Here is a 57,671-nt window from a genome sequence, read left to right on the forward strand (position 1 = left end):
TCACGCAGGTCCGTAAGCTGAATAATCAGTCATGGCAGGTGACTACGCCAGTGCAAACACTACAGGCAAAGCAGGTTGTGGTTGCCACTGGCGGCAGTGGTCCCGGTCCGTTTAGCTGGTTTCGCCGCCGCATTGTGCCGGTGGGCAGCTTTGCTGTTACCACTGCACCGTTGTCAGACGAACTGGTGGCTGAATTGTTCCCCGGCAACCGCTCCTACGTGACCAGCAAAAATATCGGCAATTATTTCCGTTTAACGCCGGATCAGCGCTTGCTGTTCGGTGGCCGCGCCAGATTTGCCGTATCTAACCCTAAATCAGATGCCAAAAGCGGCGTGATATTGCGCCAGTCTCTGGATGACATGTTCCCGCAGCTTGTCAGCACAAAAATTGATTATTGCTGGGGCGGAACGGTGGACATGAGCGCAGACCGCTTACCGAAAGTCGGACAGCACGATGGCCTTTTTTATGCCATGGGTTACAGCGGTCATGGCGTTCAGATGGCTGTGCACATGGGTGAAACCATGGCGGATTTAGTGGAAGGCAAACCCTCGCACTGTCCCTGGATTTCCAATGACTGGCCAGCGGTGCCACTGCATTTTGGAAAGCCCTGGTTTTTGCCTTTTGTCGGCTTGTATTACCAGCTTCAGGATAAACTTCATTAAGCGTAGAACGTTACGTGTCATGACGGAAGGTGTTACAACATGAAAGAACGACGTTCTCTGCATTCTGTGTCGCAACACGACAGAAGAAAATTATTAAAAGGGCTGGGCGCTGCGGGTGTAGCTGCGGCCAGCGGGCTGATTTTACCTCAGCATGTTCTGGCTGCGATGGCCGGAACCCCGGCAACGGACAAGCCTGTTTATGGCGGCCGGATCCGTGTGGCCGGTATGTCTATTTCCACAAAAGATACCTTAGATCCTGCAAAAGCCTCGTTGGGGACCGACTACGCCAGAATTTATATGCTTTACAGCGGATTGACCCAGTTTAACCGCGACCTGGGAACGGATCTCGCGCTGGCTGAAAAGATGGAGAGTGAGGACCAGCAGCACTGGTTTATCACCTTGCGTGATGGTGTTACTTTCCACAACGGTAAGTCACTGACATCAGACGATGTAGTGTATTCATTACTGCGTCATAAAGACCCGGCAGTGACGTCCAGAGCAGCGGCAATTGCTCAGCAATTTGATTCTGTAAAAGCGACAGGCAGGCTCACACTGTCACTGACTCTTAAGTCGTCTAATGCCGATTTACCGGTCATTCTGGCATCATCAAATTTCTGTATTGTTGCTAATGGCACCACAGATTTCAGCCGGGAAGCAAATGGCACAGGTCCCTACAAGCTTAAAGAGTTCTCCCCGGGCACACGTACTGTGGGAGAAAAGAACCGCAATTTCTGGAAACCCGGCAAGCCTTATCTGGATGAAATTGAACTGGTAGGAATTGCAGACGAATCGTCCCGTGTGAATGCGCTGCTATCAGGTGATGTACAAATGAGCATTGCCCTTAATCCCCGTTCAACCAAACGGGTCAAAGCATCCGGCACCTGCGACATTATGCAGACTGAATCTGGCCTGTACACAAATCTTATTATGCGCCAGGACGCTTATCCTACAAATAATCCGGACTTTGTTCTGGCAGTGAAGTACATGATGAACCGGCCTCTGGTGCAACGGGCATTGTTCCGGGGATATGCCACAATTGCAAACGATCATCCTGTTCCGCCTTCGCACAAATATTACAACGCAGATTTGCCTCAACGGCCATACGATATTGATCGTGCAAAGTATCATCTGAAAAAAGCCGGTATGAGCGGAGCGCGTTTTCCTGTCTTTGCCAGTCCTGCTGCAGAAGGCTCTGTAGATATGGCCGCACTTCTGCAATTGTCCGGTATTGAATGCGATTACCATTTTGGTATTAACCGTGTGCCGGCAGATGGCTACTGGTCAAATCACTGGATGAAACACCCTATGGGCTTCGGCAATATCAATCCGAGGCCGTCGCTGGATGAACTGTTCACATTGTTTTATAAGTCTGATGCTCCGTGGAATGAATCAGGATGGAAGAACGCGCAATTTGACCAGCTTTTACTGGCTGCAAGAGGTGAGGGGGACGAAGTTAAGCGCAAACAAATGTATGGCGATATGCAGGCGCTTATCAGTGAGCATTGTGGCGTGAGTATTCCGGTCTTCATTAACATTATTGACGGATACGACAAGCGGATCAAAGGCTTTTATCCCATTCCTACCGGCGGGTTTATGGGGTACACCTTTGCCGAGCATATCTGGCTGGACGCCTGACGGGAGTATCACGGTGAATATTTTAGTACCGATAATTATAAAACGATTAGGCACAGCGGTAATAACACTGCTACTGGTATCTGCTGTGGTCTTCAGTATTTCAAATCTGCTTCCCGGTGACGCTGCACAGGAAATGCTGGGGCAGAGTGCCACGCCTGAGGCTGTCGCTGAACTCCGGGAGGCTTACGGGTTGAACGATCCGCCTTTAACCCGCTATGGCAAGTGGTTATGGGGGCTTGTTAAGGGTGATGCCGGTGTCTCTCTGGCGAATGCACAGCCTGTTTCTTCTTTGATTAATGAGCGGCTATCCAAGTCTCTGTTGCTTGCGGCGTTTACCACAGTTGTCGCCGTCCCTTTTGCCATGGTCCTTGGTATATCTGCGGCGATGTACAGCGGCTCCCGGATTGACCGCGCTATAAATCTTTTCACGTTGTCTATGGTCGCGGTACCTGAATTTCTGCTCGCAACGATATTCGTGCTGATTTTTGCAGTCGAGCTTAACTGGTTACCGTCACTGTCTTACATAGCCGGTGATGCAGGTTTATACGATTATTTCCGTGCCTTTGCGATGCCGGTATTAACCTTGTGTATCGTACTGTCTGCGCAAATGGCCCGTTTAACCCGTGCGGCAGTCGTTGAACAATTATCTCAGCCCTACGTTGAGATGGCCCTGCTAAAAGGGTCCACACTTTCCCGGGCTGTGCTGCGTCATGCACTTCCTAACGCTATAGGCCCCATTGTTAATGCGGTCGCCCTCAGTTTGTCCTATTTGCTGGGCGGCGTGGTGATTGTTGAAGTGATCTTTAACTATCCGGGGCTGGCCAGTTTGATGGTCGATGCGGTTACAAACCGGGATATGCCATTGCTTCAGGCTTGTGCCATGTTGTTCTGTCTCGGGTATCTGTTGCTGGTGTTGATTGCTGATCTGGCCGCCATTGTGGCAAACCCCAAACTGCGTAAAGGAGGCTGAGCCATGCTCTCAACGATAAAGAATCTGCCGTTATCGGGTAAAATTGGCGCAGCCATTGTGAGTTTCTGGATATTTATTGCCGTATTTGGTCCTTTACTCTCGCCACACAGTGCAAAAGAAATTGTAGCCTGGGATGTATTTGAGCCCATTGGCGGTGAATACCTGTTAGGCACTGATTACATCGGACGTGATGTGCTCAGCCGTTTGATGGACGGTGCACGTTTTACCGTTTTTATTCCGCTACTCGCTGCTGCACTGGCATGTTCTGCAGGCACGCTCATTGCGCTGTACGCATCTGTCAGTCATCAACGTGTTGATGAGCTGATAAGCCGTTTTATGGATGCACTTATTTCCATTCCCAGTAAGATTTTTGCTTTAGTGATGATTGCTGCGTTCGGCTCATCAATCCCTATTTTATTAGCCATCACTGCAGTGAGTTATATGCCGGGCGCGTATCGTATTGCCAGAGCGTTAGCAGTTAATGTTGCCAATATGGATTTTGTTACTGTTGCCAGAACGCGGGGTGAGGGTAAGCTTTACCTCGCGGTAAAGGAAATTTTGCCTAATATTCTGCATCCCATGCTGGCTGATTTTGGTTTACGTTTTGTGTTTGTCGTGTTGTTGCTGAGTAGCCTGAGTTTTCTGGGGCTGGGTGTACAACCGCCTCAGGCAGATTTAGGTTCGCTGGTCAGAGAAAACATTTCTGGTCTGGCCGAATGGGCGCCGGCGGTAATTATACCGGCGCTGGCGATTGCCACTATCACGATTGCGGTGAACCTGCTTATCGACAGTTTCCGTGGCAGTGCCACCTATTCCGCAGGAGATAAATAATATGTCATCTCATGTTTCGGTTAATAAACTCGAAGTCTCCGCGGGGAAGGGCGACAGCAAAAAAGTTATCGTAAAAGACGTCAGCTTTACCTTAAAGCGCGGAGAAGTGCTGGCCCTTATCGGTGAATCCGGCTCGGGCAAAACAACCATCGCCATGTCGTTACTGGGCTATGCCCGGCCGGGCTGTCATATCACCGGTGGTGAAGTCGCGGTGGGCGGGCAGAGTATGCTCGGTTTAAGCGATACTATGCTGGCGTCATTGCGGGGCCGGAAAGTGGCATATGTTGCACAAAGTGCCGCTGCAGCGTTTAACCCCTCCCGGAAAATCATGGAGCAGGTGATAGAAGGGGCGTTAATTCACGGCGTAATGAGCCGGGCTGAGGCACAGAAAAAAGCCACAGAGCTGTTCAGACAGTTGTCGTTGCCTCATTACGATACCATCGGGAACCGTTATCCCCACGAGGTATCCGGCGGTCAGTTGCAACGGTTGATGGCCGCGATGGCCCTTATCTGCGGTCCTGAACTGGTTATCTTTGACGAGCCGACTACTGCACTGGATGTCACCACTCAGGTAGATGTGCTCAAAGCGTTTAAAGCGGCGGTGAAAGCCAGGAATACCACGGCTGTGTATGTATCCCATGATTTGGCTGTGGTCGCCCAGATGGCCGATCAGATCCTTGTTCTGCAACATGGCAAAATGGTCGAGCACAACACCACCACTGAAATCTTAAATAACGCAGCAGAGCCCTATACCCGTCAGTTGCTGGCAGCGGTGTCTCACGGTGCGTCCGGATTAAACCGGCCAACGGCAAAAACAGTTCTTGAGGTAAGTAAAATTGTCGCAGGCTACGGTAAAATTACCGCAGAAGGCTTACCGCAAATTCCTGTGTTGCATGACGTGTCTATTAAAGTAGAAAAGGGCAAAACCGTCGGCATTATCGGTGAATCCGGTTCCGGAAAATCAACGTTCGCGCGTGTTATCGCAGGCTTAATTCCCGCAGCGAAAGGTTATATGTTGCTGGATGGAAAAGAGCTGCCAGCGTCTATTTCGTCCCGCAGCAAAAGTGAATGTCAGCGCGTGCAGATGGTGTTCCAGAATGCGGATACGGCGCTGAATCCGGCGCAGAAAGTCGGGGATATTATTGGCAGGCCATTAGCTTTCTTCCATGGCATGAAAGGGGAGCAGAAGCGTGCCCGTGTGGCAGAGCTGTTAGCGCTGGTGCAATTACCCGCTGAACTGGCTGAGCGTAAATGCGGCGCGCTGTCCGGCGGGCAAAAACAACGTATCAACCTGGCCCGTGCACTGGCTGCGGAACCGTCGGTAATTTTATGTGACGAGGTGACATCAGCGCTGGATACTGTTGTTGCCGCAGCCATTTTAGAACTGCTGAAAGATCTGCAGACGAAGTTGAATATAGCCATAGTGTTTATCAGTCACGATATACCTACTGTACGCACTTTGTGTGACGATGTGCTGGTTCTCTATAAAGGCAATGCGGTGGAATACGCGAGCGGTGAAGCGGTAAGTACTGCGCCTTCCCACGATTACACGAAGAAACTGGTGGCCAGTGTTCCCACGTTAGATCCGGGCTGGCTGGACTCAAGACCGCCTGCTGCGTAAGGCGCTGGAAAAGGCCAGCTGTGCCCACAGAGCGGCATCGTCGGGATCATCATAAATACAATCAGGTGCACTGTAGTATTGCAGTGCAACCTGTTTGCCTTGCCTGCTGTAAGTAAACGGCTCACACCCTTCATGAATAAATTGCTGGCTGGTCTCCTTGTCCGCTTTCAGGTAGAGCAAATCATCAATGGCGATGGCAAACATGAGGCCATTGTGAAACAGGCCGGTGCCGCCAAACATCCGCCGTGTTGTTACCGGTTGCAGCGTTGAAAATACATCATGCAGGCTATCAATAAATTCTGAGGTCATAACGTTCTGTTTCTATTTTCCAGTCTGTGGCTCAGCTTGACGCTCAGCATACAGCAAACCAAAGCGGTGATTGCCCTTAGCTGCACGGTGATACAAAATACCTGCGGTAAGCATCAGCCCGAGAAATTCAGCTGCCGGGCCGGCATACCAGATTCCCCATTCTCCCCACATAAGCGGCAACACAAAAATTAACGGCAGGGCAAACAGGTACGTTTTGGCAATCGTTAATATTCCTGCCCGTCTGGCATCACCAATACTCTGAAAGTAGAAGCTTATCAGCATTAAGGGGCCTGTCAGGAATAAGGCGAGACTGACGACAGGCAGTAATCTGGCTATCTCATTTGTGACGGCGGGATCGTCCACAAACAAGTGACCAACGTCAGCCCGCAGCCACCATAATAACCCTTCGGTGACCACGCCATAAAACAGCGCAACGCCGACAGCGATGCACAAGCTGCGATTAGATCGCTGATATTGCTGCGCGCCCACGTTATTGCCCACAATACTCTGCATTGCGAGGCCAAGCCCCAGCAGTGGTAAGTACACGAAGGTCAGAACCCGTGTGATCACACCATAAGCACTTACGGTTACTTCATAGTTGTTCGGCAGCCATTGTTGCAGGCTAAACAAAATAGCCCCGGAAGTCAGTGCTACACCCACGTAGGTGAGGCTGGATGGTGCGCCCAGAGACAAAAACTCACGCCATCTGTTCCGCACCGCTGTGATGGCGAACAGCGGCAGACCGGTGCGATTTTTATGGCTGCGGCGAAACGCCCAGACAGCACATAACGCAATAATTTGTGAGGCTACCGTGCCGTATGAAGACCCGGCCACGCCCATTTCCAACAGTACAATAAAGACGTAATTCATCACGCCGTTACCCACCGTTGTTATCAGCGAGACCAGTGCAATAAAGCCGATGTGACCTTCACTGCGCAAGCTGTCTGAAGCGATGGCCAGCCAGAAAAATAACGGAGCACCATACATAATGATGCTCATATAGGTAAAGCTGGTAGCTGCCTGCGCAGGATTATCGTTGTTACTGGCCAGTGCCAGTGACTGACCTGACAGGGTGAATACGAGCATCAGAAGAACGCTTATCACCAGTGCAAGTGTAAGTGCCTGTGCATAGGCATTACGGGCTTCATCATACCGGTTTGCTCCCAGCAGGCGGGCCATTACACTGGCGAACCCGCTGGCAATCCAGGTGGACAGGGCAATCAGAACCATAAATAACGGAAACATCGCCGTGACCGCTGCCAGCGCATCTGACCCCAAGAATACACCAATAAAGTAAGCGTCTACCAGGTTCAGCGAGCCGCTTACTACCATCATCAGAATGATGGGCAGTGCAGTTTTTAAAAATACCCGTGTAAGGGGCGGGGTGACATACGGGTTGTGACTAGTTTGTTCCGTCATTTGTATCTTTACCTGTAGCGTGCAAGCCTGTGAACTTGTCTTTGTATATAGCCTGCAGCGCCTGAGGCCAGTTTGCTATTGCCTGCGTGAAAGCTGTTTCATCCAGCCGGTACAGTGCTCTTGAAGCCGCTTCAAAACCGGCTTCATCTTCAAATACCCGCATCATATTGTAGAGCTGATCCTGCTTAATGCGACGTGCCTGCTCAGGTGTCATCTGAGCCATGGCTGCGTCGATAAGCTTGCGTAACGTCGTCGATGCGCCGCCACGCTGTAACGACAGCCACTCCCAGTGTTCAGGTAACAGCGTCACTTCTTTTGATTTCACGCCAAGCTTAGGGCGGCCCCGCTTTTTAACCTGCGGCATCAGTGAAGCAGGCAAACGGCTGATAACCTCTTCAGCATCGCCCCGCCATTCGATGTCTGTGCGCTTGCCATCATCTAACTTAAATAAATAAGGCTCAGCGTCTGGAAACTGCTTCACTGCTTCACGAATCACCGCCGGCAATTCACCCTGCGCAATGAGAGTTTTGTTATGGATTGCGATGTAGATGTCACCCACAGATTTGTACCTGTTATTTTTATCAGGGTAAAAATAACAGGTGTTTGGAATTTGATCAATATTGTCGGGGTAAAAATGGGTTAGGGGTGTTTTAAATTATTTTTGCTCATGAAGTGGACTGGCTAGTTAAAGCTGGGAGTCCGGAATGAGCGAAAAGCGGATATCAGATGGTCACTTCCTTTTTGTCCGCTGAAGACAAGGAGCTGACATTCAATTAAATGATTCAAAATACAATTTCACTTTGTCACTAGCCGGGCATTGTCATGATATTTCAGGCAAACCGACCAATTCTAAAAGTTCATTTCTATCTTGCCTTGAAAGCCAAATTTGAAAGCTCTTATCTACAATATTAAGACGTAAATTGGTTTGATCATAATCTAGAACTATTGGCTTGACGTCTTTCTTGATTTGTAAAGAGGCCAATGACTGCAATGACTGAGTGACATTACCTGAGTTTAATTCAGCCCCTCTTGGATGAATTTGTTGCAAAAGATTCCTTATCTCAGCTTGCCTAAAACCTGCATCAAGTTTTTCAATATCGGAAATTAATACTGGGTAGAGTAACCATTTATGCATTTCCAAGACTGTATCTTGAAATCCTTCAGCAAACTGAGTGAGAAATGAATTGAACCTGCCACCCTGCTGACTTACAACTTGACTGACAAGTTCTTCACATTCTTTTTTGGTGCCTATGCTTCTTGGTTCTGGCTGTGTTTTAAACACTTCATTAGTAATACAGCATTGGTGGCATGTCTCTTGGACGATATATACACTTTCATAACATGAATCTAGCAACTCATTTTTAAATTCATTGTTAAATGAAACATTAAGCATAGCCTCGCCAGCAGCAATCACTTCTTCGAGCTCTTGTCGACTCCATTTGTCTGCATTTATGGGCAATAGTCGACCAGTTAAATCACCGTTGTACACACTTAGTCGATTTTCTTCTAACCATACGCCAATAATTATGAAGCTAAAATCTGAGTTTTCATGAAAGGCTTTCAGAGCAACTGAGAAATCCTTTTGGGTTTCTATTGGTAAGTAGTGAAAATCCTCTAGAACAATAAACTTTATAAATTTAATTTTTTCTAAAGCAGAGATAATATCATTTACGTCAACAGGGTCTAATTCAAGTGGAGTGGTGGTTACTCCTTCCTCTTGAGTATTTTCTGCTTCAGCACCACCTTCAACTTCAGAGCCAAAAATGCCAGCCTTAATTTTTGCAAATATCTTCTGCTTTCCAGAAGTCGCTAACGTTTTAGAAACTGTTAGCTCATACCCAGCCTGCTTCAATATTGCTTCATGTACATTATCCAAGCCCCATTTATTGGAGCAGTGCACAACGACGTAGTCATCTTCTTTCAAACAGTGTTTTCTTAAGGAGGTCTTTCCTTGCTTAGAACTCCCATAAATAACTAAGTGTTGACGCCTTGCCAAATTGTTTATCAATCGGTTATCAGCACTATCCCTTTCTACGTAATTCAGGGGGAGATCTCGATTTATCCCAAAGACATCATCAACCAAATATTCTTTTTCTACCAAAACTTTTCTCCTTTATGATGCGCTGGGTGAGCCATGTCAGTGTGCTATACCGACTATTTAATTTCGCCTTCCTTGCAAGCTAGATTACCTCGTATGATCAGAAAATCCAATGTCTGCTTTACGTACAAAGCAGCCATTAAGACATAAAGTACCAGATGACCGGTCCTGACCAATAGCACGACTTATGACAATCTGATATTCATGTCTTTTTCATTAAACAGCCTGGTCAACCCAAATGCGATTCCCATCTAAATCTTCCATGCGAAATTCAGTCATGTTGTAAAATGTTTCATCTAAATCAGGAACGTCCAGGCCGTTTGCTTTTGCGTGGCAGTGAGGGGCAGGGGTTACCTTTGTACCGGACGCTAAGCACCAATGGGATGGGAACTCTGTTTGATATTGGTGCCGGGAATATCCGGTGCCTGAACACAACCCTTCGTATTAAAAAACATACCTTGTCATACAATCTGATACCCGGTTTAATGTTCATACACTTCAATTCTTCAGTGCTGCGCATAAAATAGACGCTTATCTTCAAAAGGTGTTCTAATGCAAATCAATACCAATCTTTCTGTACAGGACTATCTTCGGGGCTACAAGGAAATGTGCCGTTTCATTGCCCGGTCACCTGTGATCTGTGGTGTGATGTTGCTGTTGGCTCTGCTTGTTACTGTGGTGCCGTTTTCTTTCTTTCCGATACGCATGGGCGCGTGTGCGTTGCTGGTGTCACTTGTGGTATGTGTGGTCAGTATTCAGTACCGGTATGGTTCGCTCAGACGATTAGCCGCCGAACTGAACTTTCATCAGCGGCTGATATTGCCGGCTATTCTGGGGATCACTGCTTTAAGCTGGCTGGCATTTTTTGCCGCTGATTTACTGTCAGGATTAATGCCGGCAGCCTCCGGAAATGCAGTGGTGGCCTATGACGGGATGACGTTGACGGGGATTGTCATTGGCGGTGCGCTGGTGTGTGTGGCCCAATTGATGCCCTACATTCTGGCTCATTTTTGTCACAGTTTCTCACTGTCCCGCAAACAGGGAGAGCATATCTGGTTGTCGCTGATGTTACGCTGGAAAACGCTGGCTGCCTTTCTGCCTGTGGCATTGTTTGTGCCGCTGGCGATTGTGCTGAAGCAGGACTGGAGCGCATTTTTGCTGCTTGCAGCAACCATGTACTGCACATTTTTAATGTTTATTGTGTTTAATATTACGCCGGAGCCGCAAGCACAGAAGGTGAGTTCACCGGCATTTATGCCACAGGGCGCCTGAATATTGCCAGCAGAAGTTAACTGATTAAGCAGCCCCGTTAACGGGGCTGTCTTTTTTTTTGCTAAGTATAGCGGGGTTATTCGCCTTTTACTTCCGGCAGGGTGGTGAACGGTGTAATGCCAAACTCAGGATACACTTCATCAGGAAACAGAATACGCCCGTCAGCAACGACCATGGCGATAGTTTTAATGGCTTTTAAATCTTCCACCGGGTTGCCGGGAATGAGGAAGAAGTCAGCCAGCTTACCTGTTTCAATGCTGCCCAGTGTGTCATCATGACCCATGTATACGGCCATGTCCCAGGAGCCCCGTTTCAAAGCTTCTGCCGGGGTCATACCAAATTGTTGAAACAACTCCAGCTCACGGTGCAGACGAAATGCGCCGCCCATATCCGTGCCGGGCACCAGAAGAATGCCGTTTTCGTGCATTTTCTTCAGTGTGGATACAATTTTCGCGTAGGCGTCTTTGTAAGCTTTATCTTCAGCTTCATCCGCCACATTCAGCATAGCGACCTTTGCGGCACGCTGACTGCTGAGAGGCATGTGGTCGATGTAGTCCACCACACCGGGGCTCACCGAACCGTTGCGGGAGGTCATGGCATGTTCGTGGATCACCGTTGTGGGATCCAGCGCGATGTTATTTTCCTTCATCAGCGCAAGCGTGTGATTAACCTGCTCGCTGTCCAGGTCCAAATCTGTAAAGCGTTTCATGCCGGTAATGCGGAATAACGTACGGGTATCTTCTTTTCTGTCGAGCACCCAGCCCAGCATTAACTGGTTAATATGGGTGATCTCGTTATAACCGGCAGCAATCATTTCATCTGCTTTGGCGAAAGCCGGAATGTGTCCGGCAACCCGAAGGCCGTTTTCATGTGCTTCTTTTGCCATGGCCGGCACCCATTCCGGGTTCACTGAACTGTAGATCTTTATCTGAATATAATCATCCATACCGGCATATTTGCGGATCAGTGCAACGGCTTCGTCTTCGCTGGCGGCCAGTTCACCGGTGGAGTTACTGAAGGGACTTTTACCTTCAATAAAGCCGCTTTTAGCAATGCGCGGGCCTACCAGTATGCCATTGGCGATATTGTCTGTAATACCTTGCAGAATATCGACTTCGTTGCCCATGTCTCTGACGGAAGTAACACCGGCAAGCACGTTTAACAGCGCATCGTTATCACTCATATGACCGTGCATTTCGTAGAGTCCGGCTACCAGTGTTCCGCCGTTGCCTTCAATGGTCACTTCGTCGTCTGACGGTGCGGCGCTGACTGCTTCGATTGCCGTGATTGTGTTACCGGTGAGCACTACAGACTTTGGTTCGCTGAGAGAAAGACTTTGTGGCTCAAAAATACGGACATTATTGATGCGTACCGGCTTTTCGTAGTCGTGCAGATAACGGCTGGCGATATCTTTATAGCGCTGTGCATTAAGCTGGGCGGTTAATTCCCTCAGGCGAGCTTCTTCCCCGGCAATCTCCGGTTTAACTATCGCTGTGCGCGGGCTGACCAGCCCCACTAACGCTTTGTTTTCATCAATAATGAAATAAGACGGGTTCATGGAAATCCCGCCAATGGCATAAAGTGTGGCTTTCATTTCACCGCCGGTGGCGGAGAGCGTGAGATCCTGCTTTTTGCTGAGCGTAATATTTCCGGAGGGAAGGGCGGGATACTGTGTCAGATTGTTATTCAGCAACGGCAGGGCATAAAGATACTCACTGAACGGGCTGCCGTTCTGTGCAATGTACACAGGCGCACCGTCAAATCCGGCTTCACCGGATTCGGCTTTAGATTGCCACGTGGCGGTGTTACCTGAGACTGAGAAATTCTCCTGCGTAGCATTCCCGAACACAGTTTTACCTTCAACAGACCAGGAAAGAGGAATGTCGTTGTCTGATAAAATTATGGTTTCAGTGCTGCTGGCCCCGCGGCCGTTGTTTGAGAAACCGTAATCAATGTCTATTTTATTGCCGGTACGGGTGATATCCATATCACCCACGTCTGTACCGCCAAGGTACATATCAAAATGAGTGGTTGTTGATTTCTGAGGTTGAGTCTGACTGTCTGACCAGGTTTGTTCAGCCGGACCCGAGCAGGCAGTCAGTGCTGCCGTGAAGGTGAGTACTGCCAGTTTTTTCATGTTATGTTCCCTTTATTATTTTAACCAGTATGTCACGGTTAACAGGGAAAACGCTGCAAACTAACCTTATTTCACTGCTGTACCCCGCAAACTTCAGACTACAGGCGGGGAAGGTTATCGGTTCTCCATATCAATAGACATGACCATTTCATCCAGAATATCACTTAAATCGGTAATCTTTTCGTGCGAGACAAACACACTCATACTTGACTCAACGGCAACGTTGCCGGTCTTTGTGCCACTGTCCAGCGTATTGTCCAGCGCGGTCTGTACCCGCTCAAAATAAGAACGGGCGCTGCGTTCTTCAATATTGTGAAGGCACATGATGAATTGCTCGGTACCGAAGCGACCAAGAATGTCATTCCCCCGGGTGGTGAGCTGTAATGTTTGTGCCAGTTTTCTCAGCACACTGTCCGCTTTAGTGGAGCCCAGTAGCCGGATAATTTCCCGGAGGTTGCTGATATCAAAAATAGCGATGGCAATGGCGCGGTTTTTACCGGGGGCATTCAGTCTGTTTATTCGGCTGATGGCGGTATCAGCATTTAACAACTGGGTGACCGGGTCGATGGCTTTAGAAGCAAGGAACTTCTTACGCAGCACATAGGCTGCCAGCGCAGCAGTGATAAGGAAAATCCCGGTCACTATGGCGAGAATTTGTTTGCGCTCCTTTTTCGCTTCAACAACTTCGCCCTCCAGGTCGTAAATCCGGTTGTACAGATTCGCTGCGCTCAGAATATTTGCGGAGTTTTGTTGTTGAATGCGTTTATTTTCAGCTTCAGCGGCAAACACTTCATTGGCGATTCGGGCTTTTTCTATGTCGCCCAGTGCCAGATACATGGCAAGATTGAAGCTCAGGTAATCCAGATTGGTTCTGAATCTGGGCGGGATGTAGTTATCACCTTTATTAAAGCTGTCTATGTAATTCTGCACACAGGTTAAATCATGATGGTACAGACAGACTTCCGTTTCGTGCCAGTTGTACATCAGCAGGCCGAATGAACTGGAAACGGCAGAAATTGCCGTTTTGAAATCCGGCAACGTGGCTGCAAGCTGGTCAAAATCCCGGGTTTTACGATAGTAATATGACAGAGCGTAATGATAGTGGTAGTTAGTCAACGGAGTATTAATTTCACGGTTCAGTGCGCCGTATTCCATGATCCGCCGGTACGCTTCTTCGGTTTGCCCGCTGCTTATCAGCGATACAATGGCACTGATGAGAATACTGAGTTTATTGCTGCCTTCATAAACCTTCAGGCCCATTTCATGAGCTTTGATGTATTGCTCTGCTGCCAGAGCATGTTGCCCCAGGCTGCCGTAGAGCAGGCCTATGGCGTTGTGAATATGGGCCAGTACGCCGGGGTTTCCTGATGCGGCATTCTGCTCCAGTACCGTAAACATCCTGCCAAGACGCTCTCCGGTTGTAGACGATTCTGAGCAATAGGTAATGAGTGATAATGAAGCGAAGGTGAAAATATCGCTGTGTCGTTCCGGTGAAGACAGTGATCTGGCCTGACGGTAATACTGACAACGTTCAGGACTTTCCTGCGCATCGTAGATAAAGCCAATTTGGTTGATGGCTGAAACGTAAGCGTATGAGGTGTCATCCACATCTTCCTGCGCGATGAGGGATTTGAGCATAGTCAGTGCACTTTCGTAATCGCCTCTGCAGATCAGAAACTGGCCCTTCGCGCTGAGCAGGGAAAAACGTTGGTCAGCCGTAACAGACTTATCACTCAGCGTGGCTTCCAGTTCATCAAACAGGGCAGAGTCCGGGCAATCATAAGCCGGCGCCCGAACTTTATTGATGACATCATCGACTGTGGTTGCCGCAGAGGCCGGCATTGCGGACAGCACGAATAACGTGAGCGCTGTCATCAGAGCGCGTAATTTACTGTACATGGTAATTATTTTTTCTTTTTTTAATCAAACCGGCTTTGTAAAGAAGCGATGCCGGCAAGCAGTTCCGTCCGGGCTGCTCATCCTGAGCGAGCCTGATACGGAAAAATATCATTTTTTTATCCGCTATGTGTAGATAATGATAACCATTATGAACAATGCCGCACAGAGGAAAATCAATTATTCGTAAAAGTTTTTAAGTTGCTGTTAGTAATCTATATTTATATTGAAAAAAGCGCATATTGCAGTGATGAATCAACAAAATAGTATGACAAACAACGTTGTTCAACAGCCATCACAATGCGGTATAATAATGTCGTTCCGATGGATCGGCCCGAACACTAAACAATATCAACATTAAAACATCATACTGCGAAGTCCGGCTACATTCTGTTTTATCCGAATTATCGCAGATACACCTTACACCTGTATTTCACATTCTATATCCGGTAGGAAGACTTGCTAAATCATCAGCGATGTAAAGCGATGACAGGCAGTGGCTTTGCCGGCTTTATTTACACACTATCCTGATAGAAGGTATCTATGTCATTTAATAACGGGACATCGCAGACGTCTCATTTCTGGCCAATTCTCATTATGGCACTGGGAACGTTTACCCTCGGCCTGACTGAATTTGCGTCTATGTCAATGTTGCCGCTGATTGCAGCTTCATTTGACGTAACGCCGTCGCTGGCCGGTAATGTGATTAGTGGTTACGCCATCGGCGTGGTGATCGGTGCACCGCTTTTCATGTTGCTGACAAACAAAACTAACCGGCGTACATCGCTGATTTTATTCGTGATGATGATGTTTGTGGCAAACGGCCTCAGTGCTATCGCAACGTCCTTACCGGAAATGGTTTTCTACCGCGTACTCAGCGGTTTACCTCATGGCGCATATTTTGGTACAGCATTACTGGTAGCCTCAGACATGGCACCAAAAGGTAAGCGTGCCAGCTTTATGTCCAAAGTGTTTATGGGCCTTACCATTGCAACGATTGTGGGTGTACCCATGGCTACTTTGGTGGGGCAGGCTATGAGCTGGCGGGTTTGTATGGGCATTGTTGCCGTACTGGCCCTTATTACTGCAGTACTGATTTATTTTGTTGTGCCAAGCAGTCCGGTGAAAACGCCTACCCGGTTACGCGAAGAATTCGGTGTGCTGAAAAACAAGTTAGTATGGTCAATTTCCGGCATCATATTCGTGGGTTTCGGTGGCGTGTTTTGTATTTACACGTATCTGGCAGACACGATTATTAATGTAACTGAAGCCCCTGAAGTGACCATTTCTATTGCCATGATGATGTTCGGTATCGGTACGACTATCGGTAACTGGGTGTGCGGACGATTAGCAGACAAATCGCCCATCGCTACCACCGGCATCGCATTGCTTTGCAGTGTGGGTATTGCGGTGATGTATGTTTTCGCGGCGTCAAACATTTACTGGTTATATGTGACTGTATTTTGCCTCGGTGCCAGTGTGGGCCTGGCGGCGGTTATTCAGTCCATGTTGCTGGATGTATCGCCTACCGGTCATGCCATGATTGGTGCACTGGTACAGTGCGCGTTTAACACGGCTAACGCCATCGGCCCTATGATTGGCGGTACTCTGTTGGCTACAGGCGCTACCTTCAATGAAACTGGCTATGCCTCTGCCTTATTGTTCCTGGGTGGCCTGGTAATGTGGGCACTGAGCTATATACAAATGCGTCAGAAACAGCAGCCCCGGCCTGTTTGTACCAACCCCAATCCAAGCTGCGGTTGATTTATGAAGATTTCTCCGGCGGCATTGTTGCCTCCGGAGATTTCGCTGCAGCCAGTATTGCTGCAGCATTCTCCTGATCCACATTAAGCGCTGTAATAGGAAAGGGGATTACAATGCCTTCTTCATCAAAGCGCTTTTTCAGCATCTTGATGAATGCACTTTTGATAAAGAAGCGGTTAAAGTATTCCTTTGTTCTGAGCATCACGGTCAGGTTAATACTGGAATTATCAAAGGTGTGAAACAGCACAAACGGCTCGTAGGTTTCTACGCCGTATTCGTGGTGTTTTAACGTGTAATTCGCTACCTCCAGACAAATATCTTCCACCTTGTCCAGGTCAGAATTATAGTGCACGCCTACTTCCACGGGCACAGACAATTCCCGCTCGGGATAGTAATAGTTGATCAGTTTTGAATTCGACAGTTTACTGTTTGGCATGATCACAATGTTATTTGGCAGCATGCGCACCCAGGTGGAACGCCAGCCAATTTTTTCCACAAAGCCCTGTTCACCTGAATCCAGCTCAATAAAGTCACCGATGCGGATAGGTTTATCCACGACCAGTTGCAAGCCGGAGAAGAAGTTTTCCAGAGTAGGCTGAAGGGCCAGAGCCACTGCCAGAGAAGTGATTCCCAGTGACGCAATGACCGGCGTAATAGACACGCCCATAGTGCTCAAAATTATCAGCAGAGCCAGTGACGCCAGTATGGCGCGGATTGCGCCGCCGGCAATGCCGCTGCTATTTTTAACCAGCGTGGACTGATTCTGATACCGCCGTAACGAATAACTGAAAAAGCGCTCAAAAAACAAAAATAACGTGAGGATCAGACCGGCCTTCACCACGTGATCCACAATGGCTGCAATGTCTTTGTCTATGATACCGGGCCATATGAGCAGAAACCGGCCGAGTACAATAATAACAAGGAAGATAAACAGGGTAAGAGGCGCATCCAGAGACAGCACAAGTATGCGGTAAATGCCTGCCATGGAGCTGTCCTGAGAGCGGGCTTTTCGGGTTAGCCGCACCAGGATAATGCGTTTGGCGATGAAGAGTAGTGCAATGACACACAACAGTACGCCCAGGGTCATTGCTTCCTGGGTCTTAAGAAATGCAGGTATCGTCATATTGGAGGATTTCCGGCAATAGCAGAACATTATTGTTTACTGCTTTTGCCGGTAAACGGTGCAAAAGCTGCACCATTCTCTTATAAGTCCGGTAAGTCACGCCCGTTAACGGATGGTTAAATTGCACCTACTTCAATTTTGGAGCCGTCAGTTAACCGTGATAAACGATATGCGGTAGCATCTACCTCAGGGGTATTGTTTACTACCAAATCGGCGGCAACTTTTGCCAGTCCGGGCCCGAGGCCGAACCCATGCCCTGAACAGCCTGCTGCAAGATAAAAACCTTCCAGGCCATCGACTTCGGACATTACCGGAATGGCATCCGGTGTACAGTCTACATAACCACCCCAGCTTTCGCCGATTTCCATGTCTGCCAGTTCAGGAAAAATGGTTCTGACCGCATGTAAAGTCTTTTCCAGATTACTTTTCACTGGCGCCGGATCCAGAATCCGGTGTTTTTCCATGGGAGACATCTGTGAATTTTTCCAACGGTTGATTGCTTCAGGGCCGGAGAAAAATGAGCTGCCGATCCCGGCCTGAACCGCTTTTAACCGCTTGATAAACATAGGCATAAAGGGTTTGGCAAAACGTATGCCCTGTGGGGTAAATTCAAGCAGTGCCGTGCCGCTGAGGGCGACGGTGTACGTGCCGTCCAGGCGACGGGTTAATGCCACGCCGGACGTGTAAATGGCTTCACCGATGTTCTTAATGGGTTTGGAGCGGAATGCGGTTTGTCTCACACTGGCCTGTGGAAAGATAATGCCGTGATGACGACAGAACATGGAAGCCCATGCACCGGCAGCGCACAGCACCCGCTGAGTTTGAATGGTACCTTTTTCGGTGATGACACCGCTCACTTTGCCACTGGTAATATCTAAACCACGTGCTGCACAGTGCTGATGTATGGTGGCACCGAGTGCCCGTGCGCCTTCCGCTATCATGGGGGCAGCAAGGGCAGGCTCACCTTTGCCGTCGTCAACAGAATGCACACCGCCCAGCCAGGTTCTGCCATTGGCCGGTATTTTTTCATTGGCTTCTGCTGCACTCAGCATTCGGGTGTTCACATCGAACTGTTTTGCCGTTTCACGCCAGGCATCCCATTCAGCCAGCTGCTGAGGATCGTCGGTGGCATACATTAAACCGCAGCGTCTGAAACCGAGATCTTCTCCAATATCACGGGACAATTCGTCCCACAGGCGCATGGAGAGGCCTGATGTGGGCAACTCCCGGGCATCACGGTTTTGCTGGCGGCACCAGCCCCAGTTACGGCTGGATTGTTCTGCGCCAACCCGTCCTTTTTCTACCAGCACAACGCGGTAGCCTTGTTTAGCCAGAAAATAGGCGGCTGACGAACCAATAATACCGCCACCGATGATCACCACATCGGCGTGTGAAGGTAAGGTGTCATCGCTGGCAATGTGCTTTAACTGTGGAGACATGCTTCTTCCAATTTTATCAGGTTAACGTGATAATGTTATTCGGGTTGTGCGTAGCCGACGATGGCTTTGGTTTCCAGATATTCTTCTAACCCTTCCACGCCGTATTCACGGCCTGTACCGGATTGTTTGTACCCACCAAAAGGCGCTTGCGGGTCCCAGGCCGGATAGTTGAGGTGCACCTGACCGCTGCGGATTTTTTTTGCGACCTTACGGGCCATCGTCAGATCCTGAGACTGTACATGTGCGCCCAGCCCGTAAACGGTGTCGTTTGCGATTAAAACGGCTTCTTCCAGTGAATCGTAGGGGATTAAGCAAATCACCGGACCGAAAATTTCTTCCTGTGCAATGGCCATGTTGGTGGTGACATCACTGAATACTGTCGGTCTGGCGAAATAGCCTGTTGGAAGATGGTCAGGTGTTCCGGTGCCGCCAACAATGCAACGTGCTCCTTCGTCTAACCCTTTTTGAATCATTGTCTGCACCCGGTCGAACTGCGCTTTATTGGCAAGGGGGCCGTGGGTCGCATCCTCATTGTCTGCCACATCCAGAATAAACCCGTTCACCGCAGTAACCGCTAACGCTTCCACTTCCTCAAGGCGTTCACGGGGAACCAGCATACGGGTAGGTGCGCTGCAGGACTGTCCGCAGTTTCGCATGCCTGCAGCAATACCAGCCGGTACAGCGGTATTAAAATCCGCATCGGGTAACAGCAGGTTCGGTGATTTACCGCCCAGTTCCTGTGCGACACGTTTCACTGTTTTCGCCGCAGCCTGTGCCACCAGAATGCCGGCCCGGGTTGAGCCGGTGATAGAAATCATGTCCACATCGTTATGTTCAGACAGGGCTGTACCTACCACAGCACCATCACCATTCACTAAATTAAATACGCCGGCCGGAAACCCTGCTTCATGAACCGCCTGTGCAAAGGCAAGGGCACTTAACGGAGACAGTTCACTGGGCTTTAACACCACGGTACAACCGGCAGCCAGCGCCGGGGCGACTTTGGCAGTGATTTGATACAACGGCCAGTTCCAGGGCGTGATAAGTGCAGCCACACCAATGGGCTCTTTGACGATGGCTGTGGTGCCGCGTAACTGTGTGAACGGGTAGCGCTGTAGATTATCCCTCGCTGTCTGGATATGAGCTTTGGCCAGAGGCACCTGAGCATTCCGTGCATAGGTGAGCGGTGCACCCATTTCCGCAGAAATCAATCGGGCAAAAGATTCTGCCATCTTATCAAATTGTGCCAGCAGCCCGTCCAGCAGCGCAAGGCGCTGTTCTGTTGTGGTTTCAGACCAGCTCCCAAAAGCGGTCCGGGCAGCGGCGACGGCGCTGTCGACATCCTGCTGACTACCCATCCGGACAGACGTTAACACTGATTCATCAGAGGGGTTAACAACATCAACACAGGCTGTGCCTTGTGTGTCGACCCAGGCGCCATTGATGTAGCTTTGTGAAACAGGTAAATCCTGAATAAGAGATGAGGTTGCCACTTGCATAAGAAATCCGGCTGAATACTGATGGTGAAAAGTCTACCTGTTTTACAAGAGCATAGGTTGCCGCAGATAACTATGTCACAGCAAAAAATGTTGCTGCAGACTCATTAAACACGTCGAATGCGCTGTAAGAGATACGGTAAACTGTGTGAAACAGCAAAGTATACCGCAGCGGAGTAACCCATGGGCACCAGCAATTCCATCGATGATTTGATACCGTCGTTAGTCACTTTCAGACGGGATATTCATCAGCATCCTGAACTGGCTTATAAGGAGTACCGCACCGCTGAAAAAGTTGCTGAGGCTTTACACGCGCTTGGTTTAGACGTCACGACAGATATCGGCGGAACAGGTGTTGTGGCGACTCTGACAAAAGGCGACGGAAAGAAAACGTTGGGTTTGCGCGCCGATATGGATGCACTGCCAATTCAGGAAAATACCGGTTTACCTTATGCCAGTTGCCACGATGGTGTATTCCACGGTTGCGGCCATGACGGACACACCGCCATGTTGCTCGGGGCGGCACAGCAACTCACCCGCGCCGGTAATTTTAACGGCACAGTCCGGTTCATTTTTCAGCCTGCGGAAGAAGGCAAGGCCGGTGCCAGAGCCATGATTGAAGACGGGTTGTTCGAGCGTTTCCCATGCGACAGGGTGTATGCTTTGCATAACTGGCCGGATTTACCCGCCGGCACCATTGCTACCCGTCCCGGCCCGATTATGGCGGCGGCAGACAAATTTGAGATCACAATCTCGGGCAAAGGCGGCCACGCAGCATTACCTCATCAGACACCTGATGCCATTCTTACTGCCAGCGAATTAGTCAGTCAGCTCAATACTATCGTTGCCAGGCGCATTCCCGCCACGGCGACGGCTGTGGTGTCTGTAACCCGCATAGAGGGCGGCCATTCTCATAATGTGTTACCGGCCAAAGTCTCTGTTACCGGTACCGTACGCACGTTTGATCCAGAGGTACAAAACGCCATTGAACAGGCGATGCTGCAAATCATAGAAGGTACAGCGAAGGCCAGCGGTACTGACATTAAACTTGAGTATGACCGCTACTACCCGGCAACCATTAATCATCAGCAGGCAGCAGAAGATGCGCTGGTGGCGGCCAGTGCAACAGGTAAGGCCCTTGAAGCGCCAGAAGCTGCATTTACTTCTGAAGACTTTTCTTTCATGCTGCAAGCCTGTGAAGGCGCGTATATCTGGTTAGGGCAAGGTAAAGCTGACAAGCATGTTCCGTTGCATCATCCTGAGTTCGACTTCAATGATGATGTGCTGGCAACCGGCGTTTCTCTGCATTGCGCGCTGGCGGAGCAATATCTGCGGTGACAGGCAGTGTTTTCAACATAACATGCTTGTTGAGAGGTATTATCATTTACGAAAGTTGATTGAAAAACGCAGGTACTTAGTTTTTGCGTTTGTCCCCATCAGGCAGAGGATGTAACTATGACGGGAACCCCATTCACAGTCAGACCCATGCAGGCAACGGATTTACCGGTTTGCTTATCATTTACGCAGGCCGTTAAGTGGCCGCACCGCGATATCGACTGGCAACTGCATTATGAAACCGGTAACGGCAGCGTAATAACCGGTGAGAATGATGACATCGTTGGTTGTATTCTGTGGTGGGATTACGACAACTGTGCCACCGTGGGTCTTGTTGTTGTACCGGACCATATGCAGGGACAAGGCCTCGGCCGCCGGCTAATGAACACAGTAATGTCTCAGGCCGGCGACAGAACGTTAATGCTGGTGGCAACAGAAGCGGGTAAGCGCCTTTACGAACAATGTGGCTTTTCAGTTACAGATAACGTCACTCAGGTGCAGGGGACATTAACGGGGATTCCGCTGAAACCTGATGTGCCGGATGTTATATCATCCATGCAACAGGATGATATTCAAGACGTTTTTTCTTTCGATGCCCTTGCTTATCAGTGTGATCGCAGTAAACTGCTCGGAAGTTTCTTCTCGCTGGCACAGGGTGTGGTAGCGAGAGACGGTGACGCTTTGACAGGCTTTGCTTTTTTACGTACCAGTGGCCGTGGCCAGACAATCGGACCCGTGGTAGCGGCATCTGAAGACGTGGCAAAAGCCCTTATTCTCACTTTAATTGAGAACGTAGAAGGCTTTGTACGTTTCGACTTAACCGGCTGTGCAGAAGCAGTGAAAACCTGGCTCATTGATGCAGGACTTCAGCAAGTCGATTATGTATGCGTAATGCAAAAAGGTGAAAAGCCACAGGGTGACGGCTCCCGTAAAGTGTTTGCTTTAGCCTCACAGGCGTTTGGCTAAGAATTTGATGAGAAGGCTCAGTGTGGTTTCAACCCGGTTAAGATCGTTGATAGTCGTTCTGCTTATGGCGTTTTGTTGTCAGAGCATGGCGTCGGCGTTTGATAATCACGAAGCCCATCAGTCCGGAACTGAACATCTGACTTTCGAACATGGTCACGACGACGATGCCGGCAGCGATGTGAGTTTTTCTCAATCCTTTGATATCAGTGAAGATGGCGGTGCGTATGACTGCCACCATTGTTGCCACTGTCATGGTGGTCATCATGTTTTCCTGCCCGTGGTGTTATCATCATTGCATGTAGATGCCATGAAACACCGGGCCGGTGCCAACCGTTCTTCAGCCGGTGACGGCTACCTATCCAATCTGTTAAGGCCTCCTATTTCTGCTTAATTCCGGCGCGGTCACAGCGCCTGTTTACAGCTCTGTTGATGTCAACAGACAACGTTAATCACAGAATTAAGAGAAAGACTATGCAAAAACGTGTCACTACGGCTGCGCGTGTTGTCGCAGCCTGTGCATTCATGATTGTTTATCCGTCTGCGTCTGCCACTGGATCTGCAGACTGGGCCAGTATGACCCTGGGCACCCTAAACGAAAACCCGCAGTTGCAGGCTCAGCAGCGTGCGGTATCAGCGAACCGGTATGGGCGTAAAGCCGCATCCCGGCCTCTTTTTAACCCTGAACTGCAAACCAGTGTGGAGCGGGAAGGGGAAGAAACCAATTATCAAATCGGACTGTCCTCGCAGATAGACTGGTGGGATGTAAAACAAACCCGTACTGATGTAGCAGAGGCGCAGTTTTTACTCGCAGAGGCTGAGCTTTCCGCTGTGACAAATCAGTTGCTTGCCCGGCTGGTTGATGCGCAGCTTAACGGCTATCTGGCGCGCAAAGCACTGGTGCTGGCATCGGAGCAGGTGAGCCGTGATTACGCCATGTTGTCTTTGTCTGAGCGGCAACTGGCAGCGGGTGAGATTGCACAAACCGATGTTGCCATTGCGAAGGCTATTCTGGCTGACAGTCTGGTGTGGGAAGGTGAAGCCAGCTTTGCGGTGTTGCAGGCAGAGCAAACACTGGAACAACTAGGTGTGAGGGACATGGGTTTTCCCGCTATTCCTGATGCTGTCTGGCAAAATGAGCCGGCGTTGCTGCCGGGAAGTGACATTATGGCTCTGCCGCAATCACAGGTGGCCCGGTTCAGCTGGCTGGTGGCGAAGCAACAGGCCGCAAACGAACGTCAGGGAAATAAACCCGTACCGGTTATTGGTGTTGGCGCCGGCAAACAAGCCGGTGAAGGACTGGTTTCACTGAATGTGTCTGTGCCCCTGCAGTGGCGTAATGATTTCAGTGATGCTAATGCCGCCGCCAATGAGCAGGCGCTGTCGGCTGAACTGATGTTTAAAAATACCATACAGGCACAACAAAGTGCCGTGTCTCTGGCTTACCGGAATGCGCTTCAGCACCGTCAGCGTTTTCAGCGCTGGCAGCAGCTTTCAGCGGGTCAGCTCGATCAGCAGTTCAGTGTGTTGCAATCCCGTTATGCGCAGGGGGATTTAAGCATGGCGGATTATCAGAATCAGATCACACAGTTACGTCAGGGAAAACGGGCTGCACTGGCGCTGGAAGCCGCCTTTAAAGAAAGTCATCTCACCTGGTTGCAGGTCACTGCAAAATTACCCTCTTTACTAACCGCAATGCCGGCAGACAAACCGGGCGCAGAAGGAACACGATAATGATTACATTAAGTCACTTATTCCGCTTTACGGGGTTATCGCTGCGTCGCACGGTATTTTCTCTGTCAGTCATACTTTTCTCTTTCACAGCGACGGCGCAGGAGCACAGCCACGATGAAGAACATCCACACGAAGAAGTGCGGGAGCATCAGGCTGAAAAACATGATGAAGAAGGACATGTCGAAGACGGGCACGATGAAGACCATCATGATGAGCATGGCGAGTCAGCAGCAGTAGTTTTGTCTGAGGCTCAACGGCAAATGGCAGGGATCCGTTTAGATACGTTAAACCTGCAAACGTTAAGTGCTTCTGCCTATGCGCCGGGGGAAATTAAAGCCAACGGTTATCAAAGTTACATCGTGTCGCCACGGGTAAGCTCAGTGGTTACCACGCGGTATGCTGCGTTAGGTGAGCACGTGAAAGCAGGTCAGCCTCTGGTGGGCCTGTTCAGTGAAGAGATGGTGACCGCCCAGAGTGCGCTGCAACAGGCGGCGACCGAATGGTTCCGGGTAAAGCAGCTTGGTCAGCAGGCGGTGGGAGAGAAGCGCTTTGTCAGTGCGCGGACACAGTTCAATGCGGCAAGTCGCCGTTTAAAAGCGTTTGGTCTGCGTAACGATACCATTGATGCCATTGCCGGACAGGAAGACTATCCGCTGGGTGAATATACGCTCTCAGCGTTGTCTGACGGTGTGGTGATGCAGGACGAATTTAATCAGGGCCAGCGTATCGAAGCCGGCCAGTCTTTGATGCTGATTTCAGATGAAGCAAGATTATGGGTTGAAGCTCGGCTGCCTGCGCACAACGATCTGCCGCTGAAAGTAGGCACGGAAGCGGTGGTCATGGCTGGCGGCCTTCGGGCCATTGCTACTATCACTCAGGAAGCGCATACCATCGATCCGCAAACCCGCACACGGGTGGTAAGGATGGATCTGAATAACCTGCGCCATCAATTTCATGCCGGCATGTTTGCCGATATCTATTTTCAGTCCCCTTTTGCTGAAAACGTTCTCGCTGTACCTGAGTCTGCGCTGATGCGTGATGCAGACGGTGAATGGCAAATATTTGTTGCCGTTGAGGACGGCACACTGCAGGCACAAACCGTGACATTAGGTAAAAGATTCGGTGAGTTTCAGCAAATTTCCGGTGTTGAGCCCGGTGTTACCTATGTGTCATCCGGCGCATTCTTTGTGGCATCTGAAATCGCTAAAGGCGGTTTTGACCCGCACAATCACTAGGAGAGCGCCGTGTTTAGTAACATGATTGAAAATGTGGTGCGTCTGCGGGCACTGTTTTTACTTGCGCTCATTGCACTGTGCGCTTTTGCGGCCACCATGGTACCGCAACTAAATCTTGATGCGTTTCCGGACGTCACCAATGTGCAAGTGGCAATTAATACTGAAGCGCCCGGCCTCGCTGCGGAAGAGGTTGAGCAACTCATTACGTATCCGGTTGAGGCCGTGATGTATGCGTTGCCCGATGTGGAAGAGGTACGGTCCATTTCTAAAACCGGTTTGTCCGGTATTACGGTGGTTTTTAAAGAAGGCACCGATATTTATTTTGCCAGACAACTGGTATTTGAACGCCTGCAACTGGCGGCACAAATGATTCCGGAAGGTGTGGGGGAACCGGTTATCGGTCCGAATACGTCCGGGTTAGGACAGGTTTATCAGTATTTGCTGGTTGCTGAACCCGGTTCCGGTTATGACAGTAAAGCATTGCGCAGTTTGAACGACTACTTGCTGAAACTGTTGCTGATGCCGGTTGACGGGATCACTGACGTGTTGTCTTTCGGCGGTGAGGTTAGGCAGTACCAGGTAAACGTGTATCCGAACCGGCTGCTGTCTTACAACCTTACTCAACAGGACGTGATTAACGCACTGGAGAAAAATAACAACAACGCCGGCGGCTGGTATCTGGACCGGGGGCCAGAACAGCTTATTATCAGAGGGACCGGTTGGCTGGGCAGTGGCGAAGACGCACTGGCCGCCATGCGCCAGATCCCGCTGAAAAACGAGGGGCAGGCGCTGGTCACCGTAGGTGATGTGGCAAGTGTCGAAATGGGCGCCGAGATCCGCCAGGGCGCGGTAACCATGTCAGTCAAAGACGACAACGGCCGGATCATCAATCGTGGTGAAGTGGTTTCAGGCGTTGTGCTGAAAAGGATGGGGGCCAACACCAACGCCACAATCAATGCGATTAATGCGCGGTTGCCCGTCATCGAAAAGGCCCTGCCGGAAGGTGTCACCTTCGAGCCTTATTACGATCAGGCTGATCTTATCCATCAGGCGGTCAGCACGGTGGTTCAGGCATTAATTCTGGCATTCTGCTTCATTGTTGTGGTTTTGGCCTTATTCCTGCTCAGCGCCCGCGCTACTTTCCTGGTGTTGCTGTCGATTCCGGTTTCCATTGCTTTCGCACTCAGTGTACTGAGTTTGCTGGGCATTTCAGCAAACTTAATGTCCCTCGGCGGTATTGCCGTGGCCATCGGTATGCTGGTAGACGGTTCGGTGGTGGTAGTTGAAAACCTTTATCAACGCCTGCGTGAACAGCCCGGAAAGTCCATGGCGGATTCAGTGGTTATGGCCACCAGGGAAGTCGCTCGGCCTGTATTCTTCGCGACCTTGATCATTCTGGTGGTGTTTACCCCATTATTCAGCTTTGAAGGGGTGGAAGCCAAGTTGTTCCAGCCCATGGCCGTTGCCATTATGCTGGCACTTATTTGCGCGGTCATTGTGGCACTGATTTTTGTACCTGTTCTGGCGACTTACGTGTTGTCGTTCAGGCCTGTGCGTGTGCGGGAAAACCGGATCCTGAACAGTCTGGAATTGCGCTACAAAGCATTGCTTGAAAAAGCCATGCTTCGACGGAAACTACTCGTTGCCGGTATGGCGGGCTTGCTGGTGATCACTGGGTTCATTATTCCACGCCTGGGCACCGAATTCGCACCGGAGCTGGAAGAGGGGACAATTAATCTGCGGGTGACGCTGGCGCCGTCTGCCAGTTTGCAAACCGCACTGGGCGTTGCCCCGAAACTGGAAGCCTTATTGCTGGAATTTCCGGAAGTCACTTATGCGGTGAGTAAAATAGGCAGGGCTGAAATTGGTGGTGACCCTGAGCCGGTAAACAATATTGAAATCTATATCGGCTTGACGCCCCAATCGTCCTGGACAACAGCGGATACCCGTACCGGCTTGCAAAAACACATGGAAGAAAAGCTGGAAATTCACCCGGGCTTACTCTTTAACTTCTCTCAACCCATTGCTACCCGTGTGGACGAACTGTTATCCGGCGTAAAAGCGCAACTTGCTATTAAGTTGTTCGGGCCGGATCTTGCAGAACTCGCCAGATACGGCCAACAAATTAACGATGTGGTTGCGCAGGTTTCCGGAACACGGGATGTAGCGTTAGAGCAAATATCCGGCGAAGCCCAGCTGGTTATCCGTCCCGACAGGCGGGCGCTCAGCCAGTATGGTCTTAACGTGGCTGATGTGATGGGGCTTGTACAGCAGGGACTTGGCGGTCAGGAAGCCGGGCAGATCATTAACGGTAACGAACGTTACGATATTATGGTGCGGTTTGCCGGCCCCTATCGTGACAACATTCCTGCTCTGGAGGAATTACGTCTGTTATCCGCTCAGGGGGCGAGGGTACGCCTGAAAGATGTGGCAAGTATCGAAATTGAATCAGGCCCGCCTCAAATCCGCCGGGATGATGTTCAGCGGCGGGTGGTTATTCAGGCCAACGTGGAAGGCCGTGACATGGGCAGCGTGGTTGCTGATATCAGCCAGCAGATCGACAGCAAAGTGATGTTACCCGCCGGATACACAGTGCAGATTGGTGGTCAGTTTGAAAACCAGCAACGGGCCATGCAGCGTTTGTCGGTGGTGGTGCCGTTGTCACTGGTACTCATTGCGCTGTTACTGTTCTTTGCGTTTAAGCGTGTGGATCAGGTGTTGCTTATTATGCTGAACGTGCCGCTGGCGGCTGTGGGTGGCGTGCTGTCATTGTTTGTGAGCGGGCATTATTTGTCTGTGCCCAGTTCAGTTGGCTTTATCACCTTGTTCGGGGTTGCAGTGCTGAATGGTGTGGTCATGGTGGAGAGTATCAATCAGCGCAGGCAGAGCGGTACAGATCTCAACCAAAGTGTACTGGCCGGTGCAGCTTCCAGATTGCGACCGGTTCTGATGACGGCAGCAACATCGGCGCTGGGTCTGGTGCCCATGCTGCTGTCAAACGGTATTGGCGCTGAAATTCAGAAACCGCTGGCTTCAGTGATTGTTGGTGGTCTCATCACCAGCACATTGTTAACGCTGGTGGTTCTGCCTGTTTTCTATCCCTGGTTTATCCGTGAGAATAAAGCTGAATCCTGACGATAACAGGTAAATAAAAACACCGGTGTGCAAAGCGCAGACCGGTGTTCTTCAAAGGAGCAGGTTCTCGTCCTTTTTACTGCTCAGGCTTTTTCAACATATCGTCATGATCATCCATGTTCCAGGGCAATTCACCCGGGCTGTTGTCCAGAAAGTGCAGATAGTTTTCAAACTGGTCGAGGATATCTTTAACGATGTTGTCTTTTGCGTACCCGTAAATATCGTAAGACAAGCCTCCACGGCGTAAAAATACCTCCGCACGGTAATATTTTTCCGACTCATCTTCTTCGGGCTTGAGCTGTGCGTAACTGAAGCCCGGTACCAGATGTTCTGTCATACGAATATCGTACACAAAATCCATGTGGTCGTGACGTTCAACGGTTAACCATGCACGGCTTAATTCCTCATCAAAGGTTACACCGGCATGCCATTCCTTCGATTTAAGCTCATCACGGACATCATTCATGGCAAGTACGACGGTATCCTTAATAAAATTATGCACGGTTTGTTTATCAGGATAATCCACCATAGACGCCAGGCGGCGTTGCCACTGGGAACCGCTATGATTATTTTTGTTCAGCGTATGGGCCTGAAGACTGTTATTTCTGTAGCCCTCGATAACCAGAGCCCGCCACAGGCCGGTTGCTGCCAGCAGCATGATCACAGCAAAAGGCAGTGCACTGGCAATGGTCATGGTTTGCAGTGCACTCAGGCCGCCGGCTAACAACAGTACTGCTGCCACAGTCCCTTCCAGGAAGGCCCAGAATACACGTTGCCACACCGGGCTGTGAGGGTTACCGCCGGATGCCAGCGAATCAATAACCAACGAACCTGAATCTGATGAGGTGACAAAAAAGGTAATAATAAGCACCACAGTGAGCGCCGATAGTAATGACGATAACGGTAATTGATCGTACAGCTTGAACAATGCGATGGCGTGGTTTGCCTGCACTTCCGAAATCAGACTGGTGACCCCCTCGTTCATAATGGCGTTGAGTGCTGTATCACCGAATACCGAAAACCATAAAAAGGTAAACAGGGTAGGTACAAGCATTACACCGACAACAAACTGACGGATAGTGCGGCCACGGCTGATCTTGGCGATAAACATGCCCACAAAAGGTGCCCAGGCAATCGTCCAGCCGAAAATAAACAAGGTCCAGTTGCCAATCCAGTCACTTCGGCTGTAAGCCTGAATATTAAATGTCCGGGCCACAATGCCGTTCAGGTAACTGCCGGTATTTTGTAAATAAGACTCGAGGATATGAACCGTCTCGCCAAGCACAAAAACAAAACTCATGAGAGAGACCGCCAGCACCATGTTCAGTATTGATAAGCGCTTCACACCTTTGTCCATTCCGGCAACAACCGATACTGTTGCTGCCAGTGTAATTACTGCAATGGTAATGACCTGTACGGTGGTATTGATGGGAATGTCGGATGACAGATAGTTCAGCCCGGCATTAATTTGCGTTACTGAAAGGCCAAGGGTGGTGGCAATGCCGAATAGCGTGCCCAGAATAGCGAAAATGTCCACGGCATGTCCCAGGGGACCATAAATCTTATCCCCGATAAGCGGGTACAGGGCTGAGCGGATAGACAAGGGGAGTCCGTGGCGAAATGCGAAATAAGCCAGCACCAGGCCTACAAGGCCGTAAATGGCCCAGATATGAAATCCCCAGTGAAAGAAAGCAATTTGCATAGCCTGTTTAGCGGCATCAATGGTTTCCGGAGCGCCGGCCGGTGGCGAGGCATAATGCAACACCGGCTCAGCAACGCCGAAGTAGAGAAGGGCAACGCCATAGCCGGCTGAAAACAGCATGGCAAACCATTCAGGAAAACTGTATTGCGGTTCGGCATGATCCGGCCCGAGTTTAATGTTTCCCCAACCCGAGGCAGCCACCGCCACAATGAACATAAGAAACAGTGCGACTGACAGCATGTAAAACCAACCAAAGGTTTTGGTGATCCACGCTAACGTGTTGTCAAAGGCTTCTCCGGCTAATTCCGGATTACTGATGGTGCCGGCGACCAGCAACAAGATGATGGTAACAGCCGGCAAGAATACCGGAATGAGTATGGTGGAGCGGGTCGCCTTTTCTTTCATATATTATCCTTAGCAATGACAGTGCATCTTCGTGCCTTTAAAGACAGCCTTCAGATGATGGGTACAGTGCCCGGTAAGGATTAGTTCACCTCCTGATAACATTGCCGGTTTCACCTGTTGCGTCAAAGCGTGTGAATCCCTTCAGGGTTTTCAGCGAAATAAGCAGATTTGACCGCGGATTTAACTATTTTATGCCTTCACACAGGAAATGAAGAGGCTAATCTGCGGGAATAGCCGGGATAGAATTTCTGCCAACAATTTACAAGGAATCATTATGACTTTACTGAATACCGTTGAGCAGTCCCCTGCAGAGAGTCCTGAAGAACGTTTTGTGAATCCTGACATCCTTTTGGAAGGTAATCCGCTATTACAATTGTGGGCGCCTTATTTGTCGGCTTCTAAAAAAGTGAAAATTGGTGTGATGTCCGGCGAACCCGGTGTTAACCGTTCGGCCAAAAATGGCATGCTCGAGTTTTGCTACATGATTGAAGGTGAAATCGAACTCACTGAAGACGGTTGTGAACCGAAGCGATACAGTGCCGGCGATACATTTTTCATGGAAGACGGTTACCGGGGGACGTGGCGGACTATAGAAACTTATAAAAAAGTGTATGTGTGTGTATATAACGACGAGCAATAAAACGTAAGAGCCTGCACTTTACTTTAAAGTCCCTTTATCGGGGACTTAAGCCTGCTCTTTTTCAAACGTCCAGTCGTTACCTTCAAATTTCAGCAAGAAATTTTCAGCATTAGCACTGGAGTGTAATGATACCTTCAGCAGGTTGGCGTTTAACGATAAAAACTCAATGGTGCCTGAATCGGAAAGCGTGGCCTTGATGTGACCGGTTTTCAGGTTGCTGTTAAACTCTTTAATATGCAGTAGTTTCTTTTTGCAGAAAAAAGAGATCCCGTCCAGAACTGACATCTGCTTATTTCTCTCAACAGTATAACTTCCCATAGAACAACCTCTGTATTGCCGTCATTTGATTCTGGCAGCAAGTTTGTCTATGCGCCACTATACTTTCAGACGAAGAGGTATGCCTTACGAAGCAACGTTTTAGCGAACTATACGTTTTTTGGTTGTTGAGCGTTCAAACAAGTCACCAGGCTGATTGGCGGCCTTAATTTCCCTTTTTCTTATCTATTTGAGTGTCGATGTGGTAGCGTGACTCCCCATTTTAGACTTTTGTCTAATAAAATCTCTTTGCAAAGGGGTATCGATGCAAACACAAAATTCGTCATTTTCATTTCAACGTTGTGAAGATGAACCTATCCATATCCCTGAAACTATTCAGAGTTACGGCTTTCTCATCGCGTTCGGAAAAGAGACGTTAGATGTAACGATAGTCAGTGAGAATATAAATAACCTGTTCATTGACTCCATTACCGGTAAAGCCTTTCTGGCTTTGCTCTCGCCGGAAACTGACAGTAAATCATTCCTGACGGATACCTTTGAGCGTGTCTCAAAAAGCAATATCAGGCTACCCATTAAGATACGGTTAAATGAAAAGTTGCTTTGTGAAGGGGCGGAAGCTGAATATCTTGCGGTAGTTTATAACAGTGGCGATCACTATGTGGTTGAACTGGAACCGGCTACTGAATTCCGTGATACGTACAGTGCAGAGCAGTTTATTAAACTGTATTCCATGTCTGTGGCTCCCCGTTTTAAAGAAATGTCCACGCTGAATGAAATGGCGGCGGAAATGGTATCAACCATCCGCTATCTCACGAATATGGACAGGGTGGTTCTGTACAAGTTTAATGACGATTTTTCCGGTAAGGTTATCGCAGAAGCAAAAGCGGACGATATGTCTTCCTATCAGGATCTCTATTTTCCGGCTACTGACATTCCCAAACAGGCGCGGGAGCTGTATAAAACTAACTGGGTTCGCCTGACACCGGATACAGAATTACCCGCCTCTGAACTCATCCCGTCGCGTGAAGAAACCGGCCGTGAACCGCTGGATTTGACCCGTTCTCTGTTGCGTCGTTTTTCTCCGATACATTTGCAGTACATCCGCAATCAGGGGCTGCGGGCATCTTTTTCCGTCTCACTGGTAACCGAAGGCGAACTGTACGGACTGATATCCTGCCATCACCGTGAACCCTGCTATATTCCTCAGGATGTGCGCCTGCAATGTGAGAACTTAAGTCAGTTGTTCAGCTGGCATTTGCGGGCGAAGGAAGAAGAAATTGCCAGGATTAAAAAAGAAGAAACGGATAAAGCCGTTGATTTGATGCTGGATAAAATCGGCCCGTCAAACCCTATTGGCAGAGTCGTGAAAAGCGGTGAGAAAGCGTTTCTCGATGCGTTAAATTCAGATGGTTTTTTGTATTTTTCTCAGTACGAAACCATCTCTTTAGGGAACGTTCTGCCTGTTGAACTGGTTAAATCTATTTTTAGTAAGGTGAGTCACAGTTACGGCTTTCCTTATACCAATGACCACCTCTATGAAGAGTGGCCGGAAGCCCGTGAGCTTGGGATCGCCGGGATTATGATTATCCCGTTGTTCGAGAAAAAACGCTACTTTACGGCATGGTTCCGGAAGGAAACGACGCGTATTCAGCGCTGGGTCGGTGTTGAGAACGAAAAAGACGAAGATGCGCCTAAAGAGGAGCGGTTAAAACCCAGAACGTCTTTTGCGGTGAATGAACGCCGTATCACCGGGTATTCTCATGCTTTTGACAAAGCCGATATTGAAACAGCAAACCGGCTGAATCGTATGTTCCTGGTGTACGCACTGGATGTGCAGGAAAAAATGCATATCAGTATTCAGGAGCTTGAAAAACAGGATCGCTACCGCAACGAATTCCTCGCTACGCTGGCCCATGAGTTGCGCAATCCGTTAGGGCCGATTACGTCCGGTGCCAGTATCCTGGAATCCGTAGACGACGAAGCAACCAGAAAGCGTGTGACAGCCATTATAAGTCGTCAGGCAAACTACATGTCCAAATTGGTCAACGACCTCATGGATGTGTCGCGGATCACGCAGGGGAAAGTAAAACTGGAGTTCGAAAAACTACTTATTCATGAAGTGATTTCCCAGTCACTGGAAATGGTCAACGAACATCTTGCTGCTAAGAATCATCATATTGATGTGGAATACCCGAATGAGCATGTCACTGTTTACGGCGATAAAGCAAGGCTCAGCCAGATATTCTCCAATATCATTCATAATGCTGCCAAATATACAGAAGATGGCGGACATATTCGCATTCTGGTGCGGGGAGAAGGCTCACTGGTTGTGGTGGAAATTGCCGATAATGGCATGGGGATCCCTCAGGAACGGCTTGCAGATGTGTTTAATATGTTCACGCAAATTGAAGCCCATTCTACCCATACTAAGGGCGGGCTGGGGATCGGTCTGACTCTGGTGAGCAAGCTTGTGGCTCTGCACCATGGCGATATCCGCGTGGAGAGTGAAGGCACGGGTAAGGGGAGTACTTTCTTTATCCGTCTTCCAATTTCGCGTATTGCCTATGATGAAACCACCGTGGGTTCTGACGAAGATGAGGTCACGTTAGAAACCAGGGTAATGTTTGTCGACGATAATGCAGACCTTGTTGATACCTATTGCATGCTGGCCGAGTCCATGGGATACAAAACCAAAGGCGTGTCAGACCCGACTAAAGCGCTGGAAACATTCAGGGCCTTCAGACCCAACTGTGTGTTTCTAGATATCGGCATGCCCGGCATCGACGGCTATGAATTATGTAAGGTGCTGAAGATTCAGCCGGAGGCGTATCAGGTTAAGTTTTATTCGCAAAGTGGCTGGGGATCAGACCGCTATCTGGAAGACTCCAAAAACGCCGGTTTTGAAAAACACCTGGTTAAACCCCTTACCAAAGATGTAATTAAAACTGCCGTGGAATCCTGAATTTTCCGCTTAGTTTGAAGAGGGGACTCTTTTCAAATTATTACATGCAGGCAGGGCTAATAGCCTTGCCTGCAATCCACTTCCCCTTCCATGGGTTCATCATTAAGCCAGCGTTTTATGTTATCAACAAGATGCAAAGCAGCTGTGTCATTGCGGGTCGATGAAGCGATGTGAGGGGTAATATGAATTTTCGGATGCGCCCAGAACGGGTGGGATTCCGGAAGCGGCTCTTTTCCAAATACATCCAGCACGGCGTAATTCAAATGCCCGCTTTCCAGTAAGGCCAGCAAATCCTTTTCAACCAGATGGCCACCCCGTCCGGTATTGATCAATGACGCGCCGGCCGGTAGTGCCGACAACGTGTCATGATTCAGAATGCCCCGTGTCTGCTCTGTGAGTGGCAGTAAGCAAACCAGCACATGACATCCGGAAAGAAATGCCGGAAGACTTTCTTCACCGTGAAATGTCGTAATCCCGGGTAAGTTTTTAGCGCTTCTGCTCCAGCCTCTTACCGTAAAGCCCAGCCCGGAAAGCATGGCCGCGACTTCATTGCCCAGATTTCCCAGGCCCAGAATACCCACTGTACATTCATGAGGCAGGGCCACAGGCAGGGGAGACCAGGTTTTACGTTGTTGCGCCTGTGCATAGTCCATATGTTGCCTGTGCAGCATTAATACGGCAGAGGCAACATAGGTTTTCATTTGCTGAGCGATGGCCGGATCGACCATTCTTACCAGCTTTATATCAGAAGAAAGTGATGCCGGAGAGAACTGGTCTACCCCGGCACCAACGGAGAAAATCGCTTTCAAATTTGTAAACCGCGACAACGCATTCTCCGGCAGCGTCCAGGTGACAATACCGTCCACGGCAGTATCATCGGGCACATCCGGCCAGGTCAGCCAGTTTACTTCCGGTAACGCATTGGCCATGGCTTCCTGCCAGCATTCCCCGCGGGTGGCGGGTCCTTTATAGAGTAGCGTCAGTGGCACGTTATTTTTCCGGTTTAAATAAAGTAGACAAAGGATAATGCAATTTTTCGATGGGGGATTTCAGCACGATGTAACTAAAATATTTGGATATCCCGAAATCGGCTTCCAGAATTTCTTCCATCAGTGACTGGTAGTGAGAAATACCCCGGGTCACAAACTTAAGTAAATAGTCGTAGCCACCACTGATCAGGTGGCATTCAATGACTTCGTCAATAGTACGGATATTCCGTTCGAACTTGGCAAAATCTTCCATGTGGTGATCTGCCAGAGTTACTTCAGTAAAGACTGTCGCCGTTTCGCCTAACTTGTGCAGGGCGATTTTTGCATTGTAACTGGTGATGTAACCGGCTTTCTCAAGTCGCTTAACCCTCGCCAGACAGGGGCTGGGAGACAATGCTACAGCATCTGCCAGGTCTGTGTTGGTAATACGGCCGTTTTTCTGCAATTCGGCCAGAATGTTGATGTCGATACGATCCAGCTTTGTACCCGCCATAAAATACTCCGTTTACTACTTAATTCGCTTTACGTTACCTGTATTAAGTAACGTAAAGCAACGCTTACCAGCAGAATCTGCTATTTAAAACGCGTATTTCACACTGATCCTTGCCGTACGGGGAGGTCCCGGCTGGGTCCACAGTGCGGAGTAGGAACTGGCGTAGTATTCCTTATCGAACAGGTTATCAATATCGGCGTTAACCGACAGCTGCTCAGAGAAGTTTATGCTGCCGAACAGCTTCACCGTGGTATAGGCGGGCAGCACATAATCCGGATCGATAGTCTCACCTAATCTGTCACTGACATAAGTAACACTGGCGCCTATTTTAGCGTCGTGTCCGGCCACATTTAAAAAGTGCATGGCAGTGAGGTTGGCTTTATTTTTAGGGATATTAATTAACTGACTGCCTGCGGGAATTTCAACACCCCAGTCAAAGTTGATAATATCATTCGACGTTTCTGCATCTACGTATGCGTAAGCAAGCGTCAGCGTAGTATCAGCGCCTATAAAAGCATTAATATCGATTTCAACACCCTGACTTTCCGCTGCACCAAGTGCGGCTGAATAGCCTGAGTTCACAGGGTCCGCTGTGAGTACATTGGTTTTTTCTGCACGGAAAATGGCAACTGTACCACTGATACTTTCATCAGCGTTGTTGAACTTCATGCCCGTTTCATAAGATTTACTTTCTTCCGGCTCGAAAGCCATACCGTTAATGTCTGCACCTGAGTTTGGTCTGAACCCTTCAGAGTAACTGGCATAAAAAGTATAAAGAGGTGACATTTCATACACCAGACCTACACGTGGGCTGAGGGCCGTTTGCGATTGCTCTGCAACTGTGTCAGTCAGGTATGTGTAAAAGGTTTGCTCGAAATCGTCAAAACGTATGCCGCCTAGAAGCTTCCAGCTTTCTGTTAAGTCAATCTGATCCTGAAAGTAAACCCCGTATGCGCTCTGTTCTTCGCGGTTGTCCCACATAGGAGATGTTTCCGGCAATTCCTGTCCATAAACAGGATTTTGCAAATCCACAGAGTAGGTAGTGTCGCCTGCGCCCCAGGCTGTTCTCCAGCGTTGCTGGATTTGATCTAACTGGTAGTCGTAGGCATCAGCACCAAAGAGAATGTGGTGGGTCAGGCCTGCGGCTTCTACGGTGCCGCTGAACTCAAAACGACCGGAGAGATCGTCCGCTTCATAATTACGGTATCGTCGCTGACGGGAAACCGTTTCACCGTCTGTGTACAACAATTGACGTCCGGCAGAAAGCTCAATATCTGTGGAATAGCCTTCGAAGGTTGACTCACGATAATTCAGACCAACCAGTAAATTCCAGTCGCTGTTAATGCGGTTCTGAATTGTTAACTGATGGCCCAGTGCCTCAATTTGCATGGGACCGTCGTTTGGTTCGCCATAAAAGTTCTCTATGGGTACAGCGCCAAATTCATAGTTCAGAACCGGAATACCTCGGTCAAACGGTGCTTCCTGATCCAGCAGTTCCATTTCGTAAGTAACACTGGTATCGCTGTCAAAGTTATAGGTTACAGAGGGGGTCAAGGCGAGCTTCTTGCTTTCTACAGTATCACGGAAGCTGCCGGCGTCCTCATAAGCGCCATTTACACGAAAAGCGGCGTCTTTGTTAATGGCATTCGTATAATCACCTTCAATCCGGTAAAGATCGTAGGATCCCAAGGTCGCCTGAATATAACCTTCTTCATCGAACTGAGGCTTTTTGGTAATGATATTAATCGTACCGCCGGGCTCACTTCGGCCATAGAGGGCTGACCCCGGGCCTTTTAGTATTTCAATTGACTGAATATTAGAGGTGTCACGGCGACCGCTGTAACCACGGCCTGCACTGAAGCCGTTAACGATATAGCCTGAAGGTAAGTTTTCATCGCCGGCAAATCCACGTATGGCAAAGCTGTCCCACAAGCCACCAAAACTGTTCTGGCGGGCGATACCACTGGTAAAGTCCAGTGCATTTTGCAGATCATTAATTCCGGTATCTTCTAACAGCGCGCCGGATACGATATCCACATTCTGGGGTAATGATTTTAACGGAACGTCGCCACGATAAGGCTGACGCTGGGTGACAACCTCAATTTTTTCAACATCATCTGCTGATGCATTTTTTTCCTGGGCATTAACACTTGCCGTCAGTGCCATGCTGACAGAGGCTGTCAGCACAGACACCATAAAAATTCCGGGTTTCTTCATCACGCGTTGTTCTCCATGTATTTATATTCAACGGCAAAAGGATTCCGGTGTTATGTTTTTACGCTGCTTATGCAGTCTGGTTGTCACCCGGATTCACCTTCCACAATCAGTATACGGGAAGGTAGTCGCTGGAAATGCGTCGAAAGGCGCTCTGCAAACAGCCAAAAATGTTAACGCGAGAGTATTCGCGGCATTTTATGCTTCTGCAGCTTCGTAGACGATTTGTGCGATGAGGTGATGGTTATCTACGACCAGTTTCAAAAATCAATCTGAAAATTGTCATTAACACAAAAGGTTAATGACAACTTTTTACTGATTCAGCACCATTTTCATTGAAAAAGAGGTGTTACTGGTATCCGGAAATTATACGATGCATTTATTACCAGCCATAAAAACGTTGCCACTTATGAATTACTGTTAAATTCTCACCTTCTGTGACTTCATAGTGAGGGTGTTGTGCTGCTGTGGCGCAGGCGTGATTGGGTAAGATTCTTAGTCTGGTGCCTACCGGTAAATCCGGCAGGGTGCCTTTGCTGCTGTGAAGGGACAGTATACCGTGTTCCTGGTTGGCATCGACCATCAGTAAGTCTTCATAAATATGGCCGTGGATATCGCATACTACGCCGTATCCCTGATCCACTTTTTGTTTTGATGTGCCTTTATCACGTGACATCGCCATCCAGCCTGCGTCTACCAAGATCCAATTCTTTTCTTTCCTGTTCAGCACATTCAATCAGCGCCTGTGATGTTGACTCACTGTAACTGGCACCGGCATGTGTCATCACCCCTTTGAGCTTTGCCGGCGTTCCTGCCAATTCACCGGCGATAGCGGTCAGCGTGGCTGAATCATGAGGTTTTACTCCTGAGCGGTGACCGTCGCAGTCTATTTCAATCAGCACACCAAACTTACAATCACTGGCGGTACAGTACACTGCCAAGTCTCTTGCCTGTGCAACTGAGTCCAGTACCACTGTTATTCCCGTGCCATTTTTTGCGAGGGCAGCCAGACGCTGATATTTACACGGCGCAATGCCCACTGCGTACAAAATATCAGTCACACCACCGGCAGAAAATTGCTCCGCTTCTTTCAGTGTGGAGACGGTTGCCGGCCCTGAAGGCGTTGACATCATCATCCGCGCAACATAGATGCACTTGGATGTCTTCAGGTGTGGCCGGAACGAAACATTGAAGGGGGAAAGATGGTCTTTCAGCCTTTTAATGTTGGCGTTAACTTTTCTGATATCGAGGATCAGAGACGGCGTGTCTATGGTGTTGATTGTTCGCTGTTCTGTTAGCGGACTGTCTGTCCCGGTTCTGGCTGCCTGTACATAATGGCCGCCGGGAGATGGTGCGTTTTCAGTTACGATATTCATTCACTTTAACCTTTGTCTTTTTTTCTATCATAAGCACAAATTAAAAGTGATTCGAGCTATTTGTCTTTATGTGAAGATAAAAGTGCGCAATTTGTATTAACTATTCAGCACAGTGTGCTGCCGCCGTACTTTAACCGGAACTGAGGGATATTTTTCTGAGCAGGGTAATTAACGTGGACAGTTCTGATTCATCCAGCGCACAGACCGATTTATCTGCCAGTGCAAACCGGCTGGCAATGGATTCTTCTATCAGAATATTGCCTTTTGTTGTCAGTGTGACTTTAACGCCTCTGCGATCGCCGTCTGACACTGTGCGTTTCACCAGCCCTTTATTTTCCAGCCGCTTCAGACAGGCCGTCATTGCGCCTGAGGTTAAAATAACGGATTTTTGCAGTTCTCCGGGTGACAATTGAAAAGGGCTGCCTTTGCGACGTAATGTAGCGAGAATGTCGAAGTCGGTATAATTGATGCCATGTGTTTTCAGAAACTGGTTTACGTTCTGTTCAAAACGGTTGCCAAGGTGAATGATGCGCGCACTGGCTGCCATTCCCGTTCCCGCCATATCCGGCTTTTGTTTCGCCCAGTCCGCAAGCAGGCTGTCAATAATATCTGAATTCATAGGTGTGTAACGTTGCTGAAAAATGAAAAGAATCAAGGGGAAACACTAGCACAAGATTGCAGGGCAGAGTAGAAGTGCGTAGAGATTGAACAACAACCGCTCATAATACCGGCGACCGCGCTTTTCTTTAAAAAATTACTTGCGCCAGCCAGACTGCATCGCTATTATACGCGCCGTTCCAAGCAATCGCGGAACGTCCTCAAATGCGTCTATAGCTCAGTTGGTTAGAGCGCTACCTTGACATGGTAGAGGTCCCCTGTTCGAGTCAGGGTAGACGCACCAAATAGCCAGGCACCAACTTTAAATTCAAATTCTACTGTTCATCCAGATTATCCCGGATATTTTGTCGCCTTAGCACCGCCATAATTTCAACGGTATCTTTTCCGGCAATGCGGTATTAGATGGTTTCATTAGCAATAACCGACTTGCGACAGCCTTGTCTTATATCCGTCGCCTTCGGATACCGGTAGGGATGTGTTGCAATTTGCTCTATGCGTTCAAACAAGGCTTTGTAGTAAGCATCGGCTCTGGCTTCACCAAATCGCTGAAATCCGTATAAATATATCCCCCGGATATCCTTTTATGCTTTATTTGAAATCTTATAATTTGCCCCACTAATCATGAATTGTGCTCACTGATAAAGTGTCATTATTCACATTGAGTGGCTGGATATGATGCTTGCACTGGTTCGAATTGCACTAAGTAAACCCTACACCTTCGTGGTGCTGGCGTTACTTATTCTTATTTTGGGGCCGTTGTCGGCCATGCGGACGCCGACGGATATTTTCCCGAATGTGGATATTCCGGTGATTGCGGTTGCCCTGCAGTGGCGGGGCTTGCCGCCTGATGGCATTGAAAATGGTGACGTGGTTCGCGTGGTAAACGGGCAGCAGGGTTAAAATAAGAAACTAAAACGGGATGTGAGTGGTTGTGTATGGTAAGTCGATGCGGGTAACGATAGTATTTCGGATTACTCAGACGCTAAGGGAATGACTTACGACAATGCGTTACTCACACCTTCTGTTTCTTTTTTTCATACTGTTTAACCCTGTACGGGCTTTCGCTGACAGTTTCGTCACTTCTGCAAATGACGGGTTTACTTATTCTGGCAGAGTGGCTTACACAGAGCAGGGAGCATTTTTAAGCTGGCCGGGTAACAGTGTTACCTTTTCTTTCTCCGGCAAAAAATTGGTACTGGCGTTAGACGATCAAACCGGCAGGAATTATTACAACGTCATTTTTAATGGTCAGGACATTTCACCCTATGTCATTCATACGAAACAGGGTCTGCATCAGTACGATCTTAGTCATAGGGTACGCAACAATACAACGCAAGTGACACTGTTTAAACGTACTGAAGGTGAAGAAGGCGGAACCTATTTTCAGGGCGTGACACTGGCAGACGGGGGGAAGCTGCTGGCAAAACCGGTGCCGCCGTCAAGACGCATCCTGTTTTATGGCGATTCGATTACCGTCGGCATGGGCAATGAAGCTGCCCATAATGACCCGGATAATAAGCCTTCTGAAAAAAATCACTATCTTTCCTATGCGGCTATCACGGCCCGGCATCTCAATGCGGAATTCCATTCAATTGCGAAAAGCGGTATTGGCTTTATGGTCAGCTGGTTTGATTTTACGATGCCGGAATATTATGACCAGCTTACAGCGGAAAGTAACAACAATTCTTCATGGCATTTTGATGACTGGCAGCCTGATGTGGTGGTGGTCAATCTTGGCCAAAATGATCGTTGGCTGATTGAAAACGAAAAGCGTTTAAACGCCGGGCCTGAGGAGATCAAAAAATCCTATGAAGAATTCATCCGCACGTTGATGAAGCATCATCCTGATGCTGAGTTTGTGTGTGCTATCGGCAGTATGGATGCAACAAAAACCAGCGTGTGGCCGGATTACATTGCCAGTGCTGTTGATGCAATTAAGGCGTCACCTGATTCACAAGGAGACGGGCAAAGAGTTCATACGCTGGTCTTTGATTTTACCGGTTACGGTGCTCATCCTCGTGTGGAACAGCACAGAGAAAATGCCGCGAAGCTGACGGGTTATTTGAAAGAAATAATGAACTGGTAGCGTATTTACGATTATGTGAACCCGGTTATCCGGATGCCGTTTTGGCGTGGAAATGGTCACTTCCATGTTGGAACATGCCGGGGCTGCATCCGTATTCGTTTTTGAAAAGCTTATTGAAATAGGGCACGTTTTTATAACCTACCGAGTATGCGATTTCAGAAACGTTGGCGTCCTTGTTTTCCGTCAGCAGGCGGGCCGCTTCGTTCAGCCGCAGCTTGTTTAAATAAGTTGAAAACGTGTATCCGCACTCACTTTTCAGAATGTCGTTAATTTTATTCCGGTTAATGCCTAACGCCCGGACAATAAACTCAAGATTTAGCCCGGGATTTGCGTACTCTTTGGCAAGGAATTTCAAAATGGCCGTTTTATCTTTGTCTCTGTGGCTTTCCAGTGAAAGGTGTTCGCAGTCAATTAACGGCCGGTCCTTCTGAAGCTTATTTTTCACTTCTTTCATCAGATATTTGCTGTGGGCTTTAAACAGCCATGCGACCAGCATTGCACCTGAGGCAAGTAATATAGCAGCGCAAGTATATAAGTAAGACCAGTCTTTACCGTTAAACACAATTTCGCGGATACTGATGGTGGACTGCACATTCAGTGGACTCTGAATGGAACTGCCAAATGAAATTTTCTTTACTCTGGCCAGGCTGTATTCCTGCTCACTGAGCGCCTGATTATACCACTTGTACCACCATTCCGGTGTTTCCAGCCGGGTGATATCTATGTCGTAACGCTGCCACTCACTTTTACAGTGAAAATACCGGGTGGAAATACGATCAGACCTGGCATCATCAATTTTGCTGGCATTTTTATCGAGAGTGAATAAAGAGAAGGTCAGGGTACTTTCCGGTGAACATTTTGCCATAAACGACAAGGTATCAAACGGACTCAGGTCCACGAGATCAGGCTGTCCCTGACTGTTCAGAAACAGCATTTCGCCCATGGCAAAGGGATAGTCTTTCTGTTCGTTCAGTAACATGCTGAGTGTGTAACTGAACCCGTCATCGATAACCGAAATAGTGGATGCGCCACCTTCCTGCGAATCATCGTAAGTCAGGCTTTTCCACTTCAGTTTGTTTTCTTCAGCGGCGCGGGGGAGCAGAGACTCTTCGGGGAAAGACTGATGATATGCAATGGCTACCAGCATTACGGCGAAAATAGCGTATGCCGTTAACGAATAAATAACTTTTTTATGGTAGCCAAACATACTTTCCGTTGTAACCACGTGCCAGTCTGCAAATAGGGATAGGTTTATATAATCAAACTCACAACCATTCGTCAATGCGCGCAAGGGTGCGACATGTAAGAATATTTACATGCTAAACATAGTTATATTTTCTGTCACAATTTCTTCTGTTTTTTGCACATTGCTAGCTTTTTTGCGTTTTCAGATATCTCAGGACCAGTATTCTCATTAGTTTTACCTCCATTAACAAAAAACAAACATTGCATCCCGATCGTGGTAACAACATGAAGGCGATACGTGTTCAAAGATGACTTTTATGTTTTGGGTTTCTGGCAAATAAAATGAAAAAAGCAAAAGACTTTAAAGAAAAAGTAAATAATGGTTTACTGTTCATCACCGTTGCCATCGCTTTCTTTTTTGCGTCCGGTTCGTCGCTAAGCTACGGGCAGAATTCGCCGGTCAGCCCTCCGGATAAAACCGCTATTAGCAAACATGAAGTCCTTATTTTTAATTCTCCCGGTGAAGATTGGGAGTCTGAGTCGCTTCCTCTGGGCAATGGTTTGCTCGGTGCAACCATTGCCGGTGGTGCAAAAGAAGACGTTATTCAGTTTAATGAGAAAACACTCTGGACAGGTGGCCCCGGCAAAAACGGTCAGAATCAATCCGGCTTGCCTGACGATACATCCGGTTATGCTGAGCAGGTAGAAGCCGTCGTCAAAGAAATCACGGGAAAAGGCTCGCTGTCACCTGACTATGTGGCTGGCAAACTGGGCCATCAACAGCCGGACTATGGCAGCTATCAAAGCTTCGCTGATCTGGTGCTGTCGTTTCCTGACATGACGCAGGAGATTCACGATTACCGTCGCAGTCTGGATTTAAATACGGCTGTGGCGACAGTGAGTTATTCCGCAGACAAAATTGACTACAAAAGAGATTATTTTGTTACTTATCCCGACAACAGCATTGTCATCAGGCTGACGGCATCTGAAAAAGGCGCGCTGAGCGTATCCGGCAAGTTACGCTTTCCTGAAAACAGAACCTGGTCGGCAGAGAGCAGCGGTCTGGATACGTTACTTTACAGCGGAGCATTAACAGACAATGGGCTTGAATTTGCAGCCGGCATGCGTATTTTGCATGAAGGTGGCACCAAAAATGTGACAGACGCAGAATTCAGCGTAAGAAACGCTGACGTCGTGACCATTGTGCTTACCGCGGTCACCAATTATGCATTACGTCACCCGGATTACCGGCAGGGACATGCAAAAGATAAAGTCACCTCGCAACTTTCTCATCTTCAAAACCTCACTTTTGATGAGCTGCTAACCCGTCACCTAAATGATTATCAGCCTTTGTTTAACCGCGTCAAACTCGATCTTGGCGATGGTGAAACCGGAGAACTGAAAGCTGCGCTCAAGGCTTATCCTTCTAAAAATGAGTCGCAGAACCGCGCGCTGGAAAGTCTCTATTTTCACTATGGTCGCTATCTTTTAATCGCCTCGTCCAGAGCCGGTTCGCTGCCGGCGAACCTGCAGGGTATATGGAATAAAGACATTCAGGCTCCCTGGAGTGCTGACTATCATCTGAATATCAATTTACAGATGAATTACTGGCTGGCTCACACCACAAACCTGCCCGAAACACTGCCACCGCTGTTCGATTTTGTAGAGAACCTTACTATACCCGGACGGGAAGCCGCCGGAAGCTTATTCGGTGCAGCAGGTTGGGTGGTCTTTCTGAATACAAATCCCTGGGGGTCATCGGGTTTAATTGACTGGCCCACCGCATTCTGGCAACCGGAGGCGGCTGCATGGATAGCAAGACACTTCTATGAAGAAGTCGCATTCAATGCTGATGAAAGCTTCCTGAAAGAACGGGCCTGGCCGCTTCTCAAATTAACCAGTCAGTTCTGGCTGGACAACCTGGTTGAAAGCGCGGATTCAGACACGCTACTGATTTCTCCTTCTTATTCTCCGGAACAAGGCGATTTTACGGCCGGTGCGGCTATGTCTCAGCAAATCGTCACGGATCTGTTTGCAAACACGCTAAGACTTGCAGAACAGGTCGGAGACAGGGAGTTTGCCGCTGCATTAAAAAATGCACTTGAAAGGCTCGAACCCGGTCTGCGGATTGGTAAATGGGGTCAGTTGCAGGAATGGCGTCAGGATATTGATGATAAGGAAAACCGCCACCGTCATATCTCCCACCTGTTTGCATTGCATCCGGGCAATCATATCTCGCCGGTTGATACACCGGTCTTAGCGAAAGCCGCTGCGGTATCACTTAACGCAAGAGGTGATGCCGGCACAGGCTGGAGTCGTGCCTGGAAAATCAACTTTTGGGCCCGCCTTGCTGACGGGAACCGGGCCCTTAAATTATTGCAGGCACAATTGCGGGACAGCACGTTAAGCAACCTGTGGAGCTCTCATCCTCCCTTCCAGATCGACGGTAATTTTGGGGCAACGGCTGGTATTGCGGAAATGCTGTTGCAAAGTCACAGGGGGGAACTGCATTTACTACCAGCGCTGCCCGATGCGTGGGAGAAGGGCAGAGTAACCGGCCTCAGGGCGCGGGGGAATCATGAAGTCAGTATGGAATGGTCTGACGGGCGCCTTAATAAAGCGATTATTAAAACCTTCACAGACGGCGAAATCCGCATTCGTTGTGACAGTTTTGACCACAAGATTATAGTAACAGCTAACGGAGAATACGTTACTTTTACGTCGCCTGAGCAGGGCGTTATTAGTTTCACCACCTCAGCGCAGCAGGAGTATGCCGTTTCTGCTGCTGAGTAACAACAATAGCCACGAAGAGCTGAACAGTGGCATGGTTCAACGCAACATGGACTTTTAATATATGAAAACTACACATTCAGGACTTGAACAGTTTAAGCACGCAAAACTTACCGCTTTTCTACTGGCATCCTTAGGGTTGGCCTGTCCCGACACGGGTCTGGCACAGACTGACACAGAGGAAGAAGACAGTGAAGCGCTGGAAGTTATAGAAGTAAAAGGCATGCGGGCCAGCGTCATTTCCGCTCAGGCAACTAAAATGAATTCCAATAAAATCATGGACGGGATCAGTGCTGATGATATCGGCGCACTGCCTGACCGCAGTATCACTGAAACTTTGCAAAGGGTGGCGGGTGTTGCTATCGACCGTTACATGTCGTTAGGAGATCCCGAGCACTTTTCGGTGGAAGGTAACGGTGTGATTGTGCGCGGCCTTACCCAGGTCCGGTCAGAACTGAACGGACGGGGAACGTTCAGTGCTGACGGGGGCCGGACGCTGAGCTTTGGTGATGTGCCGCCTGAACTGCTGAATGCTGTGAATGTGTACAAAAGTCCGTCGGCGGATCAGATTGAAGGCGGCCTTGCCGGTACGATTGATCTGGAAACCCGTCTGCCTTTTCACCGCGACGGTCAGCAAGTCGCGTTTGATATCAGTGCCAACTACGGCGACGTGATAAAAGAAACCAAGCCGGGCTATTCATTTTTATATTCCAACAACTGGGATACCTCTGCCGGTAAAGTCGGGTTTTTGTTTGATATTGCCGTCTCTGAATTGTCTACCCGTAACGATTCCATGTACGTAAGACCTTTTTTCTACCGTGATGACATTGCCGGATACGAAGGGTCAACAGTCTATGTCCCCAGAGGTGCAGACTGGCGTACCATGTATTTTAACCGCGAACGTAACGGCGCTTATGCGGCCCTGCAATATGCCCCGTCTGAAAAACACGAATTTACCCTGACATACTTTTCCAGCGATTATGATATGCAGTGGAATGAGGATGCCATATTCGTAGATAACTGGCCCTATGGTGTGCAGGTGGAAAGCGGTGCACAGTTCAGTGACAGCGGTGTACTGGAAAAAGGACGGCTGGTACAGGATGGCGGTATTCCCATGGGGGCCGATGTGAGAGCCTCTTCCCAGCAGGCGAAAACGGAAGATATCGCACTGCGTTACCGTTACGCCGGTGAGCAATTTCTGGTGGAAACTTCGCTGCAGCGGGTAAGTTCTGATTCTGCAGGGCTTGATAACACGGTGGCCACACAAATAAGTGTGCCTTACATTGATGTCGATTTAACCGGCAGCTTGCCCACTGTGACCTCAGATGCTTCTTATCTGGGAAACCAGGACAACTACGTCTGGAATTTCATCATGGATAACCAGTACGACCGCCAGGCGGATATGACTGCGGCAGATATCGATATTCAGTACTTTTTATCTGACGGTTTTTTCGAAGCTGTGAAGTTTGGTGCACGCTACAGCAAAACATCGTCTGATAACGCCGATACCGGTTACAACTGGAGTCCGTTAGCACCAAGCTGGTTGCAGGCTGCAATTGTGGAAGGGCAGGAGAATATTGTCCCTGATGTCAGTGAGCTGAATCTGAACTCCTTTGATAACTTCTTTGGTGGTGATGTGCCGGCGCCGGCAAACGTGTATGCACCTGATGCCAGTTTTGCGTTTGGTTATCCGCAGAGTTTTCAGGCCTTACAGGACCGGTTCGTGTATGCAGACTGGTCTGCCTGGGCGTACTGGAACCGCCGTGATTTAAATGATGATCAGTATACCAATGACCAGACAGAGGAAACGGCCGCCGCCTATGTGATGCTCGACTTCTTTACTGACGCACTGGGCAAACCCGTGTCGGGCAATGTGGGCGTGCGTTACGTTAAAACAGAAAATACCGCTCATGGTTATCTGCAATATCCGAACAATGCGCTGTTTGGCAACGGTGCTTTCACCGCCATGGATGCGGAGCACGATTACAGTAACTGGCTTCCCAGCTTAAACGTAAAAGTAGAGCTGACCGATGATTTGCTGCTGCGTTTTGCTGCCGCCAAAGCGATGGCGCGGCCAAATTTTGCAGATTTAGGCGCCAATATTGTGCTGAACGCAAATTTATCCAGTGCAGGAGAGGCCAGCCAGAATGCCGGTAATCCGCCTAAAGTGGAAGATTACGTGCTGACACTGGACTCCACACAAAATCCGTATCTCGACCCTATGGAGTCCAACCAGTTTGATGTGTCTCTGGAATGGTATTACGCCGAAGACAGTTCTGCTTATGTGGCATTGTTTACTAAGGATATCTCCGGCTACCAGGTGCCACAATTGTCTCAGGTTGAATTTGGCGGCTATACCTATAATGCCAGCTGGCCAGTCAGCAGTGCTGATGCTGAAATCACGGGTGTCGAGCTGTCGTTAAATCACTTCTTCTCCTCACTTCCTGCACCTTTTGACGGCTTCGGCGTGCAAATGAACTACACCTGGATTGATAGTGAAATTGCTGCTGACTCAAGCTCTCAGCCGGTGGATACAGACGGCTCCGGCTACGGGGACATGCCATTCAGAGGCTTGTCGGAAAATGCGGCAAACCTGGTGTTAATGTACGAGAAAGGTCCGTTTTCCGCACGCCTGGCCTACAACTGGCGGGATGAATTCCTGATTGCAACCAATGCAAATGGTTTCACCGGCACGGAAAATGGCATCACTTATGGCTTACCGCTGTTCAATGCGGCGACTGCTTACCTCGACGGCTCTGTGACATATCGTATCAACGACAATTACGCCGTGGTTCTGGAAGCGAACAACCTCAATGATGCGGTGACTAAAAACGAGATGCGTCAGAACGGTCCGGGTAATCACTATAGTGCTTATCACGTGAATGACATCCGTTATGCACTGTCCCTGCGGGGCAATTTCTAGTACCCGCGCGTATCGCACTGCACCGGCTTTGTAATGGTAATACCTGCCGGTGCAGTGCAACGCTTTTCCCAACCCTGAATTGATATTTGGACACTATGAAAATCTATTATTTTGCAGGTCTTCTTCTTTGTGCAATGTGTGCGCTAAGTGCCTGCCAGAGTGCGGGGGTTAAGCCCGCCGCAGCTTCTCAATCCCGGCACGACTTACCTCAAGTGGTCACTCAAAACGGCCGCCATGCCTTTCTCGTCGATGGTAAGCCTTTTCTGATGCTGGGTGCGCAAACGAATAATTCCGCTAACTATCCCGCAGCGCTGGATAAAGTGTGGCCGGTTGTTGATGCCATGCATGCTAACACCCTGGGTATTCCGGTGGCGTGGGAGCAAATCGAACCGGAAGAAGGACATTTCGACTTCAGCTACCTTAATATCCTGATCCGCCAGGCCGCAGAACGGGAAGTGAAAGTGGTATTGCTGTGGTTTGCCACCTGGAAAAATAACGCGCCTCATTACGCGCCGGCCTGGATCAAACTGAATAATCAGCGTTTCCCCAGAGTGATCACACGCGACGGGCGAACCCTGAACTCTCTGTCGCCTCACGGCGAACACACGCTGGCTGCGGACAAGCGCGCTTTCAAAGCCCTGATGACGTATTTGCGCGATAATGATCCGGCCCATCAGGTGATCATGGTACAGGTGCAAAATGAAACCGGCACCTACGGCTCAAAACGTGATTACTCCCCGTTAGCAAATTCTCTTTTTAATGAGCCTGTCCCTGACACGTTACTGGCCCGGATGAACAAACAACCGGGTACATGGCCTGAGGTATTCGGTGATGACGCTGATGAATTCTTTCATGCCTGGTCTATTGCCCGTTACGTCGATGTGATTGCACAGGCCGGTAAAGCAATTAAACCTTTGCCCATGAACGTTAATGTGGCGCTGAGAAATCCCTTCAATCCCGGCACGGGCTATTCCATGGGCGGCCCCACTGACAATGTCATCGACGTCTGGAAAGCCGGTGCCCCGCACATCGATATGATTTCACCGGATATTTATTTTCGAGACCATAAAACGGTAAAGCGGGTGCTGGAATTGTACAGCCGTGAAGACAACCCCTTGTTTGTGGCAGAGATTGGTAACGACCAGCCCTATGCCCGCTACTTTTTCAGTACCCTGGGGCATCAGGGGATCGGGTTTGCGCCATTCGGCATGGATTACACTGGTTATGCTAATTATCCGCTGGGCGCGAAAACCGTTAACGACGACACCATCGCTCCCTTCGCTGAAATTTACGGGCTGATGCAGTCATGGTCCGGCGTATGGGCAAAACTCAGTCTTGAACATCAGGTTTGGGGAGTGGCAGAGCCTCACGACTCGTCAAAAGATGAAAAAGTGTGGAATGCCAATGTGTCGCAAGCAAAAGAGGAGTCTCCCGCCTACAGTCAGCAACTGGATCTCGGAAACTGGAATGCAGAAGTGTCCTACGGACGACCCATGTTCTGGATTGACCCGCCTGCTGGAAATCATCCGGCGTCCGGTGGCGCACTTATCGCTAAATTATCCGACGACGAGTTTTTAGTGACTGCGCTGCGTGCACGCGTCACCTTTACACCGTCAAAAGAAATCGCATCACTCCCAGTGATGATTGAAAGGGTAGAAGAAGGCCATTTTGACGAGCAAGGTAACTGGATATTTGAGCGGGTCTGGAATGGCGATCAAACTGACTGGGGACTAAATTTCAACGATGAGCCGCATATTCTCAAAGTAAAAATGACCACCTGGCAAGAATGAACACCTTGTCACTATGAATACCTTGCAACCACGAACAAAGGTAAAAGGAATAACACCATGAAAAAAATACACCGAATTGCAGCCAGTGTGGCCGTTGCGTTAATGTCAGCAACCGTACTCAGTGGCTGCGAAAACAGTACCGGCAGTGCTGAAGTTGTTCGCGCGGGAAGCTATCAGGCGACAGAACACGGCCTGCTTGTTTTGCCTGCTCAGGGGCAGGCTAAAGCCGTGCGCTTACAAGTATTTGATGAAGGAATCATCCGCGTCACGGCGCTGCCACACGACGATTTCAGTCGGATTGCAGAGAGCCTGATGGTGACTGCCTCTGCGGGAAATACCCCTTACGACATAAAAGAATCAGCCGGTACTGTGACTCTGTCTACGCAGGCGATGACAGCCTCGGTATCGCTGACTGACGGTAATCTGGTGGTAAAAAACCGTGCCGGAGAGGTATTGCTGAAGAGTGTTAACAGCGGCGAATTTGCGCCGGTGACCGCTGATCCTGCCGGTGCCGGTAAGTACAATTTTGCTATTCACCAGCAGTGGAATACCGGCTCTGATGAGGGTTTTTACGGGTTAGGGCAGCATCAGGATGGCCAGATTAATCATGCCGGAGATAATGTTGAGCTGAGCACCCATAACCTGCAAATCTCGATTCCCTTTGTTGTCTCTACCAAACATTACGGGATTTTATGGGATAACGCCGCCATTACCCGGTTCGGAAATCCGGTGGAATCAGCGCCGCTGAACGCAGGCTTTGCGCTTTATGATGAAGACGGCAACGCCGGGGGATTAACCGCTTATTACTACGATAAAGACAAATTGCTGCTTAAACGCACAGAAGCTGATCTTGATTATCAGTTTCTTGCTCACAACACCACCCGGGAAATACCATTTCCTGCAGAGCTTGGTGATGTCAGCCAGCCCCGGATAGTGTGGAAAGGGCAGATAAGCGCGAAGCAAAGCGGACTTCACAAGTTCCGTATGTACTCCAGCGGCTATGCCAAACTGACCTTAAACGGTGAAAAGCTGCTGGACCGGTGGCGGATGAACTGGAATCCCTGGTTTCACAATACTGAAATGACGCTCAACGCCGGTGAAAAGGTGGACATTGAAGTCGACTGGGATTCGCAGGGTGGATACTTCCGTCTGTTACACAATAATCCTCAATCGAAGGCCGATGAGAACAGCCTGTCGCTGGCATCAGAAACCGGTAAGTCGCTGGACTATTACATCGTAGCCGGTAACAACACCGACGAGGTAATAAGTGGGTACCGCAAACTTACCGGCAAAGCCGTCATGTTGCCAAAATGGGCCTATGGATTCTGGCAAAGTCGTGAGCGATACAAAACGCAGGATGAACTGTTAGGGGCGCTGAAAACCTACCGTGAAAAGCAGATCCCCATTGATAATATTGTGCTCGACTGGTCTTACTGGCCGGAAGATGCCTGGGGGAGTCATAAGTTTGATTTGGCCCGTTTCCCTGATCCTAAAGGCATGATTGACGAAGTTCATACACTAAACGCCAATATCATGATTTCCGTCTGGCCGAAATTCTACAGTACCACCGGCAATTACAAAGAGCTGGATGCCAAAGGCTACATGCTGAATAAGAACGTGGATCAGGAGGGCAATCTGGACTGGATTGGGAAGGGGTATCTGAACGGGTTTTACGACCCTTACCCTGAAGAATCACAGGCAATTTTCTGGCGGCAATTAGATGAAAATCTGAATGTGCTGGGCATCGATGCCTGGTGGCTTGACGCGTCCGAGCCGGACATCCATTCGAACCTGTCGTATACCAAACGAAAAGAAATCATGACGCCGCTGGCGATAGGTTCAGGTGCTGAATATTTTAACTCCTATGCGCTGGCAAACGCCGAAGGCGTGTATGAAGGTGAGCGGCAATCAGACCCTGACAAGCGCAGTTTTATTCTTACCCGCAGCGGATTCGGCGGTATTCAGCGCACGGGCAGTGCCATCTGGAGCGGAGACACTGTGCCGCGGTGGTCAAATCTTAAAGAGCAGATTGCAGCCGGTGTGGGTACAGGATTGTCCGGTATGCCGAACTGGACCATGGATATCGGTGGCTTCACACCGGAAGATCACTACCGGTACAACGGCGATGTGATTGTGGGTCACTACAGTGAAATGGCTGAACAGTATCAGCAGGAATGGCAGGAGCTGAATATGCGCTGGTTCCAGTTCGGCGCATTTGTACCGCTGTTCCGCTCCCACGGCCAAAACCCTTTCAGGGAAGTGTTTAATCTGGCCGATGAAGGATCGGAAGTGTACAACGCACTGATATCCACCATCGAATTACGCTACCGCCTGATGCCTTATATTTATTCGCAGGCAGGGGATATGTTCCATAAAGACGGTACCTTAATGCGCGGTCTTGTGATGGACTTCCCTGAAGATGAAAAAGCGCAGGATATCGATGATGCCTACATGTTCGGGCCGGCCATTCTGGTTAACCCTGTGTATGAGTACAAGGCGCGGGAGCGGGATGTTTATCTGCCCGCAGGCGTGAGCTGGTACGACTTTTACTCCGGTGAAACGTATCAGGGCGGACAAACGGTTACTGCCAGTGCGCCGTTAACGCAAATGCCGCTGTACGTAAAAGCCGGATCAATTATTCCGGCGGGTGAAGCCATTCAGTATGTTTACGATAAGCCGGATGGCGCCTATACCATAAACGTATTTACCGGTGCAGACGGCGAATTTGAACTCTATCACGACGACGGCAAGTCATACGACTACGAGAACGGGGCGTATTCGTACACCCGCATTGAGTATGATGACAGTGAAGGTAAGCTCACCATCGGCAAACGTGAAGGGCAGTTTGATAGTATGGTCACTTCCCGTACCTGGCATGTCAGGTTTATTTCCGAAGGTGAAACCCTATTAAATTACGAAGCGAAGCCGGACGTCACTGTCACTTATTCCGGTGATGCCCTTACTGTAGAACGGACGAAGTAACCATGCGGACGCTAATTTGTCTTAGCGGAGTACTGCTCCTTTGTGCCTGTGCGGCGCAAAGGAGTGCTGACGATGCTCCCGAAGAACTCATCTTTTCGTTATCCGATTTGCAGATAAAAAACGGCGGTAAGAGCGTGGCGGTATCCGGCCTCACCACTGAAATCCCCGGGGTGACCGTTACACAGGAAAGCAGTCATCCGGCCTGAGGTTGTGCGCATAGGCGACTCAATTACCCATGGCTGGGAAGACAAGGGCGCACCGGTTTGGAAAGAGTATTTTCCGGATGTTCCCACGTTAAATCTGGGGTTCGGCGGTGACAGAACAAAAAATGTGCTTTGGCGCATTGAACAGGGTGAATTAGACGGCCTGTCGCCGGCCATCACCGTCGTTATGATCGGCACCAACAATACGGGTCACCGGATGGAACCACCGGAACATATTGCCCGTGGTATAAGTCACATTATTGACCGGATAAAGCAGAAAATGCCGGACAGTGCTGTCTTACTTACCGGCATATTTCCAAGGGGAGAAAATGCCACGTCTCCCGAACGGATTAATAATCAGAAAACAAACGGTCTTCTGAAAGATCTTGCTAAAGAAAAAGGCGTTTCCTACATCAATATTAACAATGTTTTTTTGAGCGAAGACGATATATTGAGTAAAGTTATTATGCCCGATTTACTCCACCCGAATGAAGCCGGATACCGGCTTTGGGCACAGGCGCTTGTTCCCTGGTTTTCTGCGCTGAAAAAGAAGGATTTGAACTACGCCCGCTGAAAAGCGGGCGTTTTGCTTTATTGCGCTTTGAACCATTTAGCAATGACCTGACGTTCTTCGTCTGTCATGCCGGTTTTATTCATAAAGGGCATGTCTTTACTTACGGCTGAGCGCTGATAAATTTGCGGCGCATAACGCTTAACATCCTGCCAGCTGTCAAATTTCACTCCCAGAGGTGCAACCTTGAAAATATCATCTGTGGGGCTTGAAGCATGGCAACTGGTACAATGCGTGGTAATAAGCGTCTGAACGGCTTTGTCATCAGCAGACAGTGCCGTCTGGTCATTCTGTGGCGCTGAAGCCGCTGCCCTGTTTTCCTGCTGGCTGACGGGCATAGATACCCAAATTGCCAGTAACAACATGCCCGCCGCACCGGATACCAGAATAGACGGCTTTTTAATGTCCTGATGTTTCAAATTAAAAAAGTGTCTTATCCAGGCAGACAGGGCCATGATGGCAATGAGTACCAGCCAGTTTTGCGGATGCTGATATGTCATCGGATAGTGGTTGCTGATCATAATGAACAGTAACGGCAACGTCAGGTAGTTGTTGTGTACAGAGCGTAATTTTGCGCTGGCGCCCCAGGCAGGGTCGATTTCACCTTTTGCTGCCACCGCTGCAACCATTTTTCGTTGATTGGGCATGATGTTTAAAAATACATTTGCCACCATGATGGTGCCCACCAGTGCGCCTACATGAATATAAGCGCCCCGGCCACTGAACAGCTGGGTGGTCAGCCAGCTGGCAAAGCAAATCATCATGATAAGAAACAGTGCAAACAGTTTGGGCGATTTAGCCAGCGGACTGCGGCATGCCAGTTCATACAGGGCCAGCCCGCCAAAAATGATCCCGAGGCCCGACAAAATTGCCGTTTGCGGACTCAGTGCATTTACTGACGGATCGATAAGATAGGCAGACGCGCCGAAGTAATAAACGATGATTAGCAGGGCAAAGCCACTTAACCAGGTAGTATAGGCTTCCCATTTAAACCAGTGTAATGTCGCAGGCATGCTTTCAGGGCCATAGGCATATTTAGCGACTTCATAAAAGCCGCCGCCATGTATCGCCCAGAGATCGCCCTTAATACCTTTTTCCTGCTTCCATTCAGGTGGTGTGCGCAAACTGTTATCTAACCAGATAAAATAAAACGATGCGCCAATCCAGGCAACGCCTGCAATCACGTGAAACCAGCGGACAAAAAGGGATAACCAGTCGAGTCCTTCCATACTTATCTCTCCTCTTTGCGGTATTGCGCAGTGCCGGCAACCCGTGTTTCTATTATCATCCGGTCATCACCGAGCATGGACAGTGCAAACAGCACCTCTTCTGCGGTATCACGGTCATGTAACCGGTGGGACGTCAATTCATCAAAGGCGGGGTCGACAATAATAAAATCGGCGAAAGTGCCGGGGTTTAAATTGCCAATTTCGTGCTGAAGTTTATGTGCCACGGCTGCACCTTGGGTCATCAGGTATAAACCGGTTAAAGGGCACAATGCCTGTTGCTGCATCTGACACACTTTGTAGGCTTCACCGTAGGTTCTGAACAGGTTAAAGGTTGTGCCTGCGCCCACATCAGTGGCCAGGGTAACGGGGACTTTCAAGCTCTTCGCTTTTTGATAATCAAACAAGCCACTGCCCAAAAACAGGTTCGACGTGGGGCAGAAGGCGATAGTCGCCCGCGCGTCTGCCATGCGTTGCCATTCCTGCTCTGTCAGGTGAAGACAATGTCCGAACACGCTGCGCTCACGCACCAGACCATAATGGTCATATACGTCCAGATAGCCGTTACGTTCGGGAAACAGTTGTTGTACCCACTGAATTTCTTTCTGATTTTCAGACAAATGGGTCTGAATAAATACGTCGCTGTGTTCAGCGGCCAGTGACCCGAGTAAAGACAATTGCTCACGGCTGCTGGTGGGAGCAAATCTGGGGGTAATCGCGTACAGATTACGCCCTTTATTGTGCCAGGATGAAATCAGTTGCTGTGATGCTTCATACGCTTGCTGAGGCGAATCGGCGAGGCCGGCAGGACTGTTCTGATCCATACACACCTTACCGGTTACCATCGCCATATTTTTTGCTGATGCTGCAGCAAAAAGCGCATCAACGGAACCGGCGTGCACGGTGGGGTAAACTAAGCCGGTTGTTGTCCCGTTTTTTAAAAGCTGACGCAAAAATACGTCCGCCATCGCGGATGCATAGTCGGGGTCGGCGAACTTCTTTTCGGTGGGAAAGGTGTAATTTTCCAGCCAGGTAAGTAACTGTTCGCCATAACAGGCCAGCATTTCTGTTTGCGGAAAGTGCAGATGGCTGTCGATAAGACCCGGCATGATCCAGTGATTTTTGTGATCGTGCAATGTGGCATCGGGGTAGTCGGACACTACATC

At 49.2% G+C, this 57,671-nt stretch carries 44 protein-coding genes and 1 tRNA gene (2 of these 45 cut by a window edge); 24 read left to right on the forward strand and 21 right to left on the reverse strand.

The window, feature by feature from the left end:
- The 5 genes in view from ACXAGR_RS15900 to ACXAGR_RS15920 are tightly spaced (at most 39 nt apart) and all read left to right on the forward strand, a layout consistent with a single transcriptional unit that may run on beyond the window.
- Window positions 1-662: the 3' portion of an NAD(P)/FAD-dependent oxidoreductase gene (locus tag ACXAGR_RS15900; protein WP_474851227.1), read on the forward strand. It extends 613 nt beyond the left edge of the window; only the last 662 of its 1,275 coding nucleotides appear in the window; the start codon falls outside the window, past its left edge; the stop codon is at window positions 660-662.
- Between the two features lie 39 nt (window positions 663-701).
- A complete protein-coding gene (locus ACXAGR_RS15905; RefSeq protein WP_474851228.1) occupies window positions 702-2,297 on the forward strand; it encodes an ABC transporter substrate-binding protein in 1,596 nt (531 codons plus the stop codon).
- 13 nt (window positions 2,298-2,310) lie between these two features.
- A complete protein-coding gene (locus ACXAGR_RS15910; RefSeq protein ID WP_474851229.1) occupies window positions 2,311-3,267 on the forward strand; it encodes an ABC transporter permease in 957 nt (318 codons plus the stop codon).
- Window positions 3,268-3,270: 3 nt separating this feature from the next.
- Window positions 3,271-4,098, forward strand: a complete 828-nt coding sequence (locus tag ACXAGR_RS15915; protein WP_474851230.1) for an ABC transporter permease — start codon at window positions 3,271-3,273, stop codon at window positions 4,096-4,098.
- A gap of 1 nt (window position 4,099) precedes the next feature.
- Complete coding sequence (locus ACXAGR_RS15920; RefSeq protein ID WP_474851231.1) at window positions 4,100-5,719, forward strand: ABC transporter ATP-binding protein; 1,620 nt, start codon at window positions 4,100-4,102, stop codon at window positions 5,717-5,719.
- Here ACXAGR_RS15920 and ACXAGR_RS15925 read toward each other — a convergent pair.
- The 4 genes from ACXAGR_RS15925 to ACXAGR_RS15940 all read right to left on the reverse strand — a co-directional run bounded on the left by ACXAGR_RS15925 (window position 5,699) and on the right by ACXAGR_RS15940 (window position 9,548).
- Window positions 5,699-6,028 (reverse strand): TfoX/Sxy family protein, encoded by a 330-nt coding sequence (locus tag ACXAGR_RS15925; RefSeq protein WP_474851232.1) that lies wholly within the window; start codon window positions 6,026-6,028, stop codon window positions 5,699-5,701. The two genes, ACXAGR_RS15920 and ACXAGR_RS15925, sit on opposite strands and share 21 nt — an antisense overlap.
- Before the next feature lie 12 nt (window positions 6,029-6,040).
- Window positions 6,041-7,447, reverse strand: coding sequence for an MATE family efflux transporter (locus tag ACXAGR_RS15930; RefSeq protein WP_474851233.1), 1,407 nt, complete (start codon window positions 7,445-7,447; stop codon window positions 6,041-6,043).
- Complete coding sequence (locus tag ACXAGR_RS15935) at window positions 7,431-8,006, reverse strand: DUF2239 family protein (RefSeq protein WP_474851234.1); 576 nt, start codon at window positions 8,004-8,006, stop codon at window positions 7,431-7,433. The genes ACXAGR_RS15930 and ACXAGR_RS15935 overlap by 17 nt, the downstream gene beginning before the upstream one ends.
- 261 nt (window positions 8,007-8,267) lie before the next feature.
- Complete coding sequence (locus ACXAGR_RS15940; RefSeq protein WP_474851235.1) at window positions 8,268-9,548, reverse strand: hypothetical protein; 1,281 nt, start codon at window positions 9,546-9,548, stop codon at window positions 8,268-8,270.
- Window positions 9,549-10,097: 549 nt separating this feature from the next.
- Between ACXAGR_RS15940 and ACXAGR_RS15945 the strand changes: the two genes are divergently transcribed.
- Window positions 10,098-10,817, forward strand: a complete 720-nt coding sequence (locus ACXAGR_RS15945; RefSeq protein WP_474851236.1) for a hypothetical protein — start codon at window positions 10,098-10,100, stop codon at window positions 10,815-10,817.
- Between the two features lie 76 nt (window positions 10,818-10,893).
- Here ACXAGR_RS15945 and ACXAGR_RS15950 read toward each other — a convergent pair whose 3' ends face one another.
- Window positions 10,894-12,954, reverse strand: coding sequence for an amidohydrolase family protein (locus tag ACXAGR_RS15950; RefSeq protein ID WP_474851237.1), 2,061 nt, complete (start codon window positions 12,952-12,954; stop codon window positions 10,894-10,896).
- A 114-nt stretch (window positions 12,955-13,068) separates the two neighbouring features.
- A complete protein-coding gene (locus ACXAGR_RS15955; protein WP_474851238.1) occupies window positions 13,069-14,853 on the reverse strand; it encodes a diguanylate cyclase domain-containing protein in 1,785 nt (594 codons plus the stop codon).
- A gap of 540 nt (window positions 14,854-15,393) precedes the next feature.
- Between ACXAGR_RS15955 and ACXAGR_RS15960 the strand changes: the two genes are divergently transcribed.
- Window positions 15,394-16,614, forward strand: a complete 1,221-nt coding sequence (locus ACXAGR_RS15960) for an MFS transporter (RefSeq protein ID WP_474851239.1) — start codon at window positions 15,394-15,396, stop codon at window positions 16,612-16,614.
- Between the two features lies 1 nt (window position 16,615).
- Here the strand turns inward: ACXAGR_RS15960 and ACXAGR_RS15965 are convergent, their stop codons facing one another.
- The 3 genes from ACXAGR_RS15965 to ACXAGR_RS15975 all read right to left on the reverse strand — a co-directional run bounded on the left by ACXAGR_RS15965 (window position 16,616) and on the right by ACXAGR_RS15975 (window position 20,675).
- Entirely contained in the window at window positions 16,616-17,701 is a 1,086-nt protein-coding gene (locus ACXAGR_RS15965; protein WP_474851644.1) for a mechanosensitive ion channel family protein, read from the reverse strand.
- Window positions 17,702-17,853: 152 nt separating this feature from the next.
- Entirely contained in the window at window positions 17,854-19,176 is a 1,323-nt protein-coding gene (locus ACXAGR_RS15970) for an NAD(P)/FAD-dependent oxidoreductase (protein ID WP_474851240.1), read from the reverse strand.
- Between the two features lie 35 nt (window positions 19,177-19,211).
- Window positions 19,212-20,675, reverse strand: coding sequence for an aldehyde dehydrogenase family protein (locus ACXAGR_RS15975; protein ID WP_474851241.1), 1,464 nt, complete (start codon window positions 20,673-20,675; stop codon window positions 19,212-19,214).
- 180 nt (window positions 20,676-20,855) lie between these two features.
- Here ACXAGR_RS15975 and ACXAGR_RS15980 point away from each other — a divergent pair, with 180 nt between their 5' ends.
- The 6 genes from ACXAGR_RS15980 (at window position 20,856) to ACXAGR_RS16005 (ending at window position 29,074) form a co-directional block, all read left to right on the forward strand.
- Window positions 20,856-22,010 (forward strand): M20 aminoacylase family protein, encoded by a 1,155-nt coding sequence (locus ACXAGR_RS15980; protein ID WP_474851242.1) that lies wholly within the window; start codon window positions 20,856-20,858, stop codon window positions 22,008-22,010.
- A gap of 117 nt (window positions 22,011-22,127) precedes the next feature.
- On the forward strand, window positions 22,128-22,973 hold the full coding sequence (locus tag ACXAGR_RS15985; protein ID WP_474851243.1) for a GNAT family N-acetyltransferase: 846 nt from the start codon (window positions 22,128-22,130) through the stop codon (window positions 22,971-22,973).
- Between the two features lie 46 nt (window positions 22,974-23,019).
- Entirely contained in the window at window positions 23,020-23,364 is a 345-nt protein-coding gene (locus ACXAGR_RS15990) for a hypothetical protein (protein WP_474851244.1), read from the forward strand.
- An 80-nt stretch (window positions 23,365-23,444) separates the two neighbouring features.
- Complete coding sequence (locus ACXAGR_RS15995; protein WP_474851245.1) at window positions 23,445-24,704, forward strand: TolC family protein; 1,260 nt, start codon at window positions 23,445-23,447, stop codon at window positions 24,702-24,704.
- Complete coding sequence (locus tag ACXAGR_RS16000) at window positions 24,704-25,939, forward strand: efflux RND transporter periplasmic adaptor subunit (protein ID WP_474851246.1); 1,236 nt, start codon at window positions 24,704-24,706, stop codon at window positions 25,937-25,939. Before ACXAGR_RS15995 ends, ACXAGR_RS16000 begins: the two co-directional genes overlap by 1 nt.
- A gap of 9 nt (window positions 25,940-25,948) precedes the next feature.
- Window positions 25,949-29,074: an efflux RND transporter permease subunit gene (locus tag ACXAGR_RS16005; RefSeq protein ID WP_474851247.1), complete on the forward strand. Its 3,126-nt coding sequence runs from the start codon at window positions 25,949-25,951 to the stop codon at window positions 29,072-29,074.
- A 76-nt stretch (window positions 29,075-29,150) separates the two neighbouring features.
- Here ACXAGR_RS16005 and ACXAGR_RS16010 read toward each other — a convergent pair whose 3' ends face one another.
- Window positions 29,151-31,181, reverse strand: a complete 2,031-nt coding sequence (locus ACXAGR_RS16010; RefSeq protein WP_474851248.1) for a BCCT family transporter — start codon at window positions 31,179-31,181, stop codon at window positions 29,151-29,153.
- A gap of 274 nt (window positions 31,182-31,455) precedes the next feature.
- Here ACXAGR_RS16010 and ACXAGR_RS16015 point away from each other — a divergent pair, with 274 nt between their 5' ends.
- On the forward strand, window positions 31,456-31,821 hold the full coding sequence (locus ACXAGR_RS16015; protein WP_474851249.1) for a cupin domain-containing protein: 366 nt from the start codon (window positions 31,456-31,458) through the stop codon (window positions 31,819-31,821).
- 45 nt (window positions 31,822-31,866) lie between these two features.
- Here ACXAGR_RS16015 and ACXAGR_RS16020 read toward each other — a convergent pair whose 3' ends face one another.
- Window positions 31,867-32,139, reverse strand: a complete 273-nt coding sequence (locus ACXAGR_RS16020) for a hypothetical protein (protein WP_474851250.1) — start codon at window positions 32,137-32,139, stop codon at window positions 31,867-31,869.
- A 262-nt stretch (window positions 32,140-32,401) separates the two neighbouring features.
- On the opposite strand from ACXAGR_RS16020, the gene ACXAGR_RS16025 reads away from it, so the two are divergent.
- Window positions 32,402-35,059 carry an ATP-binding protein gene (locus tag ACXAGR_RS16025; RefSeq protein ID WP_474851251.1) on the forward strand — a complete coding sequence of 886 codons (2,658 nt, stop codon included), beginning with the start codon at window positions 32,402-32,404 and terminating at the stop codon, window positions 35,057-35,059.
- A 56-nt stretch (window positions 35,060-35,115) separates the two neighbouring features.
- On the opposite strand, the gene ACXAGR_RS16030 is transcribed toward ACXAGR_RS16025, so the two are convergent.
- The 6 genes from ACXAGR_RS16030 to ACXAGR_RS16055 all read right to left on the reverse strand — a co-directional run bounded on the left by ACXAGR_RS16030 (window position 35,116) and on the right by ACXAGR_RS16055 (window position 40,750).
- Window positions 35,116-36,048, reverse strand: a complete 933-nt coding sequence (locus tag ACXAGR_RS16030) for a 2-hydroxyacid dehydrogenase (protein WP_474851252.1) — start codon at window positions 36,046-36,048, stop codon at window positions 35,116-35,118.
- 1 nt (window position 36,049) lies between these two features.
- The gene (locus ACXAGR_RS16035) at window positions 36,050-36,541 is read right to left on the reverse strand and encodes an Lrp/AsnC family transcriptional regulator (protein WP_119501657.1); all 492 of its coding nucleotides are present in this window, start codon (window positions 36,539-36,541) and stop codon (window positions 36,050-36,052) included.
- An 84-nt stretch (window positions 36,542-36,625) separates the two neighbouring features.
- A complete protein-coding gene (locus ACXAGR_RS16040) occupies window positions 36,626-38,758 on the reverse strand; it encodes a TonB-dependent siderophore receptor (RefSeq protein ID WP_474851646.1) in 2,133 nt (710 codons plus the stop codon).
- A gap of 379 nt (window positions 38,759-39,137) precedes the next feature.
- Window positions 39,138-39,437: a hypothetical protein gene (locus tag ACXAGR_RS16045; protein WP_474844421.1), complete on the reverse strand. Its 300-nt coding sequence runs from the start codon at window positions 39,435-39,437 to the stop codon at window positions 39,138-39,140.
- A complete protein-coding gene (locus ACXAGR_RS16050; protein WP_474851253.1) occupies window positions 39,421-40,131 on the reverse strand; it encodes an alanine racemase in 711 nt (236 codons plus the stop codon). The genes ACXAGR_RS16045 and ACXAGR_RS16050 overlap by 17 nt, the downstream gene beginning before the upstream one ends.
- Window positions 40,132-40,261: 130 nt before the next feature.
- A complete protein-coding gene (locus ACXAGR_RS16055) occupies window positions 40,262-40,750 on the reverse strand; it encodes a MarR family winged helix-turn-helix transcriptional regulator (RefSeq protein ID WP_474851254.1) in 489 nt (162 codons plus the stop codon).
- A gap of 205 nt (window positions 40,751-40,955) precedes the next feature.
- Here ACXAGR_RS16055 and ACXAGR_RS16060 point away from each other — a divergent pair.
- A tRNA-Val gene (locus ACXAGR_RS16060) sits at window positions 40,956-41,032 on the forward strand.
- A 115-nt stretch (window positions 41,033-41,147) separates the two neighbouring features.
- On the opposite strand, the gene ACXAGR_RS16065 is transcribed toward ACXAGR_RS16060, so the two are convergent.
- The gene (locus ACXAGR_RS16065) at window positions 41,148-41,324 is read right to left on the reverse strand and encodes a hypothetical protein (RefSeq protein ID WP_474851648.1); all 177 of its coding nucleotides are present in this window, start codon (window positions 41,322-41,324) and stop codon (window positions 41,148-41,150) included.
- 97 nt (window positions 41,325-41,421) lie between these two features.
- On the opposite strand from ACXAGR_RS16065, the gene ACXAGR_RS16070 reads away from it, so the two are divergent.
- Both ACXAGR_RS16070 and ACXAGR_RS16075 read left to right on the forward strand, forming a co-directional pair.
- A complete protein-coding gene (locus tag ACXAGR_RS16070) occupies window positions 41,422-41,649 on the forward strand; it encodes an efflux RND transporter permease subunit (RefSeq protein ID WP_474851255.1) in 228 nt (75 codons plus the stop codon).
- Between the two features lie 103 nt (window positions 41,650-41,752).
- Entirely contained in the window at window positions 41,753-42,835 is a 1,083-nt protein-coding gene (locus tag ACXAGR_RS16075; protein ID WP_474851256.1) for an SGNH/GDSL hydrolase family protein, read from the forward strand.
- Window positions 42,836-42,860: 25 nt separating this feature from the next.
- On the opposite strand, the gene ACXAGR_RS16080 is transcribed toward ACXAGR_RS16075, so the two are convergent.
- Entirely contained in the window at window positions 42,861-44,042 is a 1,182-nt protein-coding gene (locus ACXAGR_RS16080) for a helix-turn-helix domain-containing protein (protein WP_474851257.1), read from the reverse strand.
- A gap of 320 nt (window positions 44,043-44,362) precedes the next feature.
- Between ACXAGR_RS16080 and ACXAGR_RS16085 the strand changes: the two genes are divergently transcribed.
- From ACXAGR_RS16085 to ACXAGR_RS16110, 6 genes are all read left to right on the forward strand, one after another.
- Complete coding sequence (locus ACXAGR_RS16085) at window positions 44,363-46,813, forward strand: glycoside hydrolase family 95 protein (RefSeq protein ID WP_474851258.1); 2,451 nt, start codon at window positions 44,363-44,365, stop codon at window positions 46,811-46,813.
- Between the two features lie 61 nt (window positions 46,814-46,874).
- Window positions 46,875-49,733, forward strand: coding sequence for a TonB-dependent receptor (locus tag ACXAGR_RS16090; protein WP_474851259.1), 2,859 nt, complete (start codon window positions 46,875-46,877; stop codon window positions 49,731-49,733).
- 95 nt (window positions 49,734-49,828) lie between these two features.
- The gene (locus ACXAGR_RS16095) at window positions 49,829-51,523 is read left to right on the forward strand and encodes a DUF5597 domain-containing protein (RefSeq protein WP_474851260.1); all 1,695 of its coding nucleotides are present in this window, start codon (window positions 49,829-49,831) and stop codon (window positions 51,521-51,523) included.
- Window positions 51,524-51,580: 57 nt separating this feature from the next.
- Window positions 51,581-54,505: a glycoside hydrolase family 31 protein gene (locus ACXAGR_RS16100; RefSeq protein WP_474851261.1), complete on the forward strand. Its 2,925-nt coding sequence runs from the start codon at window positions 51,581-51,583 to the stop codon at window positions 54,503-54,505.
- A gap of 2 nt (window positions 54,506-54,507) precedes the next feature.
- The gene (locus ACXAGR_RS16105) at window positions 54,508-54,711 is read left to right on the forward strand and encodes a hypothetical protein (protein ID WP_474851262.1); all 204 of its coding nucleotides are present in this window, start codon (window positions 54,508-54,510) and stop codon (window positions 54,709-54,711) included.
- A 4-nt stretch (window positions 54,712-54,715) separates the two neighbouring features.
- Window positions 54,716-55,282 carry a GDSL-type esterase/lipase family protein gene (locus ACXAGR_RS16110; RefSeq protein WP_474851263.1) on the forward strand — a complete coding sequence of 189 codons (567 nt, stop codon included), beginning with the start codon at window positions 54,716-54,718 and terminating at the stop codon, window positions 55,280-55,282.
- A 17-nt stretch (window positions 55,283-55,299) separates the two neighbouring features.
- Here the strand turns inward: ACXAGR_RS16110 and ACXAGR_RS16115 are convergent, their stop codons facing one another.
- Entirely contained in the window at window positions 55,300-56,508 is a 1,209-nt protein-coding gene (locus ACXAGR_RS16115) for a urate hydroxylase PuuD (protein ID WP_474851264.1), read from the reverse strand.
- Window positions 56,509-56,510: 2 nt separating this feature from the next.
- Window positions 56,511-57,671, reverse strand: the 3' portion of a protein-coding gene (gene guaD, locus ACXAGR_RS16120; RefSeq protein ID WP_474844531.1) for a guanine deaminase. It continues 132 nt past the right edge of the window; the window shows 1,161 of its 1,293 coding nt (coding positions 133-1,293); the start codon falls outside the window, past its right edge; it ends in the stop codon at window positions 56,511-56,513.

This window comes from Alteromonas sp. ABH4_457, from assembly GCF_056160625.1.

Coding starts and splice junctions, on each gene's coding strand:
- ACXAGR_RS15905 (WP_474851228.1), top strand. CDS start 702: ATGAAAGAACGACGTTCTCTGCATTCTGTGTCGCAACACGACAGAAGA.
- ACXAGR_RS15915 (WP_474851230.1), top strand. CDS start 3,271: ATGCTCTCAACGATAAAGAATCTGCCGTTATCGGGTAAAATTGGCGCA.
- ACXAGR_RS15920 (WP_474851231.1), top strand. CDS start 4,100: ATGTCATCTCATGTTTCGGTTAATAAACTCGAAGTCTCCGCGGGGAAG.
- ACXAGR_RS15925 (WP_474851232.1), bottom strand. CDS start 6,028: ATGACCTCAGAATTTATTGATAGCCTGCATGATGTATTTTCAACGCTG.
- ACXAGR_RS15930 (WP_474851233.1), bottom strand. CDS start 7,447: ATGACGGAACAAACTAGTCACAACCCGTATGTCACCCCGCCCCTTACA.
- ACXAGR_RS15945 (WP_474851236.1), top strand. CDS start 10,098: ATGCAAATCAATACCAATCTTTCTGTACAGGACTATCTTCGGGGCTAC.
- ACXAGR_RS15950 (WP_474851237.1), bottom strand. CDS start 12,954: ATGAAAAAACTGGCAGTACTCACCTTCACGGCAGCACTGACTGCCTGC.
- ACXAGR_RS15955 (WP_474851238.1), bottom strand. CDS start 14,853: ATGTACAGTAAATTACGCGCTCTGATGACAGCGCTCACGTTATTCGTG.
- ACXAGR_RS15960 (WP_474851239.1), top strand. CDS start 15,394: ATGTCATTTAATAACGGGACATCGCAGACGTCTCATTTCTGGCCAATT.
- ACXAGR_RS15965 (WP_474851644.1), bottom strand. CDS start 17,701: ATGACCCTGGGCGTACTGTTGTGTGTCATTGCACTACTCTTCATCGCC.
- ACXAGR_RS15970 (WP_474851240.1), bottom strand. CDS start 19,176: ATGTCTCCACAGTTAAAGCACATTGCCAGCGATGACACCTTACCTTCA.
- ACXAGR_RS15975 (WP_474851241.1), bottom strand. CDS start 20,675: ATGCAAGTGGCAACCTCATCTCTTATTCAGGATTTACCTGTTTCACAA.
- ACXAGR_RS15980 (WP_474851242.1), top strand. CDS start 20,856: ATGGGCACCAGCAATTCCATCGATGATTTGATACCGTCGTTAGTCACT.
- ACXAGR_RS15985 (WP_474851243.1), top strand. CDS start 22,128: ATGACGGGAACCCCATTCACAGTCAGACCCATGCAGGCAACGGATTTA.
- ACXAGR_RS15995 (WP_474851245.1), top strand. CDS start 23,445: ATGCAAAAACGTGTCACTACGGCTGCGCGTGTTGTCGCAGCCTGTGCA.
- ACXAGR_RS16000 (WP_474851246.1), top strand. CDS start 24,704: ATGATTACATTAAGTCACTTATTCCGCTTTACGGGGTTATCGCTGCGT.
- ACXAGR_RS16010 (WP_474851248.1), bottom strand. CDS start 31,181: ATGAAAGAAAAGGCGACCCGCTCCACCATACTCATTCCGGTATTCTTG.
- ACXAGR_RS16015 (WP_474851249.1), top strand. CDS start 31,456: ATGACTTTACTGAATACCGTTGAGCAGTCCCCTGCAGAGAGTCCTGAA.
- ACXAGR_RS16020 (WP_474851250.1), bottom strand. CDS start 32,139: ATGGGAAGTTATACTGTTGAGAGAAATAAGCAGATGTCAGTTCTGGAC.
- ACXAGR_RS16025 (WP_474851251.1), top strand. CDS start 32,402: ATGCAAACACAAAATTCGTCATTTTCATTTCAACGTTGTGAAGATGAA.
- ACXAGR_RS16035 (WP_119501657.1), bottom strand. CDS start 36,541: ATGGCGGGTACAAAGCTGGATCGTATCGACATCAACATTCTGGCCGAA.
- ACXAGR_RS16040 (WP_474851646.1), bottom strand. CDS start 38,758: ATGAAGAAACCCGGAATTTTTATGGTGTCTGTGCTGACAGCCTCTGTC.
- ACXAGR_RS16045 (WP_474844421.1), bottom strand. CDS start 39,437: ATGGCGATGTCACGTGATAAAGGCACATCAAAACAAAAAGTGGATCAG.
- ACXAGR_RS16050 (WP_474851253.1), bottom strand. CDS start 40,131: ATGAATATCGTAACTGAAAACGCACCATCTCCCGGCGGCCATTATGTA.
- ACXAGR_RS16055 (WP_474851254.1), bottom strand. CDS start 40,750: ATGAATTCAGATATTATTGACAGCCTGCTTGCGGACTGGGCGAAACAA.
- ACXAGR_RS16070 (WP_474851255.1), top strand. CDS start 41,422: ATGATGCTTGCACTGGTTCGAATTGCACTAAGTAAACCCTACACCTTC.
- ACXAGR_RS16075 (WP_474851256.1), top strand. CDS start 41,753: ATGCGTTACTCACACCTTCTGTTTCTTTTTTTCATACTGTTTAACCCT.
- ACXAGR_RS16080 (WP_474851257.1), bottom strand. CDS start 44,042: ATGTTTGGCTACCATAAAAAAGTTATTTATTCGTTAACGGCATACGCT.
- ACXAGR_RS16085 (WP_474851258.1), top strand. CDS start 44,363: ATGAAAAAAGCAAAAGACTTTAAAGAAAAAGTAAATAATGGTTTACTG.
- ACXAGR_RS16090 (WP_474851259.1), top strand. CDS start 46,875: ATGAAAACTACACATTCAGGACTTGAACAGTTTAAGCACGCAAAACTT.
- ACXAGR_RS16095 (WP_474851260.1), top strand. CDS start 49,829: ATGAAAATCTATTATTTTGCAGGTCTTCTTCTTTGTGCAATGTGTGCG.
- ACXAGR_RS16100 (WP_474851261.1), top strand. CDS start 51,581: ATGAAAAAAATACACCGAATTGCAGCCAGTGTGGCCGTTGCGTTAATG.
- ACXAGR_RS16105 (WP_474851262.1), top strand. CDS start 54,508: ATGCGGACGCTAATTTGTCTTAGCGGAGTACTGCTCCTTTGTGCCTGT.
- ACXAGR_RS16115 (WP_474851264.1), bottom strand. CDS start 56,508: ATGGAAGGACTCGACTGGTTATCCCTTTTTGTCCGCTGGTTTCACGTG.